At 72.5% G+C, this 55,700-nt stretch carries 58 protein-coding genes and 1 pseudogene (1 of these 59 running past the window's edge); 29 read left to right on the top strand and 30 right to left on the bottom strand.

Annotated features, from left to right (window positions below; all coding sequences use genetic code 11):
* The 10 genes from AB7F12_RS00295 to AB7F12_RS00250 form a co-directional block, all read right to left on the bottom strand.
* A protein-coding gene (locus AB7F12_RS00295; RefSeq protein WP_428498621.1) for an aldolase/citrate lyase family protein crosses the window boundary here: on the bottom strand, positions 1-119 show its 5' portion. 667 nt of this gene lie to the left of the window's left edge; 119 of the gene's 786 nt are visible here — the first part of the coding sequence; it begins with the start codon at positions 117-119; its stop codon lies beyond the left edge, outside the window.
* 7 nt (positions 120-126) lie between these two features.
* Positions 127-1,278 (bottom strand): amidohydrolase family protein, encoded by a 1,152-nt coding sequence (locus AB7F12_RS00290; RefSeq protein WP_428498622.1) that lies wholly within the window; start codon positions 1,276-1,278, stop codon positions 127-129.
* A gap of 44 nt (positions 1,279-1,322) precedes the next feature.
* Positions 1,323-2,174: a fumarylacetoacetate hydrolase family protein gene (locus AB7F12_RS00285; RefSeq protein ID WP_428498623.1), complete on the bottom strand. Its 852-nt coding sequence runs from the start codon at positions 2,172-2,174 to the stop codon at positions 1,323-1,325.
* A 226-nt stretch (positions 2,175-2,400) separates the two neighbouring features.
* On the bottom strand, positions 2,401-3,471 hold the full coding sequence (locus tag AB7F12_RS00280) for a TauD/TfdA family dioxygenase (RefSeq protein ID WP_428498624.1): 1,071 nt from the start codon (positions 3,469-3,471) through the stop codon (positions 2,401-2,403).
* Positions 3,472-3,668: 197 nt separating this feature from the next.
* Positions 3,669-4,835, bottom strand: a complete 1,167-nt coding sequence (locus AB7F12_RS00275) for a mandelate racemase/muconate lactonizing enzyme family protein (protein ID WP_428498625.1) — start codon at positions 4,833-4,835, stop codon at positions 3,669-3,671.
* Positions 4,832-5,665 (bottom strand): ABC transporter ATP-binding protein, encoded by an 834-nt coding sequence (locus AB7F12_RS00270; protein WP_428499860.1) that lies wholly within the window; start codon positions 5,663-5,665, stop codon positions 4,832-4,834. Before AB7F12_RS00270 ends, AB7F12_RS00275 begins: the two co-directional genes overlap by 4 nt.
* Positions 5,666-5,715: 50 nt before the next feature.
* Positions 5,716-6,612 (bottom strand): ABC transporter permease, encoded by an 897-nt coding sequence (locus tag AB7F12_RS00265; RefSeq protein WP_428499859.1) that lies wholly within the window; start codon positions 6,610-6,612, stop codon positions 5,716-5,718.
* The gene (locus tag AB7F12_RS00260) at positions 6,605-7,438 is read right to left on the bottom strand and encodes an ABC transporter permease (protein ID WP_428499858.1); all 834 of its coding nucleotides are present in this window, start codon (positions 7,436-7,438) and stop codon (positions 6,605-6,607) included. Before AB7F12_RS00260 ends, AB7F12_RS00265 begins: the two co-directional genes overlap by 8 nt.
* The gene (locus AB7F12_RS00255; RefSeq protein ID WP_428499857.1) at positions 7,435-8,418 is read right to left on the bottom strand and encodes an ABC transporter substrate-binding protein; all 984 of its coding nucleotides are present in this window, start codon (positions 8,416-8,418) and stop codon (positions 7,435-7,437) included. The genes AB7F12_RS00260 and AB7F12_RS00255 overlap by 4 nt, the downstream gene beginning before the upstream one ends.
* A gap of 241 nt (positions 8,419-8,659) precedes the next feature.
* A complete protein-coding gene (locus AB7F12_RS00250) occupies positions 8,660-9,760 on the bottom strand; it encodes an acetamidase/formamidase family protein (RefSeq protein WP_428499856.1) in 1,101 nt (366 codons plus the stop codon).
* 231 nt (positions 9,761-9,991) lie between these two features.
* Between AB7F12_RS00250 and AB7F12_RS00245 the strand changes: the two genes are divergently transcribed.
* From AB7F12_RS00245 to AB7F12_RS00235, 3 genes are all read left to right on the top strand, one after another.
* Positions 9,992-10,981, top strand: coding sequence for a TauD/TfdA family dioxygenase (locus AB7F12_RS00245; protein ID WP_428499855.1), 990 nt, complete (start codon positions 9,992-9,994; stop codon positions 10,979-10,981).
* Between the two features lie 47 nt (positions 10,982-11,028).
* Positions 11,029-12,021 carry an ABC transporter substrate-binding protein gene (locus tag AB7F12_RS00240; RefSeq protein ID WP_428499854.1) on the top strand — a complete coding sequence of 331 codons (993 nt, stop codon included), beginning with the start codon at positions 11,029-11,031 and terminating at the stop codon, positions 12,019-12,021.
* Positions 12,022-12,097: 76 nt separating this feature from the next.
* Positions 12,098-13,003: an NAD(P)-dependent oxidoreductase gene (locus tag AB7F12_RS00235; RefSeq protein ID WP_428499853.1), complete on the top strand. Its 906-nt coding sequence runs from the start codon at positions 12,098-12,100 to the stop codon at positions 13,001-13,003.
* On the opposite strand, the gene AB7F12_RS00230 is transcribed toward AB7F12_RS00235, so the two are convergent.
* Entirely contained in the window at positions 12,987-15,179 is a 2,193-nt protein-coding gene (locus tag AB7F12_RS00230) for a cytochrome P450/oxidoreductase (RefSeq protein ID WP_428499852.1), read from the bottom strand. The genes AB7F12_RS00235 and AB7F12_RS00230 overlap by 17 nt on opposite strands.
* 69 nt (positions 15,180-15,248) lie before the next feature.
* The gene (locus AB7F12_RS00225) at positions 15,249-16,646 is read right to left on the bottom strand and encodes an aldehyde dehydrogenase family protein (protein WP_428499851.1); all 1,398 of its coding nucleotides are present in this window, start codon (positions 16,644-16,646) and stop codon (positions 15,249-15,251) included.
* 62 nt (positions 16,647-16,708) lie between these two features.
* On the opposite strand from AB7F12_RS00225, the gene AB7F12_RS00220 reads away from it, so the two are divergent.
* Positions 16,709-17,797, top strand: a complete 1,089-nt coding sequence (locus AB7F12_RS00220; RefSeq protein WP_428499850.1) for an NAD(P)-dependent alcohol dehydrogenase — start codon at positions 16,709-16,711, stop codon at positions 17,795-17,797.
* Between the two features lie 67 nt (positions 17,798-17,864).
* Here the strand turns inward: AB7F12_RS00220 and AB7F12_RS00215 are convergent, their stop codons facing one another.
* The 6 genes from AB7F12_RS00215 to AB7F12_RS00190 form a co-directional block, all read right to left on the bottom strand.
* Complete coding sequence (locus tag AB7F12_RS00215) at positions 17,865-18,134, bottom strand: ester cyclase (RefSeq protein WP_428499849.1); 270 nt, start codon at positions 18,132-18,134, stop codon at positions 17,865-17,867.
* Positions 18,135-18,159: 25 nt separating this feature from the next.
* A complete protein-coding gene (locus AB7F12_RS00210) occupies positions 18,160-18,972 on the bottom strand; it encodes an ABC transporter permease (RefSeq protein ID WP_428499848.1) in 813 nt (270 codons plus the stop codon).
* The gene (locus AB7F12_RS00205; RefSeq protein ID WP_428499847.1) at positions 18,969-19,952 is read right to left on the bottom strand and encodes an ATP-binding cassette domain-containing protein; all 984 of its coding nucleotides are present in this window, start codon (positions 19,950-19,952) and stop codon (positions 18,969-18,971) included. The genes AB7F12_RS00210 and AB7F12_RS00205 overlap by 4 nt, the downstream gene beginning before the upstream one ends.
* A 28-nt stretch (positions 19,953-19,980) precedes the next feature.
* Positions 19,981-20,829 (bottom strand): DUF4097 family beta strand repeat-containing protein, encoded by an 849-nt coding sequence (locus AB7F12_RS00200; protein WP_428499846.1) that lies wholly within the window; start codon positions 20,827-20,829, stop codon positions 19,981-19,983.
* Between the two features lie 4 nt (positions 20,830-20,833).
* Positions 20,834-21,337, bottom strand: a complete 504-nt coding sequence (locus tag AB7F12_RS00195; protein ID WP_428499845.1) for a hypothetical protein — start codon at positions 21,335-21,337, stop codon at positions 20,834-20,836.
* A gap of 127 nt (positions 21,338-21,464) precedes the next feature.
* The gene (locus tag AB7F12_RS00190) at positions 21,465-22,985 is read right to left on the bottom strand and encodes an FAD-dependent monooxygenase (RefSeq protein WP_428499844.1); all 1,521 of its coding nucleotides are present in this window, start codon (positions 22,983-22,985) and stop codon (positions 21,465-21,467) included.
* A gap of 553 nt (positions 22,986-23,538) precedes the next feature.
* On the opposite strand from AB7F12_RS00190, the gene AB7F12_RS00185 reads away from it, so the two are divergent.
* Both AB7F12_RS00185 and AB7F12_RS00180 read left to right on the top strand, forming a co-directional pair.
* On the top strand, positions 23,539-24,075 hold the full coding sequence (locus AB7F12_RS00185) for a dihydrofolate reductase family protein (RefSeq protein ID WP_428499843.1): 537 nt from the start codon (positions 23,539-23,541) through the stop codon (positions 24,073-24,075).
* A gap of 475 nt (positions 24,076-24,550) precedes the next feature.
* Positions 24,551-24,880, top strand: a complete 330-nt coding sequence (locus AB7F12_RS00180; RefSeq protein ID WP_428499842.1) for a hypothetical protein — start codon at positions 24,551-24,553, stop codon at positions 24,878-24,880.
* A gap of 151 nt (positions 24,881-25,031) precedes the next feature.
* On the opposite strand, the gene AB7F12_RS00175 is transcribed toward AB7F12_RS00180, so the two are convergent.
* Positions 25,032-25,559 (bottom strand): hypothetical protein, encoded by a 528-nt coding sequence (locus AB7F12_RS00175; protein ID WP_428499841.1) that lies wholly within the window; start codon positions 25,557-25,559, stop codon positions 25,032-25,034.
* 111 nt (positions 25,560-25,670) lie between these two features.
* Here AB7F12_RS00175 and AB7F12_RS00170 point away from each other — a divergent pair, with 111 nt between their 5' ends.
* Positions 25,671-26,558, top strand: a complete 888-nt coding sequence (locus AB7F12_RS00170) for a LysR family transcriptional regulator (protein ID WP_428499840.1) — start codon at positions 25,671-25,673, stop codon at positions 26,556-26,558.
* A 6-nt stretch (positions 26,559-26,564) separates the two neighbouring features.
* On the opposite strand, the gene AB7F12_RS00165 is transcribed toward AB7F12_RS00170, so the two are convergent.
* Together AB7F12_RS00165 and AB7F12_RS00160 are read right to left on the bottom strand one after the other, a co-directional pair.
* Positions 26,565-27,311: an SDR family oxidoreductase gene (locus tag AB7F12_RS00165; RefSeq protein WP_428499839.1), complete on the bottom strand. Its 747-nt coding sequence runs from the start codon at positions 27,309-27,311 to the stop codon at positions 26,565-26,567.
* Between the two features lie 259 nt (positions 27,312-27,570).
* Positions 27,571-30,084, bottom strand: coding sequence for a peptidoglycan DD-metalloendopeptidase family protein (locus AB7F12_RS00160; protein WP_428499838.1), 2,514 nt, complete (start codon positions 30,082-30,084; stop codon positions 27,571-27,573).
* A 142-nt stretch (positions 30,085-30,226) separates the two neighbouring features.
* Here AB7F12_RS00160 and AB7F12_RS00155 point away from each other — a divergent pair, with 142 nt between their 5' ends.
* Positions 30,227-31,318, top strand: coding sequence for a lysylphosphatidylglycerol synthase transmembrane domain-containing protein (locus tag AB7F12_RS00155; RefSeq protein ID WP_428499837.1), 1,092 nt, complete (start codon positions 30,227-30,229; stop codon positions 31,316-31,318).
* 85 nt (positions 31,319-31,403) lie between these two features.
* On the opposite strand, the gene msrA is transcribed toward AB7F12_RS00155, so the two are convergent.
* From msrA to AB7F12_RS00140, 3 genes are all read right to left on the bottom strand, one after another.
* Entirely contained in the window at positions 31,404-31,922 is a 519-nt protein-coding gene (gene msrA, locus AB7F12_RS00150) for a peptide-methionine (S)-S-oxide reductase MsrA (protein WP_428499836.1), read from the bottom strand.
* A gap of 191 nt (positions 31,923-32,113) precedes the next feature.
* Positions 32,114-32,542, bottom strand: coding sequence for a VOC family protein (locus AB7F12_RS00145; RefSeq protein WP_428499835.1), 429 nt, complete (start codon positions 32,540-32,542; stop codon positions 32,114-32,116).
* 10 nt (positions 32,543-32,552) lie between these two features.
* On the bottom strand, positions 32,553-33,008 hold the full coding sequence (locus AB7F12_RS00140; RefSeq protein WP_428499834.1) for a helix-turn-helix transcriptional regulator: 456 nt from the start codon (positions 33,006-33,008) through the stop codon (positions 32,553-32,555).
* A 116-nt stretch (positions 33,009-33,124) separates the two neighbouring features.
* Between AB7F12_RS00140 and AB7F12_RS00135 the strand changes: the two genes are divergently transcribed.
* From AB7F12_RS00135 to AB7F12_RS00120, 4 genes are all read left to right on the top strand, one after another.
* Entirely contained in the window at positions 33,125-33,418 is a 294-nt protein-coding gene (locus AB7F12_RS00135; RefSeq protein WP_428499833.1) for a hypothetical protein, read from the top strand.
* A gap of 107 nt (positions 33,419-33,525) precedes the next feature.
* Positions 33,526-34,398, top strand: coding sequence for a hypothetical protein (locus AB7F12_RS00130; protein WP_428499832.1), 873 nt, complete (start codon positions 33,526-33,528; stop codon positions 34,396-34,398).
* A gap of 138 nt (positions 34,399-34,536) precedes the next feature.
* On the top strand, positions 34,537-35,580 hold the full coding sequence (locus tag AB7F12_RS00125; RefSeq protein ID WP_428499831.1) for an isopenicillin N synthase family dioxygenase: 1,044 nt from the start codon (positions 34,537-34,539) through the stop codon (positions 35,578-35,580).
* 230 nt (positions 35,581-35,810) lie between these two features.
* Positions 35,811-36,737, top strand: coding sequence for an SCO6745 family protein (locus tag AB7F12_RS00120; protein ID WP_428499830.1), 927 nt, complete (start codon positions 35,811-35,813; stop codon positions 36,735-36,737).
* Between the two features lie 15 nt (positions 36,738-36,752).
* Here AB7F12_RS00120 and AB7F12_RS00115 read toward each other — a convergent pair whose 3' ends face one another.
* The 3 genes from AB7F12_RS00115 to AB7F12_RS00105 all read right to left on the bottom strand — a co-directional run bounded on the left by AB7F12_RS00115 (position 36,753) and on the right by AB7F12_RS00105 (position 38,534).
* Entirely contained in the window at positions 36,753-37,577 is an 825-nt protein-coding gene (locus tag AB7F12_RS00115; RefSeq protein ID WP_428499829.1) for an aldo/keto reductase, read from the bottom strand.
* Between the two features lie 74 nt (positions 37,578-37,651).
* Positions 37,652-38,152: an SRPBCC family protein gene (locus AB7F12_RS00110; RefSeq protein WP_428499828.1), complete on the bottom strand. Its 501-nt coding sequence runs from the start codon at positions 38,150-38,152 to the stop codon at positions 37,652-37,654.
* Positions 38,094-38,534 carry an ArsR/SmtB family transcription factor gene (locus tag AB7F12_RS00105; RefSeq protein WP_428499827.1) on the bottom strand — a complete coding sequence of 147 codons (441 nt, stop codon included), beginning with the start codon at positions 38,532-38,534 and terminating at the stop codon, positions 38,094-38,096. Before AB7F12_RS00105 ends, AB7F12_RS00110 begins: the two co-directional genes overlap by 59 nt.
* Positions 38,535-38,691: 157 nt before the next feature.
* Here AB7F12_RS00105 and AB7F12_RS00100 point away from each other — a divergent pair, with 157 nt between their 5' ends.
* A complete protein-coding gene (locus AB7F12_RS00100; protein ID WP_428516411.1) occupies positions 38,692-40,497 on the top strand; it encodes an NAD(P)/FAD-dependent oxidoreductase in 1,806 nt (601 codons plus the stop codon).
* A gap of 31 nt (positions 40,498-40,528) precedes the next feature.
* The gene (locus AB7F12_RS00095) at positions 40,529-40,885 is read left to right on the top strand and encodes a DNA polymerase ligase N-terminal domain-containing protein (protein ID WP_428502062.1); all 357 of its coding nucleotides are present in this window, start codon (positions 40,529-40,531) and stop codon (positions 40,883-40,885) included.
* On the opposite strand, the gene AB7F12_RS00090 is transcribed toward AB7F12_RS00095, so the two are convergent.
* On the bottom strand, positions 40,875-41,612 hold the full coding sequence (locus tag AB7F12_RS00090; protein WP_428502063.1) for a hypothetical protein: 738 nt from the start codon (positions 41,610-41,612) through the stop codon (positions 40,875-40,877). The two genes, AB7F12_RS00095 and AB7F12_RS00090, sit on opposite strands and share 11 nt — an antisense overlap.
* 136 nt (positions 41,613-41,748) lie before the next feature.
* On the opposite strand from AB7F12_RS00090, the gene AB7F12_RS00085 reads away from it, so the two are divergent.
* The 3 genes from AB7F12_RS00085 (at position 41,749) to AB7F12_RS00075 (ending at position 44,517) form a co-directional block, all read left to right on the top strand.
* A complete protein-coding gene (locus AB7F12_RS00085; protein WP_428502064.1) occupies positions 41,749-42,492 on the top strand; it encodes a dienelactone hydrolase family protein in 744 nt (247 codons plus the stop codon).
* A gap of 220 nt (positions 42,493-42,712) precedes the next feature.
* Positions 42,713-43,795 (top strand): NYN domain-containing protein, encoded by a 1,083-nt coding sequence (locus tag AB7F12_RS00080; protein ID WP_428502065.1) that lies wholly within the window; start codon positions 42,713-42,715, stop codon positions 43,793-43,795.
* Positions 43,792-44,517: a PIG-L deacetylase family protein gene (locus tag AB7F12_RS00075; RefSeq protein WP_428502066.1), complete on the top strand. Its 726-nt coding sequence runs from the start codon at positions 43,792-43,794 to the stop codon at positions 44,515-44,517. The genes AB7F12_RS00080 and AB7F12_RS00075 overlap by 4 nt, the downstream gene beginning before the upstream one ends.
* Before the next feature lie 90 nt (positions 44,518-44,607).
* Here the strand turns inward: AB7F12_RS00075 and fdhA are convergent, their stop codons facing one another.
* The gene (fdhA, locus tag AB7F12_RS00070) at positions 44,608-45,825 is read right to left on the bottom strand and encodes a formaldehyde dehydrogenase, glutathione-independent (protein ID WP_428502067.1); all 1,218 of its coding nucleotides are present in this window, start codon (positions 45,823-45,825) and stop codon (positions 44,608-44,610) included.
* A gap of 143 nt (positions 45,826-45,968) precedes the next feature.
* Here fdhA and AB7F12_RS00065 point away from each other — a divergent pair, with 143 nt between their 5' ends.
* From AB7F12_RS00065 to AB7F12_RS00010, 12 genes are all read left to right on the top strand, one after another.
* Positions 45,969-47,219, top strand: a complete 1,251-nt coding sequence (locus AB7F12_RS00065) for an acyl-CoA dehydrogenase family protein (RefSeq protein ID WP_428502068.1) — start codon at positions 45,969-45,971, stop codon at positions 47,217-47,219.
* Positions 47,216-47,734: an adenylyltransferase/cytidyltransferase family protein gene (locus AB7F12_RS00060; RefSeq protein ID WP_428502069.1), complete on the top strand. Its 519-nt coding sequence runs from the start codon at positions 47,216-47,218 to the stop codon at positions 47,732-47,734. The genes AB7F12_RS00065 and AB7F12_RS00060 overlap by 4 nt, the downstream gene beginning before the upstream one ends.
* Complete coding sequence (locus AB7F12_RS00055) at positions 47,731-49,104, top strand: alkaline phosphatase family protein (protein ID WP_428502071.1); 1,374 nt, start codon at positions 47,731-47,733, stop codon at positions 49,102-49,104. The genes AB7F12_RS00060 and AB7F12_RS00055 overlap by 4 nt, the downstream gene beginning before the upstream one ends.
* Positions 49,105-49,136: 32 nt before the next feature.
* The gene (locus AB7F12_RS00050) at positions 49,137-49,901 is read left to right on the top strand and encodes a dienelactone hydrolase family protein (protein ID WP_428502072.1); all 765 of its coding nucleotides are present in this window, start codon (positions 49,137-49,139) and stop codon (positions 49,899-49,901) included.
* Positions 49,902-49,906: 5 nt separating this feature from the next.
* Positions 49,907-50,164, top strand: a complete 258-nt coding sequence (locus AB7F12_RS00045; protein ID WP_428502073.1) for a DUF6295 family protein — start codon at positions 49,907-49,909, stop codon at positions 50,162-50,164.
* A gap of 65 nt (positions 50,165-50,229) precedes the next feature.
* Positions 50,230-50,697, top strand: a complete 468-nt coding sequence (locus AB7F12_RS00040; RefSeq protein WP_428502074.1) for a ribose-5-phosphate isomerase — start codon at positions 50,230-50,232, stop codon at positions 50,695-50,697.
* A gap of 61 nt (positions 50,698-50,758) precedes the next feature.
* Positions 50,759-51,550 carry a phosphosulfolactate synthase gene (locus AB7F12_RS00035; RefSeq protein ID WP_428502075.1) on the top strand — a complete coding sequence of 264 codons (792 nt, stop codon included), beginning with the start codon at positions 50,759-50,761 and terminating at the stop codon, positions 51,548-51,550.
* 306 nt (positions 51,551-51,856) lie between these two features.
* Complete coding sequence (locus AB7F12_RS00030; RefSeq protein ID WP_428502076.1) at positions 51,857-53,203, top strand: FAD-dependent oxidoreductase; 1,347 nt, start codon at positions 51,857-51,859, stop codon at positions 53,201-53,203.
* Between the two features lie 2 nt (positions 53,204-53,205).
* Entirely contained in the window at positions 53,206-53,469 is a 264-nt protein-coding gene (locus tag AB7F12_RS00025) for a hypothetical protein (protein WP_428502077.1), read from the top strand.
* Between the two features lie 39 nt (positions 53,470-53,508).
* Positions 53,509-53,994 (top strand): MSMEG_0572/Sll0783 family nitrogen starvation response protein, encoded by a 486-nt coding sequence (locus tag AB7F12_RS00020; RefSeq protein ID WP_428516413.1) that lies wholly within the window; start codon positions 53,509-53,511, stop codon positions 53,992-53,994.
* 112 nt (positions 53,995-54,106) lie between these two features.
* A complete protein-coding gene (locus AB7F12_RS00015; RefSeq protein WP_428516414.1) occupies positions 54,107-54,736 on the top strand; it encodes a hypothetical protein in 630 nt (209 codons plus the stop codon).
* Positions 54,733-55,278, top strand: a complete 546-nt coding sequence (locus tag AB7F12_RS00010; protein WP_428516416.1) for an MSMEG_0567/Sll0786 family nitrogen starvation N-acetyltransferase — start codon at positions 54,733-54,735, stop codon at positions 55,276-55,278. Before AB7F12_RS00015 ends, AB7F12_RS00010 begins: the two co-directional genes overlap by 4 nt.
* Positions 55,279-55,365: 87 nt before the next feature.
* Here the strand turns inward: AB7F12_RS00010 and AB7F12_RS00005 are convergent.
* Positions 55,366-55,700 (bottom strand): annotated as a pseudogene (locus tag AB7F12_RS00005) (ATP-binding protein); the annotation flags it as partial.

Raw genomic sequence — 55,700 nt, 5'->3', positions numbered from 1 at the left:
GCCCCGGCGACGGCCTCGAGGACGTCGGTCGGGGTGAGCTTGACGAAGGTGCCGACGACGCGGCGGCCCTGCGCAAGCAGGTGGCGCAGCCGCGCGCGGCTCCGGTGGACGTTGGTCATGGCCGGGTCAGGCCGCCGAGCCGCGCCACGGCACGAGCTCGACGGGCGCCCCGTTGTGCAGGACGGTGACCGGCTCGAACCGGGGCGCGACGATGCTGTTGCCGGCGGCGTCGGGGAGGACCTGGTCGGAGACCTCCTCGATGACGGTGACGTGCGCGGCGGTGCCCGCCTCCAGGCTGCCGTAGCCCTCGTCGGCGATGCCCAGCAGCCGGGCCGGGTCGATCGTCGCGCGCTTGATGATCTCGTCGAGTGGGGCGCCGAGGGCGACCAGCTTGGAGATGCTGGTCAAGAGGTCGTAGACGGGGCCGCGCCAGTTCCGGGCGCTGGTGTCCGACGATGCGATGTCGGGCAGGAAGCCTTCGGCGATGGCGACCTTCGCGATGTCGAAGGACAGGTTGGACTTGCCGTGTGCGGAGTCGAACAGGACGCCGCGCTCGCGGGCCTCGGCGACGGCCGGCATGACCATGCCGTCGGCGAGGATGTTGTGCGGCTTGCCCGTGTAGCAGTGGGCCACGATGTCGCCCGCCCGCAGCAGCGGCAGCACGACGTCGAGCGGCTCGGACGTCTCGCCGATGTGCACCATGACCGGCAAGCCGGCCTCGTCGCCGACGGCGAGCGAGCGGTCGAGCAGCTCGCGCCAGTTGTCGCCGACGACGTCCTCGGACAGCCGGATCTTGAAGCCGCGCACGATCTCCGGGTGGTCCTTGGCGACGGCGAGGGCGTCCTCGGGGACGAGCGTGTCGGGGTTCATCAGCTCGCCGAACCGGAAGTCGATCAGGCCCAGGACCGAGACGTTGAGGAAGCTGAGGATGCGCATCCCGCTCGGTTCGACGACGAGCTTGCGGAACGCGGCGAACGTCGATGCACCGGCGGTCCCGGCGTCGGCGGCGGCGACGACGCCGCGGCGCAGATGCGCCTCGACGGGGTCGGCGCCGACCTTGCTGACGTGCTGGAAGATGTGGGTGTGTCCCTCGACCAGGCCGGGGAGAACGATCCGCCCGGTGCAGTCGATCGTCTCGGTGGCAGGTCCGGTGACGGTCTCGGAGACCTCGCTGATGCGTCCGTCGCGGATCGCGACGTCGAACCGGCCGTCGATCCCCTGGGCGGGATCGAGGACGCGGCCGCCCTTCAGGACGATGTCGTGGGCGCCTGCGTTCATGGGGAACTCCGGGGGTGGGTGGGTGTGTGGGCGCGTGATGCCGGTCAGGCCGGTGTGAGCGTGTCCGGGACGGGGGACAGCGCGATCGACGTGTGCAGCGGCAGGACGCCGTCGACCTCGACGGTCAGCGTCGAGCCGGGTGTGAGGAAGGTGCCGCGGTCCTGACCGGTGCCGGCGGGCGTGCCGGTGAGCAGGACGTCGCCGGGTTCGAGCGCTGCGAACCAGGAGATGCGGGAGAGCAGCTCGGTGATCGGCCAGATCATGTCGGCGCTGGTCGAGTCCTGGCGCAGGACGCCGTCGACGAGGCCGCGAACCCCGATCGCGTCGGGGTCGGCGACGGCCTCGGCGGGCAGCACGGACGCACCGATCGGGGTGCAGCCGGGGAAGCTCTTGGCGAGCGTCGGGTTGCCGGTCCGGACCATGACGTCGCGGGCGGTGAGGTCGTTGGCGGCGGTGATCCCGGCGACGTGCGACCAGGCGTCGCGGGCGTCGACGCGGTACATCCGGCGGCCGACGACGACGGCGATCTCGGCCTCGCCGTCGAGCTGCTCGGTGCAGCCGTCGGGGAAGAGGAGCGCGTCGCCGGACGTGGCGACCGCCGACGCGGCGCAGGTGTAGAGCGTCGGTTCGACGGGGATCGGGCGGCCGGTGAGCCGGGCCTTGCTGTGGTAGTTCATCCCGACGCCCCAGACGGTGCCGATCGCGCCGAGCGGGGCGACGAGGCCGGCGACGGCCTCGTCGAGCGGGAGCCGTCGGGTGACGGGCGCGAGGTGCGCGTCGTGCAGCGATCCGGTCGCGCGGACCAGTTCGCCGAGGTCCCGGTGGGGGAGGTCGAGGAGTGCGACTTCGGTGCCGTCACGGCGCGCGACCCCCCATCGGGTGGCAAGGACGTCCATACGTCGCATCTTTCGATGCGAGACGGCGTCTTGTCAACTATTACGTGATGCCATCGCGGATGATGAGACGGAGCGTGCTTCGGGAAGGGCGGCATCGACAGCAGAACCGCTGGTCGAATGCCGAACAGCCGTGGCGGGGCGAACACCGTCACGCGGCAGGTACGCGCGCACCGGCCGACCGTCGCGAGACGGTCGGCCGGCACGGGAAGGTCCGGGAGGGTCGGCGTCAGGTGCCCCAGTCCAACCGGGGCTGCGTGACCTGCCCGATGCGGTGGTGACCATCGGGATGGCCGGGACCGTCGGCCGCACCCTGCTCCTTGACGACGTGCTTGCCGAATCCCGCCACGAGCGGGCGCGTCCCCCGCTTGAGCCACAGCCGCATCAGGTGCCGCCGCCGCTCGGGCTCGGGATGGTCGACGAACGCCGTGCGCGAGTGCAGGGCGGCATGGTTGGACAGCCACTGGATGTCACCGGGCTGGAAGTCCATGTGCAGGACGAGCCCGTCGTGGCCCAGGATCGCGTCGAGCAGGTCGAGCAGCTCCTCCTGCTGCGGGGCCAGCCGGGGGACCTCCTCGTAGTCCTGGGCGGAGCGGATGATCCGATTGCCGGCGTACATGCTGAAGACGCCGTCGACGACGCACACCATCGGCGAGGTGTAGGTGTTCGCGGGCGCGTCGTGGTCCTGCTTGTACCAGTCCCAGTGCCACGTCTCGAACATCAACGGCGCGAGGTCGGGCCGCTGTTCCAGCACGGTGTTGTAGATCGTCGCCGCGCAGATCAGGCTGCTCGCCCCGCCCTCCTTCGCCGGGCGCAGGCACAGCAGGCCCACGACGTCGCTGGAGTCGGAGTGGAAGTTGAGGCTGTCGCGGATCGCCGATCCGAGCGCAGTGGGGTCGTCGCGCTTCTTGTCCGACGTCGCCCGGACGTGGTCGAGCAGGTCCCCCATCTGGTTGAGCTGCATGGGGACGCCCAGGTGCAGCCCCAGGACGAAGTAGATCGCCCCGGACAGCGCGTCGGTGTACTCGGCGACGCGCAGACCACGGACCAGGACGAAACCGCGACCGCCGTCGAGGGCACGGGCCCACTCGTCGACAGCCGGGCGGCACACCGGCAGTGGGTAGTCGTCGGCGGTGACGCGCCGCAGGTCGGGGTCGTCGGCCACGAAGCGCGCGCCGACCGCCTCCAGCTCGGCGAGCTCGTCGGCGGTCAGGCGGTGGATCCAGTCGGTGCGGGTGGACAGCTCGTCGCCGCGCCACACAGCGGGGCCGGTGACGGGCTGAGAGGTCGTGATGGACATACGTGTTCCTCGGTGGTCGGGGGGTTGCTCGACCCGCCGTGGGCACTGGCTGCCGCGCGTGGGTCCGGGTGCGTCCCGATCAGAAGTGCGCGTAGATCCCGTTCACGGCCGTGCCGTGGCGCAGGCCGTGACGTTTGGGCGCCGACCGGCGGCGCGGATGCGGATGCGTCGTCCTCACCTCCCTGGGTGCACCGTCGTCAGACGTCTCCGTTGAACCGGTCGAGAAGCCCCTTCGCCGTGCCGACGACGCGACCGCGCGGAGCGGTGTAGGGATGCCGCGCGGCGGTGGCCTCGTCGAGGTCGACGCCCAGGCCGGGGCGATCGGGGATCGGCAGCATGCCGTCGACGACCTGGTCCAGCCCGAGCTCGGCGCCCACGGCGAGCTCCTCGTGCGCCGGGACGAGGTTCAGGGAGTACTCGACGAGTCGGATCGCGGGCACCGTCGCGGCCAGGTGCAGGTTCGCGGCCAGGGCCAGCGGACCCGCCGAGACGTGCGGGACTACGCGGGCGCCGTAGCGCGACGCCGCGACCTGCGCCATTCGGCGCGCCACCGAGATGCCCCCGTTGACCGCGGCGTCGGGTTGCAGCACCGACACCCCGCTCTCCAGGACCTCGATCGCCTCCTCGACGCCGAACAGGTGCTCGCCGTAGGCGATCGGGACCGCGCTCGCCCGGGTCGCGAGCGCGATACCGGCCCGCGCCGTCTGCGGCATGGGCTCCTCGAACCACCGGATGCCCAGATCTGCCAGGTGTCGCGAGATCTCGACCGTCGTCGCCTGCGTGTACGTCTCGCTGCCGTCGATCATCAGCTCGATGGCGTCGGGCAGTAGCTCGCGCAGCTCGGTGAGGACACGCAGGTCGTCGTGCCAGACCGGGCCGAGACGCACCTTCGCCTTGGTCACGCCGCGCTCGGTGGCCCGGGAGATCAGCTCGTGGTGGAAGCCGGCCGGGCCCTCGTCGAGGAACGTCGACGACGCGTAGATCTCGACGGAGTCGCGGACCCGCCCGATCAGCGCGCTGACCGACCGGCCGGCGGCCTTGCCCAGCAGGTCCCACAGCGCGATCTCGACGGCGCTGCGTGCCTGCGCGGCGATCCACACGTCGCCGAGGCGGCGCCGGGTGGTCATCCGCAGCTTCTCGGTGAGCGGCTCGACCGCGACGAGCTCCTCGCCCACGAGCAGCGGGTCGTAGACGTCGCGGATCAGGGTGGCCAGCACCGAGGCGTAGGAGCAGCCGTAGCTGTCGCAGGCCTCGCCGTAGCCGACGAGCCCGTCGTCGGTGGTGATCTTGACGAACAGCAGCGACATCGGCTCCCGGCGCAGCGGGAACGTGATCGGGATCGGCTCGATCGACCGGATCCTCATGCCTTCAGCTCGGTCGGGTGTGCGTCGCGGTCGCGCACGCCGGCGTCCTCCTCGGCCGCGGAGGGCGTGGCCGCGGGCCGCCGGACGAGGGTGAACACCTCGGCGCGGCGCTTCACGAACTCGGGCTCCGCCTTCGTGGTGAGCTGGTCGCGACGCCCCAGGTCGACCGGGATGTCGGCGATCAACCGTCCCGGATGCGCGGCCAGGACGATGACCCGGTCGGCCACGTAGACGGCCTCGTCGATGTCGTGGGTGACCATCGCGACGGTCATGTTGTAGCGGTCGCGCAGCGCCAGGACCAGGTCCTCCAGATCGGCGCGGGTCTGGGCGTCGACAGCGGCGAGCGGCTCGTCCATGAGCATCACGGTCGGTTCGACGACCAGCGCGCGGGCGATCGCGACGCGCTGCTGCATGCCGCCCGACATCTGCCACGGGTAGAGCGCCTGCGTCCCGGCGAGGTCGACGGCCTTCAGCGCCTCGTCGACGCGGCGGGCCACCTCGGCCTTGGGCAGCTTGTCGGCGGCCGCGGCCATCGACAGGTTCTTGCCGACCGTCATCCACGGGAACAGCGAGCGTCCGTAGTCCTGGAAGACGACGGCCACGCCGGGCGGCGGCCCGGAGATGGCCTTGTCGCCCAGGCGGATCCCGCCGGCGGTGGGGGTGAGCAGCCCGGCCATCATCATCAGCAGGGTCGACTTGCCGCAGCCGGACGGGCCGACGATCGAGACGAACTGTCCGCTCTCGATGACGAACGAGGTCTCGTCGAGCGCGAGTCGGGCCGAGGGGCCGTCCCCGTAGACCTTCTTGACGCCTTCGACGTGGAGATCCATCGGTGCCTTCGCTCCGTTCGGCGTGAGTCGTCGCGATGTCGCGAGGATGGTCATTGGCCGCTCAGCCCCTCCCGGCGCTGCCAGCGCAGCACCCGCTTCTCGATGAGCTCGAGGACGACGTTGAGGAGCACGCTGATCACGCCGATCAGCAGGAACGCCGACCACATCTGCAGGAACTTGAACGACTGCTGGTTGAGCAGGATCTCGTAGCCGACGCCCGCCGTCGTCGCGTACAGCTCGGAGATCACCATGAGGATCAGCGCGACGCCGATGCTGACGCGGACGCCGGTGAGGATGCCCGGCATCGCGGCGGGCACGAGGACGCGGCGGTACAGCGTGAACGGCGATACCCGCAGGCTGCGTGCCGTCTGCAGAGTCATCCGGTCGACACCCGCGACTCCGTCGGCGGTGTTGACGATGATGAGCCCCACGGTGCCGACGAAGATCAGGAAGACGTTCATGCTGTCGGCGATGCCGAAGATCTGGACGGCGACCGGGATGATCGCCGACTTCGGCTCGGCCAGCCAGAACCGGATGAACGGGAAGTACATGGCCGCGGCGACCGCGCTGCGGCCCAGCAGGATGCCGACCGGGATGCCGACGACCAGCGCGAGGCCCCAACCCTGCGCGAGGCGCCGCAGGCTGGGCACGGCCGCGTCGAAGAAGTGCTGCGACAGGAACAGCGACGACGGGTCGGCCGCGAACCAGTCGTTGCCGAACTGCACGAAGATCTTCGACAGCGGCGGGAAGTACAGCGTCGGGCTGAGGGTGGCGACGACCTGCCACAGGATCGCGATCGCGACGAGCAGCCACAGGCTGCTCACCCCGCTCACGATCCGGCGGCCGAAGGGGCGCTTGCGGCGCGGGAGGCGTACGGGCGTCGCCGGGTCGTCGGCGGGTGGTGGTGACGGCGCCAGCGTGGACGTGGCCCCGGACGGGTCAGGCACTGGCCCTCCAACCGACGGCGCGACGCTCGAGACGGACCAGCACGGTGTAGAGGAGCGCACCGAGCAGGCCGACGACGATCACGGCCGCGTAGACGATGTCGGGGCGCAGGGCCTGCTGGTACAGCCGCAGGAACGTCCCGACCCCGGAACGGGCGCCGAGCAGCTCGGCGGCGATGACGACGACGAGCGCTGTACCCGTCGCGACCCGCACGCCGGTGAGGATCGACGGCAGCGCGCTGGGCAGCGTCACGTACACCTGGCGGCGCCACCACGGCCAGCGCATCGAGCGCGCGGCGTCGAGGCGCAGCGGCTCGGTGCCGAGCACGCCGTAGCTGGTGTTGATGATGATCGGCCAGAGGATCGCCCAGAACGCGATGGCGACCTTCATCTCCGTCGCCAGCCCGAACATCAGGATGGCGATCGGCAGCAGCGCGGTGGCGGGGACGGCCCGCGCGACGTTGACGACGACCATCGAGGGCCTGCGCAGGAACGGGATCGAACTGGTCACCAGGCCGATGACGATGCCTGCTGCGCTGCCGAGGGCGAGCGCGATCAGCCAGGTGAGCAGGGTGTCGCCGAGGGCGCCGAGGAACTCGCCGCTGGTGAGTACACCGGGCAGGGCCCCGGCCACCACCGCCGGCCCGGGGAGGGCCGACGGCGGGATGACGCCGGTGGACGCGCCGAGCTGCCAGAGCGCGATCAGCGAGCCGGTGCCGAGGATGCCGAGCCCGACCCGCTGGGCCCGGTTGAGCTGGGCGGCCGTGGCGGCGCGGGACGAACCGGGAGGTACCTGCGTCCGCCGGCTCGTCGCCGACGCCGCGGTCATCCGGTGGTCCAGGCGAAGTCGGCGACCTTGGTCTCGACGGGGAAATCGGCCGGGATGGCCTTGGTCTCGGCGAGGATCGACTTCATCCGCATGAAGGAGTCGCGGTCGATGCGTCCGGCGTAGCCCTGCTCGGCGATCTGGGCGAGGTCCGCGGCGGGCCGCTTGCAGTACTTGGCGAAGATGTCGAACTTCTGGGCGTTGTTGGCCTTGTCGTTGCCCGCGGTCGCGGCCTCGTCCATCGCGTCGGTGAACTGCACGACGGCCTTCTGGTTCTTGGCCAGGAAGTCGTTCGACGTGGCGTAGAGCGCGGTCGGGGTGGCGCCGCCGGCAGCATCGAAGATCGGGTTGCCGATCGATCGGCCGGTACCGGCCTTGGTCACCTCGAACACCTCGGTCGACGTGACCTGCGCGCCCTCGACAGCCTTGTTGGCGACGGCGGTGGCGAGCTCGGGGAAGGGCAGCGCGGTGAACTTCGGTGCGTCGCCGCCGGCGTCGGTGATCCAGCGGGAGGTGAGGACGGCGCCGGTGCCGGTCAGCTCGTTGACGGCGACCGTCTTGCCCGACAGGTCTGCGGGACCACGTACCGGGGAGTCGGTGGCGACGATCACGCCGTGGCTCTCGGGCGTCGAGACGCCGCTGCCGGAGACGATCGTGAGCGGCAGACCCTGGGCAAGTGCGTTGAAGATGGCCGCCGAGCTGACGAATGCGACGTCGGCCGATCCCGACTGGACCGCCGCGATACCGGCGTTCCCGCCCGTGGACTTGACGAGCTCCACGTCGAGGCCGTGCTTCTGGAAGATCCCGGCGTCGTGGGCGTAGAGCGCAATCTCGTTGCAGAGGCCGAGGCTGGTGACGCGCAGGGGGATCCGGCCGGATTCGCTTGCGGTCACCTCTTCGGTCGATGATCCGCATCCGGCCAGTGTCGCGACGGCGAGCACCGATGCGACCGCGGTGGCCACCCACTTGAGACGTCGATTCATGGGGCACTCCGTTGTGTGGTGGAACGGCCGTCGGTGGCGCGGCTCCCGGCTGCGCCTTCTGTCTGTTCCGCCGCCGTAGCGGGTTCGGACGAACACATGCTTACCGAGTCCCGTATCGACCGTCGAGCGACGTTCGCCACGTTCGTGGAGGGGTGGCCGAGGTGGCGCCATCTTGTATTGCGATACGACGTCGTGTCAATCAATACGGCAGCGGGGTTGCGAAGAGACCTCGGAAGGCGCCTCACGTGAAGATCGACCGGTCGATGCCGCAGTGTGCGCCCAGTACGCCGTCGACCACCTGTGTGACGCCGAGGTCGCCCGCGACGGACACGAGTGAGTAGGCGTCGTCGGCCGAGAGCCCGACCCGCCACCGCAGCAGCGCAATCATCTCGCGCACGGCCATCACCGCCGCGGCGTCGAGGTCGTCGCCGAAGCCGTGGGTGAACCAGTGCGTCGCCGTCTCCAGGACGGGCGTACGGATCTCGACGTCGTCGACGGCCGCGACCCGGATCGTCGCGTTCATCGACGCCTCGATCGCCGTCCCGCACACCTCGCCGTCGCCCTGGGCGAAGTGCGGGTCGCCGACGTAGACGCCCGCGCCTTCGTGGAAGACGGGGAAGAAGATCGTGGCGCCCTCGCCGAACCGCCAGTTGTCGACGTTCCCGCCGAACACGCCGGGCGGCACCGTCGACACGGGCTCGGTACCGGGCGGCAGGACGCCGACGACGCCGAGGTGCGGTCGGACCGGGATGCGCACCGGCCGGCCGAACGGCTCGTCGATGCGCGCGTCGGCGGGGGAGAGCCAGCCGGGGACGTCGTAGACCGGCCGGCTGCGGAAGTCGTAGGCGAACTCGGGCCGGGCGAGGGTGGGGAACGAGGCGTCGTCGAGCCGGTAGATCGTGATGCGCTCCTTGCCGAAGTCGGAGTGCAGCAGCCCCCAGTTGGCGGCGCAGTTGGATCCGTAGGGCGCGCGCGGCGCGGTCGACTCGATCCGGACGGCCACCGCGCCGCCAGGGTGGGCCCCCGAGACGGCCACCGGCCCGGTCAGGACGTGCACACCGGGGCCGCGCTCACTCTCGGGAAACGCCGACCAGATGGCGTGCAGGCCCTCGTCGAGCATCAGCTCGGGGGCATCGCCTGCGTGGTGGCTGACGGCCTCGACGTCGAGGCGCGCGCCGGAGTCGACCGTGAGGACCGGTGTCGCCGTCGGGTCGATGGAGCCCCAGCGGACGGTCCCCGGAGTCGCGGGCAGGGCGTGGGTCGGGGGCGCGGCGGCGGCGAAGGTCTCCATGGTCGCGGGCGAGAGCATCTCGACCGTCTGGAGGATGGGGGTGTGGGTCATGGTCCAAGGAGGCGCCGGCACTGTTGCCGATGCGTGACGCTGCAGTAAAAGCGTCACGTATTACGTGATGACGTAACGCACCGTGGAGTGACGCCGACTACACCTGGGGGTGCGAAGCGGGCTTCGCCCGGCCCTGGCGTATCGATTGACACGACGGCGTATCGCATTACAAGATGCCGGAGTCCGCGCGGCAGAGCCGTCGCCGGATTCCAGCGACGAGAGGCGGTTGGTGTGGCTCGAGTGATCGGTGGCCCCGCGGCATGGCGTGGACCGGAGATCGTCGACTCCCCGGAGTGGAAGATCGAGCTGACCCCCGAGCACGTCGAGGAGCTGCGGGTCGCGCTGCGCGGCATCGACCAGCCCGACCGGTCACTGCGCTCGATCACCCGTGACGACTTCCCCCTTCCCACCCTCGCCTCCGTTCTGGCGGGCGTGCAGGACGAGCTCGTCGACGGCCGCGGCTTCGTGCTGCTGCGTGGCGTGCCCGTCGACGAGCTCTCCGAGCGGCAGGCCGAGCTCATGTACTGGGGCATCGGCCTGTACGTCGGCGTCCCGATCCACCAGAAGGGCGAGGACGACCTGCTCCTGCACATCCGTGACATGGGGCTCGACCGCAACGACCCGCTCGTCCGCGGCTTCCAGACCTCAGCGCGGCTCGACTACCACGCCGACTCCTCCGACGTCGTCGGCCTGCTGTGCATCCGGCCGGCCATGCGCGGCGGCGTCTCGACGATCGTCAGCGCCGTCGCCGTGCACGACGAGATCGTGCGCCGCCGCCCCGACCTCGCCGAGGTGCTGCACGAGCGCTGGTGGCACGACCGCCGCTCCGGCGACGGCCCCGAGAGTTTCTTCCAGTGCCCGATCTTCGCGGAGGAGGGCGGCAAGCTCTTCGCCCACTACGGCCGCGCCTACATCGACTCCGCCCCGCGCGGCGAGGGTGTCCCCGACCTCACCGCCGCGCAGGTCGAGGCCATGGACCTGCTCGACGAGCTGGACAACAGCCCGGACTTCGTCCTCAACATGAATTTCGCGCCCGGCGACATCCAGTTCCTCAACAACTATCGGATCATGCACGCGCGCACCGACTACGAGGACTACCCCGAGCCGGAGCGCAAGCGCGACCTCATCCGCCTGTGGCTCGTGCTCGACCGCGACCTCGGCCTGCCGCCCGACTTCGAGGCCGGCGGCATCACCCCCCGCTCCGCCGCCCTCAGCCGCTGATCCCGGGCGTCCCCGAACCCCCGCTGATCCCTTCCATGGAGCACTACATGAATCGACGTCTCAGATGGGTCGCGGCCGCTGCGGCGGCATCGCTGGCCCTCGTCCTGTCCGCCTGCGGCGGCTCCTCGGACACCGAGGTCGCCGCAGGCGCCGACGGCAAGGTCAAGCTCCGAGTCACCAGCCTGTCACTGTGCAACGAGCTCGGCCTCTACACCAAGGACGGCGGCTACTTCGACAAGCACGGCATCGACGTCGAGTTCGTCAAGGCGACGGGCGGCAACGCCGGTGTCGCGGCGCTGCAGTCGGGCGCGGCCGACGTCGTCACCGTGAGCCCGGCCGCGGTGTTCAACGCGATGGCCCAGGGCATCGACCTGACCATCGTCTCCGGCGCGGGTCGCACCACGCCGCAGACGCACGGCATCATCGTCAAGCAGGACTCCCCGGCGCAGGGCCCCAAAGACCTGGCCCAGGGCAAGACCCTGGCCGTCGTCGAGCTGTCCGGCACCGGCGCCGCGCTGACCAAGAAGTGGGTGGAGAACGCCGCCGGCGGCCAGACCGACCTCAAGTTCACCGCGCTGCCGTTCCCCGAGCTCGCGCCTGCGGTCGTCAACGGCACCGTCACCGCCGCCCAGGTCACCGCGTCGGAGATCTTCACGGTCACCAAGGCGGGCACGGGTCGTTCGATCGGCAACGCGATCTACGAGGCGTCCGGCGGCCCCACCCCGGTCTCCCTCTACGCCGTCTCGCCCGACTTCCTGGCCAAGAACCAGAAGACGATGGAGCAGTTCACCGCCGCCATGCAGGAGGCCGCGGTCAGCGCGAACGACCCGAACAACACCAAGAAGTTCGACGTCTTCTCCAGCTACTGCAAGCAGCCGGCCGCCGACCTGGCCCAGATCCCACAGGTCACGTTCGAGGGCAACATCGACCGGCCGTCGTTCATGCGCATGGTCACGGTCGTGCACGAGGCGGGCATGATCCCGCTGGACTTCGCCCCGGAGTCCAAGGTCGCCGAGTTCGCCTGGGCGCCCACCACCTGATCCCTGCTCACTCTCAGCGGCCCTGCCGTCCTCTCCGGGCGGCAGGGTCGCTGTCTTTCCAGGAGGTCCTCATCGCATGATCCAGATCGTGGTGGGCGACGACGAGGGCGCTGCGGTGCTCGCGGAGGTCGTCCCGGGGTGTTCGACGGTCGTCGTCCCGCGTTCCGGGCCGCCGCCGGCGGCCGCTCTCGGCGCCGAGGTGCTCGTCCCACCGTTCGCGGTGCGCGGCACCAGGTTCCGGGAGCTCGCGGCGTCGATGCCGCGGCTGCGGCTGATCCAGCTACTGACGGTCGGGACCGACCAGTGGCGCGACGCCGTCCCCGCCGGGGTCACGCTCTCCAACTGTCGCGGCGCCCACGACGGCCCCGTCGCCGAGTGGATCGTCGCCGCGCTGCTCGCGGTGCTCCGCGACCTGCCCCGCTACGTCCACGCGCAGGCCGGCTCGTCGTGGGCGCCCGGCCAGGCCGAGAGCCTTGCGGGTAAACGGGTTCTCGTCGTCGGGGCGGGGGACGTCGCCACCGCGGCGCGAACCCGGTTGGAGGCCTTCGGCGCGACCGTGACGCTCGTGGGCCGCACCGCGCGCCCCGGCGTCGAGGGGATCGCCTCGCTCGACGACCTGCTCCCGCACCACGACGTCTGCGTGCTCGCGATCCCGTTGACGGACACGACGGCCGGTCTGATCGGGGCAGCCCGGCTCGCGGCCCTCCCCGACGGCGCCGTGCTCGTCAACGCCGGCCGCGGCGGCCTCGTCGACACCGCAGCCCTCGACGCAGCACTCCGCGCCGGCCGCCTGCGCGCGGCCCTCGACGTCACCGATCCCGAGCCGCTCCCACCCGACCATCCACTGTGGAACGCTCCCGGCCTGCTGCTGACCCCGCACGTGGCGGGCCGCGTCGCCGGCGTGGGCCGCCGCGCCTACACCGTGGCCGGCGCCCGGATCGCGGAGTACCTCCACGACCCCGGAGTCAGAGGTCCAGCGTGAGCGAGCGCGACCGCGCCCGGCCGACGCACACGATCATCGACGTGCCGTTCGCGCGGTCGTCGTCGGTGAGGACGGTGTCGCGGTGCTCCGGGATGCCGTCGAGGACCCGGGTCTCGCACGCGCCGCAGTAGCCCTGCTCGCAGTCGTAGGACAGCGTCGGGATCTCGTCGCGGAGCGCGTCGATGAGCCGCCGGTCGGCCGGGACGGTCACGGTGCGGCCCGTCCGGGCGAGGACGACATCGAACGCGGTGTCGCCCGAGGTGTCCCAGACCGGCTGGTCGGAGGGGGCGGTGAAGCGCTCGACGTGCAGGTCCGCGGCTCGGCCGGCCGCCTCGCACGCGGCGGTCGCGGCGTCGATCATCACCGACGGGCCGCAGCAGTAGATCGCCGTCCCCGGCGGAGTGCCGGCGACGAGCGCGGCGAGGTCGGGGGTGCCGTCGGTGTCCTGGGGGACGAGCCGCAGGTCGTCGCCCAGCAGCGCGACGAGCTCGTCGGCGAACGCCATCGTCGAGCGGGTCCGGCCGCCGTAGACCATCCGCGGCCGCTGCCCGCGCGCGAGGAGGTCGCGGGCGATCGCGAGCAGCGGGGTCACGCCGATGCCGCCTGCGAGCAGGAGGTAGGCCGGCGCGTCGACGAGCGGGAAGCGGTTGCGCGGGCCGCGGACGGTGAGCGCCAGACCGGCGCGGACGACGTCGTGGACCTCCTTCGACCCGCCCCGGCTGGCTTCCTCGCGGAGCACCGCGACCATCCATGTCGGACTCCCGGGCGGTCCGCACAGCGAGTACTGCCGGATGCGGCCCGAGGGCAGGTGCAGCTCGACGTGCGAGCCCGGCGCCCACTCCGGGAGCGGGCTGCCGTCGGCCGCGGCCATCGTGAGGGCCATGACGTCGTCGGCCGCCTTCTCGGCGCTGGTCACCTCGACGCGTAGGTCCGTCACAACGAACGCCGCAGGGGCTGCGCCGAGTCGCGGGCCAGGCGTGAACGTCGCGGGCAGCGCGTCCCAGCCCGTCTGGTTGCCGCGCGTCGGGTACGGGACGGCCCGGTCGGCGTCGATCACGAAGTCCGGCAACCGGGTCAGGACCTGCCGCATCATCTCCCCGAACATCGCCCGCGCGAGATGGGCGCCCGCGCAGCGGTGCGTCCCGATGCCGAACGACAGGTGCCGACGGGCGTCGCGGTCGAGCCGGATCGTCTCCGGGTCGTCGAACACCTCGGGATCGTGGTTGGCCGCCACCCACGGGATGAGGACCCGCTCCCCGCGCGCCACCGGGCAGCCGCCGATCTCGGTGTCGGCCATGACGGTGCGGGCCATCGACTGCGACGGCGCGAACGCGCGCAGGAACTCCTCCGTCGCGTCGGTGAGCAGGTCGGGGTCGTCGATCAGGCGCTGCCGCTCCTGCGGGTGCGCCGACAGCCAGACCAATGTGGACCCGGTCAGCGACGTCGTGGTGTCGACGCCGCCCGCGATCAGCAGGAACACCACTGACACGAGCTCGTCGTCGGTGAAGGGGCGGCCGTCGGGGTGGGTGGCGGCGACCAGGGTGCTGACGGCGTCGTCGGTGGGCTCGGTGCGACGCTCGGCCAGCAGCTCGCGGATGCGGACCTCCAACGCGCCCAACGCTTCCCCGCCGCGACGGGCCCGCTCACTGCCGGCGACCGCGGCGAAGATGTCGTGCACGGGCTTCGCGTAGCGGGCCCACTCGTCGGTGCCGAAGCCCAGCCAGTCCAGTGTGACCGCGGCGGGCAGTGGGTTGGTCAGGTCGGCGACGAAGTCGACCGATCCGCGCTCGACGAACTCGTCGACGACCCGGGTCGCGTGCGCGGCGATCATGGGCCGCAACCGGTCGACGGCCTCTGGCGAGAGCAGCGGGTTGATCAGCTCCCGGTAGGGCGTCGAGCCGGGCGGGTCGAGCTCGATCGGCAGCTGCACCAGGCCCGCGCCGGGCGGGATGACGAACGAGACGCCCTGGTCACCGGCCGGTGCGCGTTCGGAGGAGAACGTCGCGTCGTCGCGGGCGATGCGGGCGACGTCGGCCCAGCGCGTCGTGTAGACGAAGCCGTCGTGCGCCGACGTCCGGCCGACCGGGCAGCGCTCGCGGAACTCCCGGTAGTACGCAACGGGATCGGCGTTGGCCTCGGCGCCGTGGTGGTCGAACTGGGGCTGGGTGGTCCGCATCAAGGGGACTCCGTCGTGGACGTACCTGCGCGCGGTGTTTCCCGGCCGCGCCACCGGGTCCCCCATTTTCTAGCCGAGCCTGACTGCGACGCCCTTCTCGCGGGTGTACTCGCGCAACGCCTCGTGGCCGACGCCGTGGGCGTAGCCGGAGTCCTTCTGCATCGCGAACGGGAAGCCGATGACACCGGCGTCGGCGAACTGGTTGACCGACACCTGCCCGGTCCGGACGGCCGCCGCGGCGCGCAGGGCGCGGGAGACGTCGGCGGTCCACAGGCAGGTGAGCAGCCCGAAGTCGGTGCCGTCAGCCAGGGCGAGGGCCTCGTCGTCGCCGGTGAACGTCTGGATCGCCAGCACCGGACCGAACACCTCCTCGCGCAGCAGCCGCGCATCGGGGGAGAGTGAGTCGACCGCAGTCGGTTCGACGTACCAGCCCTCGGGCGAGCCGCCCCCGGTCAGCACTCGGGCGCCCGTCGCGGGGAGCTCGTCGATGAACGCGCGGACGCGCGCGTGCTGCACGCCGCTGACCAGCGGACCCATGTCGGCGCCTTCGTCCCAGGCGCCCAGCCTGAGCGTGCGCATCGCGGCGATGACCCGGTCGCGGACCTCGTCGGCAATCGTGGCGTCGACCAGCAGCCGGGAGCCGGCGTAGCAGTTCTGGCCGGAGTTTTCGGTGATCGAGCCGACGATCGCCGGGATCGCCGTGTCGAGGTCGGCGTCGGCGAACACGACGTTGGCCGATTTCCCGCCCAGCTCCAGCTTCGCCGGCACCAGGTTCGCGGCGGCAGCCGCGGCGACCGCCCGCCCGGTCGCGGTCGAGCCGACGAAGCTGACGTGGTCGATCCCCGGGTGCCCCGACAGCGCCGCGCCGGCGACGCCGTCGCCGGTGACGACCTGCAACACGCCCTCGGGCAGCCCGGCCTCGGCCGCGAGCGCAGCCATCTCGATCGCGACCAGCGGGGCGATCTCGGACGGCTTGAGGACGACGGTGTTGCCCGCCGCCAGCGCGGGTGCGACGTTGGCGGCGGTGAGGACGGCGGGCACGTTCCACGGGATGATCACGGCGCACACGCCGAGGGGCTCGCGAAGCGTGTAGCCGTGGAAGTCGGGGCTGCGTGTCGGCAGCGTGACGCCGGTGATCTTGTCGGCCGCGCCCGCGAAGTACCGGGCGATACCCGAGGCGATGTAGACGTTGAGGATGCCGCCGCCGAGCGGCTTGCCGACGTCACGTGCCTCGACCGCGCCCAACCGCTCGGCGTGCTCGGCCATGAGGTCGGCCCAGCGGCCGAGGACCGCGCCGCGATCGCTCGCGGACGTGGCGGACCAGTCGCGGGCCGCGCGGCGGGCCACACCGACGGCGTCGTCCACATCGGCGGCGGTGGCGCGGGCGACGGTCGTGATGGGGGTGCGGGTCGCGGGATCGAGAACCTCGATCAGGTGCCCCCGGACGGCCGCGGTGGTCGTCGTCATGGGGGCGATCGTCACGGGAATCCATCTCTCAAGTCAAGATGGTCTCTCGTATTGTGTCGCACATGCGCCCCGTCACCGCCGCCGTCCTGCGCTCTCCCGACGGCCCGTTCGAGCTCGCCGACCTGCAGCTGGACGACCCGCGACCCGACGAGGTCGTCGTCCGCACGGAGGCCGTCGGCATCTGCGGGACCGACCTCGAGTTCGCCTCGATGACGGCAACGCCGGCCGTCCTCGGCCACGAGGGCGCGGGCGTCGTCGAACAGGTCGGTGCCGACGTCGAGGACCTGAAGGTCGGTGATCGGGTCACCAGGACCTTCGCCCGGTGCGGCACGTGCCGGTCCTGCTCGGCCCGCGCCTTCGCGTACTGCGAACGCTTCTGGGAGTACAACTTCATCGGCACCCGCCCCGACGGCAGCACCGCCCTGCGTGACACCGACGGCGCCCCGGTCAACGGGCACTTCCTCGGCCAGTCGTCGTTCGCAAGCCACACCTTGGCGCGGCGCACCAGCGTCGTCCGTGTCCCCGACGCGATGGACCTCTCCGTCAGCGCCCCCTTCGGCTGCGGCTTCCAGACCGGCGCCGGGGGCGTCCTGAACGTCCTGGGCCCCACGCCCGGGTCGTCGATCGCCGTGTTCGGCGCCGGCGCGGTCGGGGCCGCCGCGATCCTCGCCGCCGTCGTCGCCGGGTGCGAGAAGATCATCGCCGTCGACGTCGCGCAGAGCCGCCGCACGCAGGCCCTCACCCTCGGCGCGACGGACGCGGTCGACGCCGGGGAGGGGCTCGCCGAACGCGTCCGCGACCTCGCGGGCGGCGGCGTCGACTTCGCCGTCGACACCACCGGCCGGGCCGAGGTGCTCCGCGCCGCCGTGGAAGCCCTGGCGCCGCTGGGGACGTGTGGGGTCATCGGTGTCGGGGCCAGCGCCGAGATGAGCTTCGAATGGCGCTCGATCCTCAACGGACGCACCATCACCGGCATCATCGCCGGCGGCGGCGTCCCCGAGGAGTTCCTGCCGCGGCTCATCGACCTGCACCTCGAAGGCTGCTTCCCCGTCGACACCCTGCTGACCCGGTTCCCCTTCGCCCGGATCGACGACGCGATCGCCGAGCTGCGGGCGGGCCGCGTCGGCAAGGCGGTGCTGATGTTCGACTGATCCGTGCCGCCGGTCCTCGCGGGGCCGCGGAGGGTAGCGGCGATGGTCGTCACAGCGACCATCGCACTCACAGGTTCTGCGCGGGGACGGGCATCGCGCCGATCTGGACCAGCAGGCCGAGCATGTCGGTCGACGACCACCGCTCCACGCAGACACCGTCACGCATCCGCAAGATCGTGATGCCGCTCAACGCGACCGGGTTCCCCGTCGCCGGGACCCCATGAACTCGCCGTCGTGCGTGCCCGACAAGGTGAACCGGGAGACGATCCGGTCGCCGGAGCGGAAGGTGTCGTGCCTCGGTTGCGGCGATCGTGGCCCGATGTCCGGCCCGGCACACCGGCCATCGGGCCCTGCCCGGTGGCTCAGCCCCGCGGGCGGATCGACGCGCGCTCGTACAGCCGGCGCGACCACAGGTGGCCCGTGCCCGCGATCACGACGCACCAGCCGACCGCCACCAGCCCCGTGACCCCGACCGAGGTACCGGACAGCAGCGCCCGCAGCGTCTCGATCACCGGCGTGAACGGCTGGTACTCGGCGAACCAGCGCAGCGCCGTCGGCATCGAGTCGGTGGGGACGAAACCGCTGCTCAGGAACGGTAGGAGCATCAATATCATGGGGGTGTTGCTCGCGGTCTCGACGCTCTTGGCCTTCAGTCCGAGCGCGACGGCGAGCCAGATCATCGCCAGTCCTGCGAGGACGAGGAGCCCGATCGCGCCGAGCCAGCCGCCCATTCCGGCGGCGGGCCGGAACCCGACGGCGAACGCGACCGCGGTGACGGCGACCAGCCCCACGAACACCTGGATCAGGCTGCCGATCACGTGCCCGGTCAGCACCGACGTCCGGGAGATCGACATCGTCCGGAACTGGGCGACGATGCCCTCGGTCATGTCCATCGCGATCGAGATGGCCGTGCCCTGCACCGCGCCTGCGATCGTCATCAGCAGGATGCCGGGGACGACGTAGTTGGCGTACGCGGCGCGACCGGTAAGGCCGGCCGCGGGCCCGCCCAGACCCGAGCCGAGGGTCCCGCCGAAGACGAACACGAACAGCAGCAGGAACACCACCGGCATCCCGACCAGCATCACCGTCAGCGACGGGTACCGGAGCATCCGGCGGACGTTTCGCCGCAACATCGTGCGCGAGTCGCGCAGCAGGTAGGTGGTGGTGGTGGTCATCGGACCGCCTCCTTCGCAGAGGTGTCGGCCTGGCCGGCCGCCGCCGGGCGGGGGCGGCCGGTGAGGGACAGGAACACGTCGTCGAGATCAGGGCTGTGGACGGTCAGCTCGTCGGGCCGGACCCGGACGGCGTCGAGACCGTCGAGCACCGCACGCAGCGACCCGACACCGCCGTCGGCGGGGATCTGCAGGGTGAGCGTCTCGTCGTCGCGCTGGGCGCGGGTGAAGACGCCGGCCGCCGCGTCGAGCGCGCCCGGGTCGCCGAACCGGACGCTGATGTGCCCGCCGGGGATCATGCGTTTCAGTTCGGCGGCGGTTCCCTCGGCGACGATCCGACCCTGGTCGAGCAGCGCGATCCGGTCGGCCAGCTCGTCGGCCTCCTCGAGGTACTGCGTGGTCAGGAAGATCGTGACGCCGTTCGCGGCCAACCCGCGGATCGCGTCCCACATCATGCGGCGGGTGCGCGGATCGAGGCCCGCGGTGGGTTCGTCGAGGAAGATCACCTGCGGGTCGCCGATCAGGGTCATCGCCAGGTCGAGCTTGCGGCGCATCCCGCCGGAGTATGTCGCGGGTGCCCGGTTCGCGGCGTCGACGAGGTCGAACCGCTCCAGCAGCTCCGCGGCGCGGCGCCGGCCCTCGGCCCGGTCGAGGTGCAGCAGATCGGCCATCAGGACCAGGTTCTCCTCGCCGGTCAGCAGGTTGTCGACCGCGGAGAACTGTCCCGTCACGCCGATCGCGCGGCGTGCCGCGTCGGGATCGTCGACGAGGTCGTGACCGGCGATCCGGACCGTGCCGCTGTCGGCGGGGAGCAGCGTCGTGAGGATGTGGACGGTCGTGGTCTTCCCGGCGCCGTTGGGTCCGAGCAGGGCGAAGACCGAGCCGGCGGGGACGGCGAGATCGATGCCGTCGAGCACGACCTCCGCCCCGAACGACTTGCGCAGCCCGGTCACGGTGACCGCGTCGGATTGGTGGACGGACATGGGTTCTCCTCTGGCGAAGTCGCCGGTCTCAGGCGCGGCGGACGACGATGTCGCCGCTTCCGGTGTGTGCGTGGATCTCGACGGTCTCGGTGAAGCCGTCCGGGTTGTCGCGGGTGCCGAGGGAGTTGCGGACCTTGCCGGACGACGAGCTCACGTCGAGCCAGGCCGCCGTCCCGGGGCGGATGCCGACCTCGAGGACCCCGGACGTCGTCGTCAGTTCGACGGTGCCGCGGACGACCTCGTCGATGCGGACGCTGCCGTACGCCGTTCTGGCCGAGACCCCACCCTCGGCGCGGGTGATCCGGACGTCGCCGTAGAGGCCCGTGACCTGCAGGTCGCCGCCGGCGTGGCCGATGCGGGTGCTGCCGTAGTCGTTGCGGACGGTTGCCGCCGCGTCGAGCGTGCGGGCCTCGATGTCGCCGGAGGCCGTCGAGAGCTCCGCGGCGCCGAGGGCGTGCTCGACGTGGACCTCGCCGTAGGTCGTCTCCAGCGTCAGCGGCCCGCCCTCCTCGACGCGGATGTCGCCGTAGCGGGTGAACAGGCTGCACTCGCCGAGCGGGCCGTCGCAGCGGTACTCGCCCATCGAGACCGTGGCCTTCACGTGTGACCCGGCGGGCAGCTCGATGTCGAGGTTCTCGGCGGTGCTGCCACGCAGCCAGTCGAGTGCCCAGGCGAAGCGGCGTTGCGCCGGGCCCCGGACGGTGAGCTCACCGTCGACGAACGTGACCCGGGTGGCGGTGTCGGCGTCGGCCGCGCCGTCGGGGGTCACGGTGACGCGGGCGTCGGTGCGGTCGCTCGCGACGATGCGGACGCTGCCGTGCGGGAGGTCGATCGTGACCCGGACCGGCCCGGTGGTGTCGAAGACGTGTGTGGTCATCGCGTCAGCCCACCCATCCGGTCAGCCGGCCGCCGTGCGAGCGTCCGGCGCTCCTGCGTTCCGGCGCCGGGTCGAGGGCCGAGGTCGCCGCGCGGACGAGCCACGCGTTGACCGACAGTCCTTCCCTGCCTGCGGCCTCCTCGATCCGGGCCTTCAACGTCTCCGGCGGGCGGAAGTTGATCCGTGAGGTGGCGCCATCGGTGGCGTCAGGCTGGCTCGACGGGGCTACCGGGTGCTCCTCGGTGCGGGGGGCGGCGGGTCCGGCGGTCGGCACGGAGACGACGAAGTCGGGCTCGCGGCCGCGCAGTCGCAGGTGGACCGATCCCGGCGCCAGCTCGCGGGTGATCTCGTCGGTGGCGACGGAGAGTGCATCCAGCAGCGTCAGGCGGGTCGCGGACTCCAGCGCGGGTACCAGGCGCTCCGCCAGCGCCCGCATGTCGTCGCCACCGGCCTCCGCAGCCACGATCAGGTCGCGGCGGATGCTCTCGACATACCCTCCGATGTCCATGGCGCCACTATGGCGCCAGTGTGGCGCCATACGCAAGCGGACCAGCGAGAAATCTCTGCGGCGTCGAGCACCGTCGATCCGGCGGCGAGGGAGTCGCGGGTCGGGGACCGCGGGACGAGCCGGGCCGTCAGCCCCGCGACGGCACCCCGATCCGCAGGGTCTGCGCCAGGTAGTCGCGCAGCAGGTCCGGGTGGGCGGAGTCGGCGACGAGGCCGAGGTAGCCGTCGGGACGGATCAGGGCCATGCCGTCGATGGGCCAGCCGTAGGCCCGGGTGAGCGCGTCGTCGGCGCCGACCACCGTGCCGAGGTCGCCGAGGACCTCCCGCAGCTCGGCCTCGTGCTCGCCCCCCTGCACGACCAGCAGGAAGCCGGGCGTCGCCAGTAGGTCCTCGATCGCGACGGCGGTGCCCGCCGGGTCGGGGGCATGGTCGCCCGCCTTGACCGCCGCGCGCCCGTGCTGCACCGACAAGGCGCTGTCCCGGTAAGAGATCGTCGTCTCCGCCAGCGTCGCGGCCACGGCGTGGGCGACGGGCGGCAGGTGACCGACGAGGAACAGGGCGGCGTTGCGGACCGCCGCCTTCGGGCCGGTCGCGGTGCCGACGTTCGTCAGCGTCGTCGTCGCCCTGACCACCATCGCGCCGACGGGGTGGCGCTCGGCGTCGTAGCTGTCGAGCAGCGCGGAGTCGGCGCGGCCGCCCGCCACGAGCGCGAGCTTCCAGGCGAGGTTGGCCGCGTCCTGGATCCCGGTGTTCATCCCCTGCGCGCCTGCCGGGCTGTGGATGTGGGCGGCGTCGCCGGCGAGCAGGACGCGGCCGAACCGGTACCGCGGGACCTGCGCATGGTGGACCTCGAAGTACGTCAGCCACCGCGGGTTGCGGACGGTGACCCCGCCCCCCATGCGCTCGTCGGCCAGAGCCTGGATCCGGTCGAGCGTGGGGTCGGGCGCCCCGGCGCCGGGATCGTCGACGACGAACATGATCCGGGCCCGGTCGCCCACGAGCGGGAACAGGATGCCCATTCCGGTCGGGTGGGCGAACATGCGGATCGCGTCCGGTGCCCACGTGGTGTCGACGTCGACGTCGGCCATCGCGAAGTGCTGGCCGTGGAAGCTGCCCTCGAGGGCGGTGCCGGCGAAACCCCGGACGGCGCTGTGCCCGCCGTCGGCACCGACGACCCACCCCACACGAGTGGTCTCCTCGCCGTCGGCCGAGGTCAGGGTGACGTCGACACCGTCGGAATCCTGGACGAGGGCGGTGAGCCGCGTACCGCGCTCCACGGTGACGCCCAGCTCGGCGACCCGCTCGGCCAGTACCGCCTCGGTGTCGGGCTGCGGGACGTCCAGGACGTAGGGGTGGCGACTCGGGGCCGTGGTGACCTCCAGGCGGGCCCGGGTCTCACCGGTGCGGCCGTCGAGCATCTCCAGCGCAGGGATCCGACGGCCGCGCGCCTCCAGCCCGGGCAGCACGCCGAGCGCGGCGAGCATCTCCAGGCTGCGGGCGTGGACGCCGACGGCGCGGGACTCGGTGGTCGGCTCCGGCAGGGCGTCGACCAGCCGGACGGGCACGCCGAGGCGGGCGAGCTGGGCGGCCGCTGTCAGGCCGACCGGCCCGGCGCCCACGACCAGGACGGTGTCGGACGTGGTGATCATCGGATGGCTCCCGTGGAGTCGGGGTCGGCGGAGAAGGCGCCGGTCAGCGCGTTCTCCTGGTCGCGGTCGAGAGTGCTGACGAGCAGGTCGCCGTGCGAGCACCCGGCGCAGCCGCCGGACGCGGGAGTCGAGGGTGGACACGGACCGGTCGGCGCCGCGCTCGCCCCACGGGCCTCGCACCGCGTCGACGCCGACGGTAACCCGGCCGCCGTCGAGCCCTGGGGCCCGGCTCGTCGAACGTCCCCGGCTGCGCGGACGCGCTCGTCGCCGGTGTGCTGCGGTGGCCGCGCCGCCTACCGCATCGCCCGCGCCTGGCGCGCCCGGCCGGAACGCGGCCCGGCCGGTGGCGCTGCAGCTCGACCACGTCGGAGCCCAGGCCGCCACGGCGCCCGCACTCGCCCCGACGACCGCCGCCGGCGCCTCGGCACCGCCCGGAACTCTCGCCGACGCCGCCGGGGGTGGGCGGGCAGGATTCTGCCGCGCGGGCGATGAGTTCCGCGGGGACCCGGGGTCTACCCCGATGACACCGCAACACGCTCCCACGGAGGACGTCATGACCAAGATCGTCGCAGGCCTGTTCAGCTCGGTCGACGGGGTCGTCCAGGACCCGCAGGACTGGCACTTCCCCTACTTCGACGACGAGGTCGGCGCCGTCGTCGGCTCCCTGATGAAGCCGCGGATGCTGCTGGGGCGCAAAACCTATGTCGGGTTCGCCGAGCACTTCGCGCCGCTGGCCGGCGAGGAGTTCGCCGACCAGATGGCCGCCCCGCCCAAGTTCGTCGTCTCCACCACGCTGGAGACCGCCGACTGGGGCAACGCCACCATCCTCGGCGCCGACTGGGTGCAGCGGCTCCGCGAGGTCAAGGCCGAGGACGGGCCCGACCTCGGCATCACCGGCAGCGTCGTCCTGATCCGTTCACTGATCGCCGAGGGCCTGCTCGACGAGCTGCACCTGCTCGTGCACCCCGTCGTCGTCGGCAAGGGCCAGCGGGTGTTCGCCGACGGGGAGTCGTTCCCCCTGCCGCTGACCTCGTCGACCCAGCTGGCCAACGGCACCGTGCACCTCAGCTACGCCCCCGAGACCCGCTGAACCGGGACGTCGGGGCGGTGCGCGACGGCGCAGACCCCCGGTACCGCTGACCCCGGCCCGGCCCGGCCCGGCCCAGCCCGGCCCGCGCCCGCCGCCCCGCCCGTCCCGGGGCCTCCGACGGCCGGCAGCCCCACCCCGCTGGAACCCGGCGCACGCCCCACGACCGCCGGCCCCGGGACCGCGGCATCGACGACAGCGACCTGGCGTCCGTCGGGCCCGGCTCCGCCGCACCCCTTCCGTACGTGCCGCATCCGTTGCACGGGGTGCGGTAGGTGCGGAACCTGTGCGGCAGCGGGTGCGTCACCTCGCCCGCGCTCGGGGCGACGTCGACCGCCGGGCGCGGAGTCCGCCGATCGGGGGACACGCGCGTCGTCCGGGCGGTCGGCCGGTCGACCGATCCTGCCGCGGGCCGTCGCAGGAGATCGTTCTTCTACACCCGGAACGGCCGGGCGAACGATACGGACGGAGCAGGACGATGATGAAGAAGACACTGGTGACCGGCGGGATCGCGGCTGTGCTGACCCTCGGGGCGATCGCGACGGCAGGATCGGCCATCGCGGCGGAGTCGGCCGCCCCGAACGGTGTGATCACCCGCGCGACGACCTCGTACTCCAGCCCGTCGAACCAGAGCGCGCCGGTGTCGTCGCTGGCCAAGGACACCCCGTTGCAGGTCATGTGCTTCGTCGAGGGCCAGACGCCCCCCGGCAGCAACAACTTCAACTGGTTCCGGATCAACGACGCCAACGGCCAGTCGTTCGTGCACCGCGACGCGATCACTGTCGCGCCCGATCTGCGGCACTGCTGACCGGCGGGAGCGGCCGGGCCGACCGAGGGGGCGGGGGCCCGCCGGTCGACCGGCCCGGACGTCGCTCCCGCCGGGGGAGGCGGTCAGCGGCCGCGGGAACCGGGCGGGGCAGCGGGTGGCGGACCGGCGGCTCGCGCCGTGCGGCCCGCTGTCAGCGCCTGCCGGTGTCCCCGATGGTGCACAGGGGGCAGCGACGCCCGGGGCCGTCGGTGAGGTCGGCCATGCCCGGCGTCGCCGCCCGGCCGCAGATGGTCCGTCGGGCCTGCCCCGAGATCACCCTGTGCAGCAGGGCGTCCGACTCGATGCGGATCCATCGTTGCCCGTGGTGTTCGGCCGGCGGCTTGGGCACCTTCGGCGCGCGCGGGGCCTTCGGCGTGGAGACGGTGGGGCGGGTGGCAGGAGCGGGAACGACGGCGGGGGGAGGCGCCGGGTTCAGCGAGCGCCGCAGCCGGGCGACGCGGCGTTCCAGCTTCTCCGCGTCCTCGACCACCCGTCGCCAGCGCGCGTCGGTCCCGCTCGGGTCCTCGCTGCGCGCGGCGCGGTGGAGGTCCTCGAGCCGGTCGGTGAGCCCGTCGAGGTCGGCGTCGGCCGCATCCTGGATGCCGCGCACCTCAACCGTCAGCGCGTCCAGGGAGCGGATCGCGAGGTTGAAATGGTCGAGGGGGTGTCCCGTGTCCACGTCGGGAAAGTCTATGCGGCGGTGTCCGTGGGGGCGGCGACGGCCTGATCGGGCACCCGCGCTCGTCTGCGACGATCGTGGCCGTCACGTCGAGGACAGCGAGGGGGACCGATGCCGCGCGATCTCGATCTGCGCAAGGTGCGGTACTTCGTCGCGTTGGCCGAGGAGCTGCACTACGGGCGGGCCGCGCAACGGCTGCACATCGCACAACCCGTGCTCAGCCGCCAGATCCGGGCGTTGGAGGCCGAGCTGGGCGCGGTCCTGTTCGTCCGCGACCGCCGCGGCGCCACGCTCACCCCGGCCGGCCGGACGTTGCTCGACGACGCGCCCGCGCTGCTCGCGGCCGCGGACGCCGCCCGCCGCCGCGTCGCCCGGGAGGCTCGTGGTGCGGGCACGTTCACGATCGGTTTCATGCCCGGCCTGATCGTCACGGCCGTCGCGGCGGCCATGGAGGAGTGTCGGCCGGGGCTGCGGGTCGAGGTCGTCCGCACCGGCTGGGACGACCAGGTCGAGGTGCTTCGCGACGGCCGCGCCGACGTGTCCTACGTGCGTCTGCCCGTCGACGGCCGGGACCTGCGCCTCGTCGACGTCGCCGAGGAGCCCCGGGTGGTCGTCCTCGCGGCCACGCACCGGTTGGCGTGCAAGGACGTGGTCGCCCTCGCGGACCTCGCGGGGGAGCACCTGCTGCAGAACCCGGACGCCGTGCCGGAGTGGCGTCGCGTCGCGACGGAGATGCGGTCCACGGTGCCGCGGGTGGCGGAGGAGGTCCGCTACTCGGTCGAGGAGAAGCTCGAACACGTCGCCCGGGGCCGGGGGATCGCGGTGCTGCCGGAGTCGGTCGCGCGGTTCTACCAGCGGCCGGACGTGACCGTCGCGACGATCGTCGACATCGGTCCGAGCCGTGTCGCGCTGGCGTGGGAGTCGGCGCGACGCAGCCCGCTGATCAGGGATTTCACGGCGCTCGCGACCCGTGGCCCCTCGGTGGTCGCCCGCCCGTGAGCGCGGTCAGGCGAGCAGTGCGCCCCCGTCGACGGCGGTGACGGTGCCCGTCGCGAACGGCTGCGTCATGCAGTACAGGAACGCGAGCGCAGCGTCGGTGACCTCGCCGACCCTGCCGAGGGGGACCGTCGGGCCGGTCGCGGCGTAGAGCGCCTCGCTGTCGACGCCGGCCACGCCGTCCCACATGGGGCTGCGCAGCACCCCCGGAGACACGGCGTTGACGCGGACGCGGGGCGCCAGCTCCACCGCGAGCGCCCGGGTCAGTGCCTCGACCGCACCGACGATCGACGCCGCGACCGACCAACCGGGTGAGGGCCGGGCGCCCGCGGATCCCGTGGTGAGCGTGATCGAGCCGCCGTCGCGCAGGTACGGCAACGCCGCGTGGACCGCGGTGAGGGCGCCGAAGTAGCGCAGCTCGAAGAACCGGTGGGCCCGGTCGAGGTCCAGCTCGGCGACCGGCATCAGCGACAGGGGCTCGCCCGCGGTGAACGCGATGTGGTCGACGGCGCCGAGGTCGGCGAACACGGCCGCGACGGCTGCGGGGTCGGTGAGGTCGGCGACGACGCCGTGTGCGGTGTCCGGCAGGGCCGCGAGCGCCTTGTCCACACTGGACCTTCTGCTGGAGACGACGGTGACCCGGGCGCCCGCCCCGGCGGCGAGGCCGGCGGTCGCCAGCCCGACGCCGGACGTGCCGCCGAGGACCACGACGTCGGAACCGTCGAGTCGGGTGGTGCGTGCGGTGGTGAGGTCCATGTGGCCACGGTGCGCCCACGGAGGCGGCCCCGTCCAAGACCTGTCCGGCTGTCTGTGATGCCGTTCGGGTATCGAGAACCGGCGGGGCGGGGACGCGTCACCGCGCGACGGGGAGCGACGCGAGCAGCCGCGCCGCGTGGTCGGCGCCTCGCCGGCACCGGCATCGGCGTAGAACTGCGCGGCCGGCTCCAGCATGTCGTGGCGACGGTCGCTGGAGCGACCAGCGCCACCCACGACCGGTCGCCGCGTCGTGAGCCGGTCAGAAGTCGACGATCTCCATGTCCGTCGGCAACCGGCCGGTGTGCCCGGTCCGCGGCACCCCCGGCACCAGCGCGACCGGGGTGCCGTCGCTCTCGGCGGCGTCGAACGCCGCCGTGTCGACGATCCGGCCCGTCACCGTGAACCGGTCGACCAGGTACGGCAGGCCCTGCGACCCCACCGGCGACGGCCCGTCCGTCACATGGATGTGCAGGTGGGGGGCCACGGAGTTGCCCGTGTTCCCGACGAGCCCGAGCACGTCGCCGCGGCGCACCGCGTCGCCCGGCCGCACCCGGACACTGCCGGGCTGCATGTGCGCGAACGTCACGAAGTTGCCGTCGCCGATGTCGAGGAGCACGAAGTTGCCGTCCGCCCTGTCGATCGGGATGCCCGTCGGATAGGTGCCCGGCACCTGCTCCGGCTCGCCGTCGTGGCTGTCGACGACCGTGCCGTCGGCGACCGCGACGATCTCCTCGCCGAAGATGCGGTAGCTCGCCGGGTTCGTCTTGTCGCCCGAGTAGATGCGGCCGCCCGCGCCGACCTGCTCGTAGTCGATCGCGAACCGCTGCGCGAGCATGGGGGTGCCGTTGATCGGCAGCTGCGCGCGGGTGTGGCGGACCGCGTCGCAGCAGCCGTCGCCGACGATGTAGCCCTCGCCCCTCAGCGGCGGGCCCAGCACCGGCAGCCGCCGCTGCGTCACCGGCGTCGCCCCTACGTTCTCCTCGACGGCCTGCTGCCCGGCGACGGTCACGGCGACCCGGTGGGTGAGCCGCTGCGGGACCGGCGCCCCGCCCGCCATCGGGACGTGCACGAACAGGGTGCCGTTGCGGCCCGCTGTCAGCGCGGCACCGGAGCCGTCGCCACCCAGCGGCCGCAACCGCGAGGCCAACGTGGCGCCGGCGTAGGTCAGCACGGTCGCACCCGACGCCGGGTCGACGACGTCGACCTCGTCGACCTCGTCGACCGTGACCGTCCCGCTGGTGAAGTTCGTCAGGGACAGCTCGTAGACGAGGTGCGTGCGGTCGTCGTCGCCGAGCACCGGCACCGACGCGTACGGCACCGCAGCCACGACCGGGGTGAGCACGGGAGGTGCGGGCGCGCCGGGGGGCGCACCGCTCGCGGCGGGCCCGGGCGCCGGCGCACAGGCCGACAGCAGGGCGACGGAGGCGGCCACCGCGACGGTGGCGGCGAGGGTGCGGGTTCGGCTCGTCACCCCTCCGAGCGTCGATGACGGTCCGGTGTGGGCCAACGGACCTGGCCCTCGCGCGACACCGGACCCAGGTCCCTTGCCGGCCCCTGCGCCAGGTGCCGGATCACCGCGAGTACCCGCCGGTGGTCGTCGTCGGCCGGGGGCAAGGCAGAGCGCGTCGTAGATCCGGGACACGTGCCCGACGACGGCCTTCTCCGTGATCGACAACCGGCGCCCGATCGCGGCGTTGGTGCGGCCCGCGGCCATCAGCGCCAGGACCTCCTGTTGGCGGGGCGTGAGCCGGTCGAGGGCATCGTCGTCGCGGCGGGCGCGCGCCATCATGAGCGCGATGATCTCCGGGTCGAGGACGGTCCCACCGCCAGCGACCCGCTCCAGGTCGGCGACGAACGTCGCGACGTCGGAGATCCGCTGTTTGAGCAGGTACCCGACGCCGGTCGGGCGCTCGGCGAGCAGCTCGCGGGCGTAGCGGCGGTGCACGTGCTGGGTGAGGACGACGATCGCGCCGACAGCGCCGGAGCGGTGCAGCCGCAGCGCCGCGACCAGGCCCTCGTCGCTGAACCCCGGCGGCATCCGGATGTCGGTCACGACCAGGTCGGGACGACGCTCCCCGGTCTGGCGCACGAGGTCCTCGGCGTCCACCGCGGTGCCGACGACGTCGTGGCCCGCATGCTCCAGCACATGGGTCAGGCCCTGCCGCAGCAATGCCTCGTCCTCACCGATCATGATCCGCACGGCAGCTCCACCATCAGCCGGGTCCCGCCGCCCGCGGGACTGTCCACGTCCATCCGCCCACCCAGGGCGACGACCCGGTCGGCCAGCCCCCGCAGGCCCGACCCCGCGCGGGGTGTCGCCCCACCAGCGCCGTCGTCGGCCACCACGACGTGCAGGGCGTCGCCTCGGTGCTCCAGCTGAACGTCGAGGCGGGCCGCGCCGGAGTGCTTGAGCGCGCGGGGAACGGAGCAGCAGGTGCACCACCAGCGCGATCGACGCCGTCGCCAGCACCGTGCCGACGGCGACCAACACCGGCACCAGCGTGTTCAGCAGGTTCGCGAGCAGCCACACCAGCGACCCGCCGACGAGCAGCGGCCCCGTCCGGTTGCTGGGTCGCCGCCACCACGCGAGCATCCCCGCGCCCAGGTAGACCCAGCCGACCAGCGTGAACCCCACGTACAGCCACACCGGTCCCGGTGTCGACGCCACCAGCGCGATCTCGACGGCACCGAGCACGAGGACCGCGGCCGCCACCGTGAGCAGCGCGAGCCCGAGGGACCGCGCGAGCGGTGTACGTCCACCGGTGAGGGACATTCCGGAAGAATCCCAGCGGGGCCGCCGCCTGCCCAGGGACCTGGGTCGGGCGTGGGCGCGGGGGGACGCGGACCACGCCTTGCCAACGACCGGCGCCGAGGACGACGGTGGGGTGGACGCCACGACGACCGATGAGGACGCGATGACCGCAGCCACCCGCCTCCGGTCGGTCCTGCGCCCCGTCGCCACCCACGGCGCGTCGATCGGGCACTGGGCGCTCGTGCTCGCCGCGCTCGGCTACCTCGCCTGGCAGTCGCCCGACCTGCTCCGCTCCGCCGCCGCGGCCGGCGCGGCGCTCACCCGGCTGAACTGGACCTGGACGGGCGTCTGCGCGCTGCTCGCCCTGGCCGCCCTCGCCGTGTACGGGGAGCTGCACCGTCGGCTGCTCGTCGGCGCCGGAGCGCCTGTCGGGGTCGTCCCGATGCAGGCCATCACGTTCGCGGAGAACGCCATCTCCAGCACGGTGCCGGTCGTCGGCGGGGCCGGTTCGATGGCCTACTCGATCGCCCGGCTGCGCCGCCGCGGCGTCGATCCCACGCTCGCGTCGTGGTCCGTCGTCCTGCCCGGCGCCCTGTCGACGATCGTGCTGATCGTCCTCGCCATGGTCGTCGCGGGCGCCGCCGGCTGGTTCCCGGTGTGGCTCGCCGTCGTGCTCGGACTCGCCGTCGCGCTCGGGTCGGCGCTGCTCTGGACCGTCCTCACCCGGCCCGCCGTGCTGCGTCGCGCTCTCACCGGGCTACTGCACGTCGGGCGCCGCATCCCGTGGGTGTGTCGTGGCTGCCGCGGAGCCTGGGCACTCGACCCCGACACCGTCTCCGACCGGCTCACCGCCCGCATCGGCCTGCTGCGCCCCACGCCGCCGCAGTGGACCGTGCTCGTGGCACTGGCCGTCGTCAGCTGGGGTCTCGACTACCTCGCCCTGTCCGCCGCGGCCACCGCCGTCGGCATCCCCGTGGAGTGGGCGTCGCTCGCCCTCGGGTTCCTGGCGGTCCAGGCCAGCATCGCGCTGCAGATCCTCCCCGGCGGCGCAGGTCTCGCCGAGGCCGGGCTGCTCGGCACCCTCGTCGCCGCAGGCGTCGGCGCCGGACCCGCCGCGGCGACCGTCCTCGTCTACCGCCTCATCACCTGGCTCGGCCTGTCCGTGATCGGCTGGGTCGTCTACGCGGTCCAGATCCACGCCGGCCCCACACATCGCCACCGCCACGCCCCCGAGCTCACCCCCCACACCACGTGACCGGGCCCGGCCCCCGACCTGGCCCGGACGCCGGCACGGCCCGCCACCGCGGGGTGCGGGACGGGCCGTGGACGGCGATCCGGGGTCAGGCGGTAGCGCTCGCGTCGCGACGCGGGAGCACCCAGTCGGGCCTCGGGAAATGACAGGTGTAGCCGTTGGGGATGCGCTCCAGGTAGTCCTGGTGCTCGGGCTCCGCCTCCCAGAACGGGCCCGCGGGCTCGACCTCGGTCACGACCTTGCCGGGCCACAGGCCCGACGCGTTCACGTCGGCGATCGTGTCCTCCGCGATATCGCGCTGGTCGTCGTTCACGTAGTAAATCGCCGACCGGTACGACATGCCGACGTCGTTGCCCTGCCGGTTCTTCGTCGTCGGGTCGTGGATCTGGAAGAAGAACTCCAGCATCTCGCGGTAGCTGGTCTCGGCCGGGTCGAACACGATCTCGATGGCCTCGGCGTGCGTGCCGTGGTTGCGGTATGTGGCATTGGTGACGTCGCCGCCGGTGTAACCGACGCGCGTCGTGACGACGCCGGGACGGCGCCGGATCAGGTCCTGCATACCCCAGAAGCACCCCCCGGCGAGGATGGCCTTCTCGGTCTGGCTCATGTCGGGTTCCTTCCGTCGTGGGCCTGCCACCACGGTCAACACGTGGAGGGGGGTCACCCATCCCCGGAAGGCGCTCGGACCGGCGGTGGTGGCGGTCACCCCAGCATGCTCCCCGGGACGGCTCGGCGACAGAGGGAACGGACATGTCGCGGCGCCCTGGCCCGGACGGCCGGGGCGCCTCGACGGGTCGATCAGCCGAAGTCGGCGGGGGCGAACGCGCGCGGCTCGACCAGCACCATCCAGTTCCCGGAGTTGTCGCGGGCCACCGCCTCGACGCCGTACGGACGCTCCTCCGGCGGGTTGATGAACTCCACACCCTTGGACACGAGGTCCTCGAAGGTCTTGCGGCAGTCGTCGACGTTCATCCCCAGCCCGTTCATGCCGCCGCCGTCCTGCGCCCGCCTGATCGCCTCGACCATCTCCGGCGCGAACGGCGGACCCGGCACCGTCAGATGCACCTGCAGCTCGGGCTGGTTCGGGTGCTTCACCGTGCACCAGCGGTAGCCGTCGCCGATCGTGATGTCGGTGTGCTCCTCGAAGCCGAGGACATCGATGTAGAAGGTCTTGGACTCGTCGACGTCCTTGACGAAGACGCTGGTGATGCTGATGTTGGTGATCATGCGGTCAAGGCTAGGAGGGGTCCGGCCCCGCGGGCTTCTCCTGGATTGCGGACTGCTTCTCCGCCAGGCCCCACATGAACACCCAGCAGCCGGGGATGCGCGGCGCCCCCGCCTCGGACCAGCGCCGCTGGAACTCCTTCGGCGTCTCCCCGACGATCTCGCGGAACCGGGTGCTGAACGAGCCCAGGCTGGAGAAGCCGACCGCGTGGCACACCTCGGTGACCGTGAGGTTGGTGGCCCGCAACAGGTCCTGCGCCCGCTCGACCCGCCGCTGCGACAGGTGCGCCGCCGGTGAGAGCCCGTACGCGGCGGTGAACAGCCGCTGGAAGTGGTACTTGCTGATCCCCGCGACCGCCGCGACGGCTCCGAGGTCGAGCGGCTCGGTGTAGTGACTGTCGATGTGGTCGCGCGCCCGGCGCAGGTGCACGAGCACATCGCCCGGTACCCGGACCTGCGGTTCCCCCACGCCACCGGAGTCTAGAGCGGTCTGCCCGCAGGCCGGCGCCGGAACGTCCGGGTGGGCGTCGTGCGCCCGACGCCCGGGGGTGGATCCGGTCGACCGTCACGCGGCACACTCCGTGAATGGGTGAGCGCAACGACTCGGTCCTGTCCATCGGCAGTACCGGCTCGATCCTGTCGATCGGCAGCAGTGGCTCGATCCTGTCGATCGGCTCGACGGGGTCCATCCTGTCGATCGGGTCGGCGGGCTCGTTCCTGTCGGTGTGGTCGATCGCGTCGTTCGGCAGTGTCGCGTCGATCTTCAGCGGGCTGTCGGAGCGCTCGTTGTTGTCGTGGCGGTCGCGCCGCGCCGTGCTGTCCTCCGGGGTGGACAACCGCGCCGGGGTGACGCCGATCAGGCCGTCGCGGATGGGGTGATCAGGGGGTTTGCCCCCTCACAGCGGGGGAGTGCCCGATCGATCCGGGCCGCCGGCCGGGCCACTGTGGTGCGAACACGACCACGGCGACGAAACGGACGGTGCCCGATGCTGCACGCCGAACCGGAGACCGACGCCGGGACCGACCCGGCCGAGCTCCACACCCTCGTCCGGCAGCACGGGACCGGCAGCCTGCCCGCCGAGCTGGTCACCCGGCTCCACGACGAGCGGACCGCCACCCGCGACCCGTTCCTCGTCGACTACCTCGACGGCGTCCTGTCCGGTTCCGGTGGGCAGCTGCAGATGCTGCTGCTGGAACGGGTGCGGTCGGCCGCCGCGCTGTCGGCGGAGGACATGGCGACGCTGCTGGTCGCCGACGTCGTCGCCGACGAACGCGGCGGCGCCCGGGCGGAGCCGGCGGGGAACCGCCGCAGGGTCCGGCACGCGCTGCGGTTCGTCGCCGTCGCCACCGGCACCCCGTTGGCCGACACCGACCCGCCCGCGTTCCCGGCGGGCCCCGCCGAACCGTGGTTCGAGCGCACCGCCACCGCCGCCGACGGCGACGAGTTCGCGCTGGTCCGCGTCCTGCAAGCCCGGGAGATGCTGTTCACCGTCCTTGCCGACGACGTCCGCGCGGCCACGCTGGCGGTTCGCGACGGCCGCGTCGCGGAGGCCGGCGAGCTCGTCGCGCACGCCACGACGATGTTCGACCGCGCCGCCATGCTGTCCCGGGTGATCACGATCCCGCTCGCCGGTGACGTCCGGTCGGAGCGCTACGAGCGGTTCGCCGCAGCGTGCGGCCCGCTGGGCAGGCGGCTGGGCGAGGCCCGCCCGGACACCCTCGCCGCGACCGTTGCCGCCCACCCCGACTCCGAGCTCCTCCCCGCCCTCGACCTGCTCGACGAGGCCCGGCGGCGCTGGGCGGACCGGCTCGCCGCCGACGCCGCCCGGGTCGCGGCGCCCGAGGCCGACGCCGCCTGAGCGGTTCCGGCGACCGTGCCGCCGGGTGTCGGACGCCGTCCACGCGAAGCTCGGTGTCGCGGACCGGCTCGACGCGGTGCCGCGGTCGGCGGCCGCAGGCCTGGTCCGGGCCCCCGGGCGCGACCTAGTGTCGAGGACATGGACATCCCGGTGCTGGCCTTCGACCGGGCGCGTCGCGCCGACGGCACGTTCGACCCGCAGTTCCTCGACGCCCTGCGCGCCGCGCTGCACGAGGTCGGCTTCCTGCAGCTCACCGACTTCGGCGCCGCACCCGGGCAGGTCGCGGAGTTCACCGACGTCGTCGGCCGCTTCTTCGCGCTGGCGCCGCACGAGCGCCTCGCCCTGGACAACCGGCTGTCCCCGCACTTCCGCGGCTACACCCGCCTCGGGCACGAGATCACCGCCGGTCGCCCCGACGCCCGCGAGCAGCTCGACTACGGCCCCGAGCTGCCGGTCCGGCCCCGGCAGGAGTGGGACGCGCCGTTCCGGTTGCTGGAGGGCCCCAACCAGTGGCCCGACGCCGCGCTGCCCGAGCTGCGCACCGTCGTGCTGGCGTGGGCCGACCTGCTGTGCCGGGTCGCCGACGAGCTGACCCGGGCGGTCGCGGCGTCGCTCGGGTTGCCCGAGGACCAGTTCGCCGACGCCTTCGCCGGTGAGCCGCACTGGTTCGGCAAGCTCATCCGCTACGTCGGCGCCGACTCCGACGGCCCCGACGCCCAGGGCGTCGGCCCGCACGCCGACTGGGGTTTCCTGACCCTGTTGCTGCAGGACGGCACCGGCGGGCTGCAGGCCCGGCCGCCGCGCGCGAGCGAGTGGGTCGACGTCCCGCCCGTCGACGGCGCGCTGGTGATCAACGTCGGTGAGATGCTGGAGGTGGCCACCCACGGCTACCTGGTGTCGACAGTGCACCGCGTCCTGCCCTGCGCGCCGGGGACGACGCGGCAGTCGGCAGGTTTCTTCTGGTCCCCACGCCTGGACGCGACGCTCGACGCCGTCCCGCTGACACCGGAGCTGGCGGCGAACGCGCCGGGTGTCGGCGAGTCCGCGCACAACGTGCTGCTGCCGCGGTTCGGCGACAACGCGTTGAAGGGCTGGTTCCGCTCCCACCCCGAGGTCGCCGAGCGCCACCATCCGGAGCTGGCCGCCGAGCTGGCCGCGACCGCGGGGGCCGGTCGACCCTGAGGTCGCGGGTACGTGGTTCCCGTCATGTCGGGAAGCGACGATGACTGCCACCACCGACGTCGAGGCGAGGCTGGGCTCGCCGTCGTGCGGACCGACGATTTCCGGCACGGCCGAACGTGTGGACCCGGCCCTGGGGAACCTCCGGAGACCGCGGGACCGCACACCGGGAACGAACCGGGCAGGTCGTCCGACCGGTGGCGGTGGCGCGAGATCCACGGCACGATCCCGGCGTGGACTACGCGACGATGCGTGACCTGTTCTTCGCCGCCCCCGCGCAGGCGCGCCCGCCGGCGCCCGCGGTGACGGGTGCGAGCCCGGCCCGGGCCCTGCGCGACGCCTTCGAACCTCTTGCGACGCAGGCGATCTGGTCGGCCGAGAGTGCCGACGGCTACCGGGAGCTGGGCCTCGACGACTTCTTCGTCGCCTACGTCCGGCAACGCACCGCGCCGCTCGGCGAGCCGGCGGCGCTCGTGGCCGTGACCGCGATGGGTGTGTTCGCCTACGACCTCATCGCGCCCCAGTACGAGGCCGGGATCGCCGCGATCGGCCGGGCCGACGCCGTCCGCGTCCGCACCAACGCCCCGGGCGCGACACTGCGTCGCGTCCTGGCCGACGAACCGGATCTCGACGCCCGCGCCGCCGCCGTGCTCGCCGCGCTGCGCCGCGGTCTCGACGCCGCCGACGCCACCTCCCGGCCGCTGTTCACCGGGCTGCGCGCCGAGCCCTGGCCCGCCGACGTCCTCGCGGCTCTGGTGCACGCCTGCAACCAGCTGCGTGAGCACCGCGGCGACTCCCACCTCGCGGTGTGTGCCGTCGCCGGGCTCGATCCCGTCGAGATGAACATCCTGACCGAGCTGTACTGCGGCTACCCGATCCTGGAGTACACGGCGACCCGTGGCTGGAGCCCCGAGCAGATGGAGGCCGCCGTCGGCAGGCTGCGCGCCCGCGGCCTCGTCGACGACTCCGGCGCGCTGACGGCCGCCGGCCTCGACTTCCGGCACGGGCTGGAGGAGCAGACCGACGCGATGCAGCAGTCGGTCGTCGACGCGATCGGCGACGACATCGGTGTCGTCACCGCGGAGCTGAACCGCTGGTCCGATGCCCTCGTCGCCGGGGGCGCGGCGCCCGTGGACCCGGCGAAGCGCCTGGCCGGATAGGCCGTTCGGAAATCTTCAGAACTCCTCGTGCACGTCCGGGTCCTGGTCCCAGATCCGGCCGCGCTCCAGGCCCGAGATCGCGGCGACCTCGTCGGCGGTGAGCTCGAAGCCGAACACGTCGATGTTCTCGCGGCGTCGCGAGGGGTTCGACGACGCCGGGATCGGCACCGCGCCCAGCTGGGTGTGCCAGCGCAGCACGACCTGCCCCGGCGACACTCCGTGGGCCTCGGCGATCCCGGCGATGGCCGGCTCCTCCAGCAGGTCGCCGCGCCCGAGCGGGCTCCAGCTCTCGGTGACGATCCCGTGTGCGGCGTGGAACTCGCGCAGCGCGGCCTGCGGGAAGTACGGGTGCAGCTCGACCTGGTTGACCGCCGGGACGACACCGGTCTCGTCGATCAGCCGGGTCAGGTGTGCCTCGGTGAAGTTCGAGACGCCGATCGAGCGGATCAGGCCCTGGTCGCGCAGCTCGATCATGGCCCGCCAGCTCGCGACGTAGGCGTCGAGGCGGGGCAGCGGCCAGTGGATCAGGAAGAGGTCGACGTGGTCGAGCGCCAGCGCGGCGAGCGACTCGTGGAAGCCGGTGATCGTCTCGTCGTGGCCGTGGTGGCGGCCGGCCAGCTTGGTGGTCACGACGATCTCGTCGCGCGGGACGTCGGTCGCCGCGATCGCCCGCCCGACGGCCGCCTCGTTGCCGTAGCGCAGCGCGGTGTCGACGAGCCGGTAGCCGGCGGCGAGGGCGTCGAGCGTGCTCGCCTCGGAGTCGTCGTCGTTCCAGGGGAAGCTGCCGAAGCCCACCGGGGGCAGGTCGCGGCCGTCGTTCATGCGAATCGTCGGCACCATTGGTCGTACATTAGTTTGTCAGGACAAAGTCGTCGAGCGGTCGCCCGCCCCGCGGTGGCGGACGACGTCCGGGCTCACGCCGCGAGCGAGATCGCGATCTGCTCGAGGCGGTCCATCGCCTCCTGCATCCCGCCTTCCATGCCCGAGCCGATGTGGGCGTCGCGGTGCTCGGGCACGGTGTGCTGCACGAGCATCGTCAACGTCGTACGGCTGTCGACCTCGGTGAACGTCACCGTGTCGAGCGCCTCGCCGTCGGGCATCCCCTCGAACACCTCGGTCATGACGAGCTTCTCGCCGGTCTCGATCTCGCGGTACTCGCCGTGGAAACCGGCCTCGAAGTCGCCGTTGGCGACCAGGACGTAGCGCCACTTCCCGCCGACGCGCAGGTCCACCTCGGCGAGGGTGACCTCGCCGCGTTCGCCCGCCCACCAGCGCTTGATCAGTTCCGGGGTCGTGTACGCCTTCCACACGAGGTGCTTCGGTGCGGCGAACTCCCTGGTGATGACGATCTCGCGGTCACCCTGCAACGTCACCGTCGCGGTGTGGGTGCTCGCCTGAGCGGTGTTGCCTGCCATCGCTGTCTCCCTCCGTTGCGGGCGTGCCCGCGGCGCGCCCGGTCTCCCGGTGTTCCTGCTCCATCAGTTCCGCGAGCACGACGTCCATCCGGTCGAACCGTTCCGACCAGAGCTGTTCGAATCCGCGCACCCAGTCGTGGATCGGCCGCAGCGGCACGGGGTTGAGCCGGTACAGCCGGCGACGTCCTTCGTCGCGCACGTCGACCAGGCCGACCTCCCGGAGGACCCGCAGGTGCTTCGAGACGAGGGGCTGTGCGACGCCGAGCCGGTCGACGATGTCGTTCACCGCGAGCTCGCCGCGCGCGAGGAGGTCGAGGATCTCTCGCCTTCTCGGCTCGGCGACCGCGTTGAACGCGTCCGTGGTGGTCGCCGCCCGTGCCATGACCCCAGCGTATACCCATATGGGAATACGTCAAGGGGTCGGCGTCGGGTCGCCGCCCGGCAGGAACCGACCTGGCCGTCCGGCGGGGTGCCACAGCGCCCGCCGACGGGTTGAATGGGCGCGGAACGACAGTCGTCTCATGGCAAGGAGGCCACGAGTGACCCAGTCCGTCGAGCAGACCGCGAGCGCAGCCGCGACCGCCACCGAACAATGGCTCACCGCGTTCCAGAACGCGCTCACCGCGCGCGACGTCGACGCCGCCGCCGCGCTGTTCGCCGATGAGAGCTTCTGGCGCGACATCGTCTCGTTCACCTGGAACATCACGACCGTCGAAGGGCCCGCGGGAGTCGCCGACCTGCTGCGCGCCACGCTCGACGACGTCGAGCCCGCCGGCTTCCGCGCCACCGAGGAACCCACCGAGGCCGATGGCGTGACCACCGCATGGATCGCGTTCGAGACCAGGGTCGGCCGCGGCTCCGGACTCCTCCGGCTCATCGACGGCAAGGCGTTCACGCTGCTCACCACCCTCGACGAGCTCAAGGGACACGAGGAACCGGTCCGCGACCGGCGCCCCCAGGGCGTCCGCCACGGCGCCCACCGCGACCGCGTCACCTGGGCCGAGAGCCGCGAGCAGGAGGCCGCCGAGCTCGGCTACACCGTCCAGCCCGAGGTCCTGATCATCGGCGGCGGCCAGGGTGGCATTGCGCTCGGCGCCCGGCTGCGCCAGCTGGGCGTCCCCACGATCATCATCGAGCGCAACGCCCGCCCCGGCGACTCCTGGCGCAAGCGCTACAAGAGCCTCGCCCTGCACGACCCGGTGTGGTATGACCACCTGCCGTACATCCCGTTCCCGGAGAACTGGCCGGTCTTCTCGCCGAAGGACAAGATCGGCGACTGGCTCGAGATGTACACGAAGGTCATGGAGCTCAACTACTGGGGCTCCACGACGGCCATGAGCGCGGTGCGTGACGGGGACGAATGGACCGTCGTCGTCGACCGTGACGGCGAGGAGGTCACCCTCAAGCCCAGACAGCTCGTCCTCGCGCTCGGCGCGTCCGGCCTGCCCGTCGTGCCCGAGATCCCCGGCGCCGAGAAGTTCCGCGGCGACCAGCACCACTCCTCGGCCCACCCGGGCCCCGACGAGTACAAGGGCAAGAAGGCCGTCGTCATCGGCTCCAACAACTCCGCCCACGACATCTGCGCCGCGCTCTGGGAAGCCGGCGTCGACGTCACCATGGTACAGCGCAGCTCCACCCACATCGTCCGGTCCGACACCCTCATGGACCTCGGCGTCGGCGACCTGTACTCCGAGCGCGCCCTCGCCGCGGGGGTCACGACGTTCAAGGGCGACACGATCTTCGCGTCGCTGCCGTTCCGCATCCTGCACACGTTCCAGATCCCGGTCTACGCGGCGATCAAGGAACGCGACCAGGAGTTCTACGACCGGCTGGAGAAAGCCGGCTTCGACATCGACTGGGGCGTCGACGACTCCGGCCTGTTCCTCAAGTACCTGCGCCGCGGATCGGGCTACTACATCGACGTCGGCGCCTCCGAGCTCGTCGCCAACGGCGATGTCAAGCTCGCCAAGGGGCAGGTCGTCGAGCTCACCGAGGACGAGGTCGTGCTGGAGGACGGCACCCGGCTGCCGGCCGACCTCGTCGTCTACGCCACCGGCTACGGCTCCATGAACCAGCTGGCCTCCGACATCATCGGCCAGGACGTGGCCGACAAGGTCGGCAAGGTCTGGGGGCTGGGCTCGGGCACGCCCAAGGACCCGGGCCCGTGGGAGGGCGAGCTGCGCAACATGTGGAAGCCCACCGCCCAGGAGGGCCTGTGGATCCACGGCGGCAACCTCGCCCTGTCCCGGTACTACTCGCTCTACCTGGCGCTGCAGCTCAAGGCCCGCCAGGAGGGCATCCCGACGCCCGTCTACAACCAGGCCGAGGTGCACCACACGGAATGACTCCGGGAACGACGTGGGGGTAGGCCCGCGCATGGCGCGACCGGCTTTCGTGCTGCACGAACACCGACGACCGCGGCACCACTTCGACCTCCGGCTGGAGGAGAACGGGGTGCTGCGGTCGTGGGCCGTGCCGCGCGGCCTGCCCGACGACCCCCGTCGCAACCGGCTCGCAGTGCCCGTCCCCGACCACGCGATGGACCACCTCGGCTACACCGACGCCGACAAGGACATCGCCGACACCGGCTGGTGGGAGGAGCACGACCGCGACGACCGCCGGATCGTCTTCACCCTGCACGGCCGCACCGGCGACCGCCGCTACGCGCTCATCCACACCGGCGACGACTGGCTGCTGCACCTCACGAAGGAGCAGCCCGGCGTCACTTCTTGAGGCGCCGGCTCCCGGCGTGCCAGTCCTCGGTCCTGCCGGCCTCCTGCGCGGGGACGCCCATCGACGGCAGCTGCGGACGCTCCCGCAGGCTGCGCTTGAGCTCGGCGAACCCGGGGAACCGGGACAGCCCGACGACGTGGTCCCAGAGCTGCGCGGCCTGCTCCTCGTCGGGCAGGCGGCTGATCACCGGGCCGAAGAACGCGACGCCCTCCGGCGGCTCGAAATGCAGGATCGGCGTGCCGACGTCCTTGCCCGTCAACGACAGGGCCTCGTCGGACTCCGCCTGGATCTCGATGTCGCGGGAGGCGTCGTCGAGGGCGTCCGCGAACGACGCCGGGAGTCCCGCTGCGGCGAGCGCGTCGGCCGCGAGCTCGGGGGTGCCCTGCCAGCCGTAACCCCGGCCCTCGTCGGGACCCGTCTCGAAGATCCGGGCGCCGAAGGCGGCGTACAGCGGCCCGACGGCGTCGCGGCCGTGCTGCTCCCGGACCGCCGCGGCCACCCGCAGCAGCCGCAGACCCGCGGTGTGCTGGGCGTCGTAGCCCTCGGGGAAATGGCTGTCGTAGTCCAGGTTCGAGTTGATCAGCCGTAGCGAGATGAACCGCCAGTCGACGGTGTAGTCGCGCTGCGACTGGACGACCCGGATCCATTTGCTCGTCATCCAGGCGAACGGGCAGATCGGGTCGAAATAGAAGTTGATGTCGGCTTGTCCTGCTGCATTCGTGCCCACGTCTCCGAGGGTAGGACGAGCCGGGGCACGGAGTGGGCACGGCGCGATGTGACCATGGAGACCGAGGGCGGGCCGCCCGTCGGCGCCGGTCCGGTAGAACTGGTCGCAGTCGACGCCGACACCTGGGAGACAACACATGCCGCGCCTGGACGTCACCATCCCCACTCCCGACGGGGCCGCCGCCGCGACCCTCCACCTGCCCGACGGCGACGGACCCTGGCCCGGCGTGCTGATGTTCCCCGACGCGGGCGGTGCCCGGGAGACGTTCTCGCTGATGGGCGACCGGATGGCGTCGATGGGCTACGCGACGCTCGTCCCCGACGTCTACTACCGCAACCCCGGCTACGAGCCGTTCGACCTCGCGACCGTCTTCTCCGACCCCGACGAGCGCGCACGCCTCGGCGAGCTGATGGGCACCCTCACCAACGAACGGCTCCTCGCCGACGCGAACGCCTACCTCGACTTCCTCCTCGCCCGCCCCGAGGTGACCGGCACCGGCGCGGGAACGACGGGCTACTGCATGGGCGGCCGCGCGTCCATGCTGGTCGCGGGCGGTGTGCCCGACAAGGTCGCGGCCGCGGCGTCGTTCCACGGCGGCCGGCTCGCCCCCGCCGACGACCCCACCAGCCCGCACCTGCTGGCGGGCGCGGTGCGGGCCAAGGTCTACGTGGCCGGCGCCGCCGACGACGCCTCGTTCCCGCAGGAGCAGTTCGACCTGCTCGACACCGTCCTGACCGACGCCGGTGTCGAGCACACGATCGAGACCTACCCGGCGGGCCACGGGTTCGCGGTCCCCGACAACCCGTCCTACGACAAGGACGCCGAGGAGCGGCACTGGGCCGCCCTCGGTGACCTGTTCGGGTCGGCGCTCAGCCGCTGACCCGCGGCACAGCGGCATCTGGGACGACACCGACGAGATCTCCGCGCAGGCCACCCTGGTCGGCACCAGCGGCGCGGGCCGGCCGCGGGCGACCACGAACGTGGTCGTCGACAGGTTCTGGCACTGCCGTCACCGTGGGCGGGCCGGACCCCCGGCCCGCCCACCCGCACGTCCGGGCCGGGGCAATAGGCTCGGCGCCGTCGACCCCGGGGGGACGCCAGTGATCAACGACGACGAGCGCATCGCTCTCTTCCTCGACTACGAGAACCTCGCGATCGGCGCGCGCGAAGGGCTGGGTGTGTCGCCGTTCGACTTCGGCCCGGTCGCCGACGCGTTGGCCGAGCGCGGCCGGGTCGTGTCCCGCAGGGCCTACGCCGACTGGTCCTACTTCGACGAGGACCGCAGGCTGCTGGCGCGGGCGCAGGTCGAGCTGATCGAGATCCCGCAGAAGGTGGGCGGGTCGCGCAAGAACGCGGCCGACATCAAGCTCGCCGTCGACGCGATCGAGCTGGCCTACGAGCGCGGGTTCGTCACGACGTTCGCGATCGGTACGGGCGACTCCGACTTCACCCCGCTCGTGCACAAGCTGCGCGAGATGGACAAACGGGTGATCGGGATCGGGGTGCAGTCCTCGACCTCGGCGCTGCTCCCGCCGGCCTGCGACGAGTTCCTGTTCTACGACCGGCTCCCCGGTGTCGACGCGCACCCGCCCGCCCGCAAGGGGCGGCGCCGCGAGCCGGTGGCCGCCACGCCCGCGCCGGACCCGGTGGTCGTCATGGCCGATCCCGGGCCTGCGGCGGAGGAGCCGATGACGGCCGCGTCCGACGGCGACGTGGGCAGGCTCGTCGCGAGCACCCTCACCGGCCTGCAGCGCCACGCCGACGGGCCGGTCCTCGCGTCGCGGCTCAAGCGGGCGATCCTGCGCAAGGACCCCACGTTCGACGAGGGCGACCACGGTTTCCGCGGGTTCGGGGAGCTGCTGCGCCACCTGGAGGGTGAGCGGGTCGTGGAGCTGCGGCAGGGCAGCGCGCAGGGCGATCCGGAGGTGTCGTTCCCCGAGGTCGGCTCGGCCGACGGGGATGCGTTCGCACTGCTCGTCGACGTCGTGCGCGGGTTGCAGGGCCCCGACGGGGTGCAGCTGTCGGGGTTGAAGGACCAGATGCGCAAGCGTGTCCCCGACTTCACCGAGAAGCGCTACGGCTTCAACGGCTTCCTGTCGTTCGCGAAGGCGGCCAGGGCCCGCGGGCTGGTCGCGATGGAGTGGGACGAGGAGCTCGCGGACCACCGGGTGCGTGTCCGATGAGCGAGCAGCCGTTGCAGCCGATGCCCGAGGACTGGACGCGCGGGCTCGCCGTCGTCGCCCACCCCGACGACCTGGAGTACGGGGCCGCGTCCGCCATCGCGCGCTGGACCGACGGTGGCCGTGACGTCGCCTACCTGCTGGTGTGCCGCGGGGAGGCGGGGATCGACACGATGCCACCCGCGGAGTGCGGGCCGGTGCGCGAGGCCGAGCAGCGGGCCGCGGCCGCCGAGGTCGGGGTCTCGGTGGTGGAGTTCCTCGACGGCCACCCCGACGGCCTCATCGAGTACGGCATCCCGCTGCGCCGCGACATCGCGGCCGCGATCCGACGGCACCGCCCGGAGCTCGTCGTCACCGGGAACTTCCACGAGACCTGGTACGGCGGTGGTGGACGCAACATGGCCGACCACATCGCCGTGGGCCGGGCGTGCCTGGACGCGGTGCGGGACGCCGCGAACCGCTGGCTGTTCCCGGAGCTGGGCGAACCCTGGCAGGGCGTGCGGTGGGTGGCGGTGGCGGGCTCCCCGCTGAGCGACCACGGCGTCGCCGTCGACGACCAGCTCGACCGTGGGATCGCCTCCCTGGCCGCGCACCGCGCCTACCTGGCGGCGCTGGGCGGCGACATGGCCGAGCCCGGCCCGTTCCTGCGCTCGCACGCCGAGCAGGCCGCGGCGCGGCTGCCGGGTGCCCGGTTCGCGACGACGTTCGAGCTCATCGAGGTGTGACGGCACGCCCCGGGACCGTGGGGCGGCGCACCGCCACGTCCCGTGTCGACGACGTGGCGGTGCTCCGGGGCCGCGGCCCGGGACGCGGGGTCAGGCCGCGAGCATCCCGTGCGGGTCGATGACGTACTTGCGCGGCGCGCCCTTGTCGAACTCCTGGTAGCCGCGGGGCGCGTCGTCGAGCGGGATGACGGTGGCGTTGACGGCCTTCGCGATCTCCACGCGGTCGTGCAGGATCGCCATCATCAGCCCGTGGTTGTAGCGCATGACCGGGCACTGGCCCGTCGTGAACGACAGCGACTTCGCCCATCCCGTGCCCAGCGACAGCGACAGCGCCCCGACCTTGGCGGCGTCGTCGATGCCGCCCGGGTCGCCGGTGACGTAGAGGCCGGGGATGCCCAGCGCGCCACCGGCCGCGGTGATCTCCATCAGCGAGTTCAGGACGGTCGCGGGTGCCTCGGTGGCCGAGCCCGCACCGTGCCCGCGCGCCTCGAAGCCGACGGCGTCGACGCCCGCGTCGACCTCGGGGACGCCGAGGATCTGCTCGATCTGGTCCTTCGGGTCGCCCTTGGAGACGTCGACGGTCTCGCAGCCGAACGTCCGCGCCTGCGCGAGCCGCTCCTCCTGCAGGTCCCCGACGATGACGACGGCCGCGCCCAACAGCTGCGCCCCGGCCGCGGCGGCCAGCCCGACCGGTCCGGCGCCCGCGATGTAGACGGTCGACCCCGGCTTCACGCCCGCGGTGACGGCGCCGTGGAAGCCGGTCGGGAAGATGTCCGACAGCATCGTCAGGTCGCGGACCTTCTCCCGCGCCTGGTCGGCGTCGGGGAAGACGAGCAGGTTGAAGTCGGCGTAGGGGACCATCACGTACTCGGCCTGGCCGCCGACCCAGCCGCCCATGTCGACGTAGCCGTACGCCGAGCCGGGCCGGTCCGGGTTGACGTTGAGGCAGATCCCGGTCTTGCCCTCCTTGCAGTTGTGGCAGCGCCCGCAGGCGATGTTGAACGGCACCGACGCCAGGTCGCCGACCTTCGTGAACTCGACGTCCGAGCCGACCTCGATCACCTCGCCGAGGATCTCGTGGCCGAGGACGAGCCCTTCCGGTGCGGTGGTGCGGCCACGCACCATGTGCTGGTCGCTGCCGCAGATGTTGGTCGTGACCACCTTGAGGATCACCCCGTGGTTGCACTTGCGGCCGACGTTGGCGGGGTTGACCCCGGGGCCGTCCTTGAGCTCGAGCGTCGGATAGGGGATGTCGTGCACCTCGACCTCGCCCGGCCCCACGTACGCGACAGCTCTGTTCCCCGACATGTGTGTGCTCCTTCGGTCGTCGTCTCCCGTCCCTCCGGACTACACCGCTGTCCTCGTCGGGCAAACCGTTGAGCGCCGAGGTCGCTCGCACGGCGGAGGCGAAGGCCACCCCCGCCTTGCCGCGACCGTCCGGTCGGCCGACGATGCGAGTCGTGCCGACGAACGCCACCCGCGACATCTCGCCGTCCGACCGCGTACTCGACTACACGTCCCGCTTCCGGACGTTCCTCGACACCGAGGTCGCCCCGCTGGAGGGCGAGCTGGACTCGGCGGGGGCCGGGACGCCGTGGAACCCGCGCCTCGACGACAAGGGCCGCATGCACCCGCTGGTCTGGGAGGCCCGTCGCGAGGTGCAGCGGCGTTCGGCGAAGGCCGGGCTCTACAACCCGCACATCCCGGCGGGGCTGGGCGGCGGCGGGTTCGGGCGCGTCGAGATGCACCACGTCGAGGAGTACGTCTACCGCGAGTCCGGGCTCGGTCTCGGCCTCGCGGCGCTGGCCTGGACCGAGGGCGCCAACCCCGCGATCACCCACGTGTCCGACGCCGCCCGCGGGCGCTACCTCGACCCGCTGCTCGCCGGCGAGGTGACGACGGCCTTCGCCAACACCGAGCGCGACGTCGGCACCGACGTCCTCGCCATGGGCACCCGCGCCCGCCGGGACGGGTCGGACTGGATCCTCGACGGCACCAAGGCGTGGATCACCAACGCGCATTTCGCCGACTTCGTGCAGGTCGTGGCCGTCACCGAGCCCGGCGCGGGCACCCGGTCGCTGTCGATGTTCCTCGTCGACGCCGACGCCCCCGGTTTCCGCCGCGGCCGCGACATCCCCACGATGCTGGGCGACGGCCTGACCGGCGAGCTGCACCTCGACGGGGTCCGGGTGCCGGCGGAGAACGTCGTCGGCGAGATCGGCGACGGGTTCGCGCTCGCCATGTCGTGGATCAACTGGCGGCGGATGTGCCGCGGCGGGATGTGCGCGGGTTGGGGCTCGTGGCTGCTCGACAGGGCGACCGGGCGGGCGCGCACGCGCGAGTCCGGGGGTAGGCCGATCGGTGAGCTGCAGGCGGTGCAGCACCTGCTCGCCGACATGGACGCCGACGTCTACGCGGCCCGCTCGACGTCGCTGGTCGCGCAGGCCGACCTCGACGAGCTGGGCGCCTTCGACATCCCCGCGCACCGCGACGTCCCGCGGCTCGTCTCGCTCGTCAAGATCGTCAACGACGAGGCGTTCTTCCGGGTCGCGGACCGGGCCGTCCAGATCCACGGCGGCACCGGGCTGCTGGTGGGCTCGGCGGAGGAGAAGCTGTTCCGGGTCGCCCGCAACCTGCGGATCCCGGCCGGGACCGTCGAGATCCAGCGCAACGCCATCGCGCGCGGTCTGCTGCGTCCGTGAGGCTGCTGGGGTGCGTCACCGGCCGGTTCCAGCCCGTGCACGACCAGCACCTGGAGCTGTTCGAGCTGGTCGCGGCGGAGTGCGAGCACCTCGTCGTCGCGATCACCAACCCCGACAGCGGCGCCCGCCGCGAGGAGCCGACGTCGGCGCACCGGCACACCCCGGAGGCCAACCCGTTCAGCTACTTCGAACGGGTCCGGCTGCTGACGGTCGCGCTGGCGGCTGCGGGCCTCGGTGGTCGAATGACGATCGTGCCCTTCGACCTGACGCGTCCCGAGGTGTGGACGCAGTACGTGCCGCGCCACGCCCACCAGTACGTCCGCGCCTACTCGCCCTGGGAACGGGACAAGGCGGGCCGGCTCGCCGCCGCGGGCTACGAGGTGACGGTCATCGACGGTGACCCGGCGACGAAGCGGCACGCCGCCGACGTCCGGGCCTGCATCAGGGCGGGCGGGGACTGGGAGTCGCTGGTCCCGCCCGCCACCGTCGCGGTGCTGAAGGCGCTTCGGGCGTGAGGGCCCCCGGGTACGGCGAGGACCAGCCCCGCCTCGACGACGACCGGATGCCCGTCGTGCTCGTCGTCCTCGACGGGCTGGGCGACCGGCCCGTCGCCGAGCTGGGCGACCGCACCCCGGCCGAGGCCGCGCACACGCCGGTGCTCGACGAGCTGGCCCGCCGCGGCGCGTCCGGCTGGCACGTGCCGTTCGGCTGGGGCCGCGCGCCCGCCTCCGAGCTGGCGCACTGGGCGATGTTCGGGTTCGCCGACGTCGCGTTCCCCGGCCGCGCGGTCGTCGAGGCGCTCGGCGCGGGTCTCGACGTGCCCTACGGCGTCGCCGCCACCCACGCCGCACTGCGGACGTCGGTCACCGACCGGGGCCTGGTGTGGCTCACCGGCCGCGCCGCGCGCTCCGACGCCGCCGACGCCCTCTCCCTGCTGGAGGCGCTGGCGCCGGTCCTGGAACGGCACGGCGCGACGCTGCAGCCGATCGGCGCACGTGGCGAGGCGTTGCTGCTGCTCCACGGCCGTCCCGAGGGTGCGGTGACCGACTCCGACGCCTTCTTCGAGGACCGCCACCCGTGGCTGCGACCCCTGCCGACGCGGCCCCAGGACACCCCGGCGGCGCTCGTCCTCACCGACCTGCTCCTCGACGCCCGCGACCTGCTCCTCGCCCACCCCGTCAACGCCGCCCGCCGCGACCGCGGACTGCCCGCCCTCGACGTGCTCACCACGAAGTGGTCCGGCACCCGCGAGCTGGTGCCGAACTTCACCGCCAACGCGGGCGTCGCCGGGGCGATGGTCACCGGCACGCGGCTCTACCGGGGTCTCGCGGCCGTCCTGGAGATGGTGGACCTGCACCTCCCGCCCGTCCCGGACGTCACCGCCGACCTCGCTGCCCGTGTCGACGCGGCCGGCGCGCTGATCGCGGAGGGCGCGCGGTTCGTCCATGTCCACACCAAGGCCACCGACGAGGCCGGCCACACGAAGCTGCCCCTCGCGAAGCGCGACGTCGTCGAGGCCGCCGACGCCGGGCTCGCCGCGCTGCACGACCTCGCCGACCGGGCCGTCGTCTGCGTGACGGGCGACCACGCCACCCCGTCGACGGGCGGTGTCCTGCACACCGCCGACCCGACGCCGCTGGTCGTCGCCGGGCCCGCCGTCCGGCCCGACCCGGTCGCGGCCTTCGGGGAGAGCCACGCGCACGGCGGCTGGTACGGCGCGGTCCGGGCCGCGGAGCTGCTGCCACTGTTGTTCGGCCACGCCAACCGGCCCGTGTTCCTCGGGCACCGCGCCACGCCGGCCCCCACCCTCGCGCTGCCCGACCACCCCGAGCCGATGCCCCCGCGCGGTGGGAGCAATCATGAATCATCAAGGGGCGCAGGCTGATCCGCTCAGACGTGATGATCCGGGAGGAATCCATGGGATACGACGCGGTGCTCGCCGAGAGCATCGGCATGCAGGGCGCGAACGGCGACGAGATCGAGGCCTACAGCGCCCGCCCGCTCGACGGCGCGGCCCGCGGCGGCGTCGTGGTCATCCACCACATGCCCGGGTACGACCGGGAGTCCAAGGAGACGGTGCGGCGCTTCGCCACCGAGGGCTACAACGCCGTCTGCCCCAACCTGTACCACCGCGAGGCCCCGGGTGCGGCCCCCGACGACGCGGCCGCGACGGCGCGGGCCGGCGGCGGTGTCCCCGACGACCGGCTCGTCGGCGACGTCGGGGGTGCCGCGGCGTGGCTGCGCCGGCTGCCCACCGCCAACGGGAAGGTGGGGACGATCGGCTTCTGCTCCGGTGGCCGTCAGGCCTTCCTCACCGCACTGGAGCTCGACATCCAGGGCGCCGTCGACTGCTACGGGGCGTTCGTCGTCGGCGAGCCGCCGGAGGGCTTCCCGGTGCGCGTCCGTCCGCTCGGCGACCGGGTCGGCGAGCTGCGCGCCCCCGTTCTGGGCATGTTCGGCAACGACGACGCCCACCCCTCGCCGGCCGAGGTCGACGAGCTGGAGGAGCTGCTGCGGGAAGCGGGGAAGGAGTACGAGTTCCACCGCTACGACGACACCGGGCACTCGTTCTTCTCCGTCGACCGGCCCGCCTACCGGCCCGCCTCGGCCGTCGACGGCTGGGCGAGGATCCTGGCGTTCTTCGGCGCGAAGCTCGGCTCTGCCGTGTCCCGGGGGGCGTGACCGGCGTGTGCACCTACAGCACCGAGAAGATCGACGTCGACCGCAGCAGCGGCAAGGGGCCCGCCGGCTGGTTCCCGCTGCGCACCGCGACCGTCTACTACGACCACCCCGTCCACGCCCCTGACGACCACACCGTCAACATCGACTTCCTCGCCCCCGACCGCGGCCCCGGCGCGCGGGTGGCCGTCGAGCTGAGTCTCGACTCGGCGAAGGCGCTGCTGGAGGCGCTGCAGGTCACCGTGGAGCGGGCCGCGCACCACTGATCACCCCTCGGTTCACCCCGGCGCGGCTGACCGGGCGCCGGGCCGGCCCGGCATCATCGCGACCCGTGCGCGTGTATCTGGGTGCCGACCATGCCGGGTTCGATCTCAAGGCGGTGCTGATCGAGCACCTGTCCGCAGCGGGGCACGACGTCGTCGACGTCGGCGCCCTCACCTACGACGCCGAGGACGACTATCCGGCGTTCTGCCTGGAGACGGCCCGCCGGGTCGTCGCCGACGAGGGCTCGTTGGGCGTCGTGCTGGGCGGCTCGGGCAACGGCGAGCAGATCTCGGCCAACAAGGTGCCGGGCTGCCGGGCGGCGCTGGCGTGGAGCGTCGAGACCGCGTCGCTGGCGCGGGAGCACAACGGCGCGCAGGTCATCGGGGTCGGTGCCCGGATGCATTCCGAGGAGGAGGCGAAGGCGATCGTCGACTCCTTCCTGGCGACCCCGTTCTCCGGCGAGCCCCGCCACCAGCGGCGCATCGACGTCCTCACCGCGTTCGAGGCCGGCCACGAGTACCCGCCGTTGCCCTGAGAGGCGCGACACGGTTTCCGATAGTGGATGGCTGCACACTATGCGAACTAGAATCGGTCCGGTGACACTTCCTGCGTTCCTCGATCTTCCGCCGCGCTCGGTGAAACCGCGGACGGTCGGAGTCACCCACGTCATCGACCAGGGCGCCGGTACCGCGGCCACGGCCGACCTCCTGGCGTCGGCGGCAGGGCACATCGACATCTGGAAGGTCGGCTGGGGCACCGCCTACGTCGACTCCGCGCTCCCGGCCAAGCTGGCGCTGCTCGACGCGCACGGTGTCGCGGCCTGCCTCGGCGGCACCATGCTGGAGATCGCCTGGGCGCAGGGTGCGGCCGAGTCCTGCCTGGAGTGGGCGGGCGAGGTCGGCTTCCGGCTGATCGAGGTCTCCCGCGGCACCGTGGCGATGTCGATGCAGGAGAAGCGCGAGCTGATCCGCCGCGCGTCGCGGGACTTCACCGTCCTCGCCGAGACCGGCGCCAAGTCGCCCGGCGAGCGCAACCCGGCGCGGCACTGGCCGGCCGAATGCCTGTCCGACCTCGACGCCGGTGCGCGCTTCGTCGTCACCGAGGGTCGGCAGAGCGGCAACGTCGGCACGTTCGACGAGTCCGGCCGGGTCCGTCCCGACGTCGTCGAGGCCGTCGTGGCCGCCACCGGTGTCGAGCGGGTCATCTTCGAGGCGCCGCGTGCGGCCCAGCAGGCCTGGTTCGTCCGTCGCTTCGGTCCGGACGTGAACCTGGGCAACGTGGCGCTCGCCGACGTGCTGTCGGTGGAGACGCTGCGGCTCGGGCTGCGGTCGGACACCGCCGCCGTCGTGCGGCGCGAGCACCAGGAGGCCGAGCTCGCCGGAGCCTGACCCCGGCGAGGTTCGGACGAGGCCGGGCGCGCACCCCGCGAGGGTGCGGTCCGGCCTCTGCCGTACCCGGGGGGCGCCCCCGGCGGTGACTCGGGCACCATGGGGCGGAACGGTTCTTCACGACAGCGCACCCCGGCCGCTGGTCACGGTCACGGGCTGCTTCTGACCTGGGTCGACGGTGTTACGCGTCGGTTTCCACTGTCGGGGGGCGTTGACACGGAACAGCCGTTGAGTATGGTAAAAATCCTGAATCGCATAGTGAATGACTGGCGATCCTCAGCGCAGACGGCGGAAGGCGGGCGGAACGTGCCGCGGAAGACAGTGATCATCGGTGGAGGTCCCGCCGGCACCGGCGCCGCGGGCGGCGTGAAGGCCGTGGACCCGTCGGCTGAGGTGGTTCTCTACACCCAGTTCGAGGACATCGCCTACAGCCCGTGCGGAATCCCGTACGTCCACGGTGGCGAGATCGACAGCTTCGACCGGCTGATCCTGGCGGGCAAGCAGGCGTACGTGGACGCGGGTATCGACGTCCACTACGAGACGACCGTGACGTCGATCAACACCGCCAAGAAGACCATCATGGTCGAGGGCGAGGGCGAGGTCTCGTACGACAGCCTCATCATCGGCACCGGCTTCGCCTACGCCGACCCGGGCGTCCCCGGCACCGAGCTCGGCGGGCTGTACTACGTCAAGAACATCCGGGCCGCCCAGGAGTGGGACAAGGTCATCGCCAACTCCAAGCGCGCGGTCGTCGTCGAGGCGTCGCCGCTGGCCATGGAGATGGTCACGGCGCTCGCGCACCGCGGCATCGAGACCCACCTGGTCGACCCGAACCCGTACGCCCTGTCCAACATGGCGGACCCGGACATCATGGCGCCGGTCGAGGAGTCCTTCCGCGAGCTCGGCATCCACCTGCACTTCAACACCACCCTCGAGGCCTTCCTGGGCGACTCCGAGGGCAAGCTGCGCGCGATCAGGACGTCGGCGGGCGAGATTCCGGTCGACCTCGCGGTCGTCGCGACGCACAAGACCCCGAACAACGCCCTCGCGGCGGCGGCGGGCATCAAGATCGGGTCCACCGGCGGCCTCATCGTCGACGAGAACATGAAGACGTCGGCCCCCGACGTGTGGGCCGCGGGCGACGCCTGCGAGATCCCGCACGGCCTCGCGGGTACGCCGCTGCAGGGCCTCACCGGCTCGCACGCCTACGCGCAGGGCAAGGCCGCGGGCCAGAACGCGGCCGGGGGCTCGAAGGCCTACCGCACCGTCTTCATCCCGTGGGGCACCCCGGCCGGCAAGTGGGTCATCGGTGGCGCCTCGTTCGGTGAGGCCACCGCCACCGCGCTGGGCATCCCCTACATCGTCGGTACCGCCGAGGGGGTCTCGCGCTCGCGCTACTACGCGGGCGTGAAGAAGACCAAGCTGAAGATCCTCGCCGACCCCAAGTCGCACAAGATCCTCGGCGCCCAGATGGTCGGCGGCGGCGACGGCATCAAGGAGCGGGCCGACTTCCTGGCCCAGGCCATCCGCTTCGGGATGACCCTCGAGGACCTCGCCACCATGGAGACGGTCTTCGCGCCCGCCATCGGCGCGCTCACCGAGCCGATCGTCGCCGCGGCCAACAACGGCCTCGCCGCCGCGAAGAAGGGCTGACCGTGGCACGCGGTTTCTCCGGCTGGCTCCGCCACAACGCCGAGCACTACCTCCTTGTCGACGCGCAGCGCAAGCTGTCGATCAAGCTCGGGACGGCCGCCCCGCGGCCGCCCCAGGGCGCCAAGGAGATCTTCTGGCTGAAGGTCTTCGCCCCGGTGTACAGCGTGCTCCCGTGGTCGCTCCGGCACACGGTCATGCGCGCCATGCCGGGAAGTCACCGGAAGACGTGGGCCTCACCGCCGGCCCTGCAGGGCCCGGCGGTCTGACCCTCGAAGCACCACCCATCCAACAAGAAGGAGTGCACTGTGGCTCAGATCGTCGGTGAGCGGGCTCAGGCGGGCGACGCGATTGTCGACTACGACGAGAAGCTGTTCGACGACATCCAGGCCGAGGCGGGCGAGAAGGCCTACATCTTCATGCACACCGTGCCCTACGAGGGCTCGGTCGGTCTGGTCAACATGCTGACCTGTACCCGCATCAACCGTAAGGGCTTCGACACCAGCCTCGTTCTCTACGGCCCCGGCGTGCTCATGGGCTCCGCCACCCGTGGTTTCCCGACCGTCGGCTCGGAGGCCTTCCCCGGCCACCTCGCCTACAACAACCAGCTGCAGACGTTCATGAAGGAGGGCGGCAAGGTTCTTGCCTGCCGCTTCGCCATGGCCGCGCTCTACGGCATGCGGGAGACCGACCTGATCGAGGGCATCCAGCCGATCCACCCGCTGGACATCCTGGACTGCACCCTGACCGCCCGCCGCGAGGGCGCGCTGGTCATGCAGACCTGGACCCTCTGATACATCGTCACACCCTGCTCGACCGCGATGGCGGGGCCCGGCGTCGTCCGGGCCCCGCCATCCGGTCGGGTTGCTCCTTCGAGTCCGGGGAGCTGACCAGAACGGCACCCCAGTGGACAGCCACCAGGCACTGGACGCGGTCCGGACGCGATGGCGCGAAGCCGAGGAGCGTCTCTACCCGACCCTGATCGCCGATCCGGCGGCCGCCGCGCGCGCCGTCGACGCGATCCGTCGATTGCTCGTCGAGCTCCGCGGGCGCGCCGACAACCTCACCACCCTCCTGGCGGCCGGCGCTGACCCCCGCGAGTTCGCCCGGCCACTCTCGTTGTCCTGCAACGGGTTCTCGATCGACATCCTCGTGGGCGTCGCCTGCGGGGCCCGGCTTCGGGAGATCGTCGCCGACCAGGACGACCGTAGGATCGAGCAGCTCCTCGCGCGCGGCGCCGCCGCCGGCGCGACGTGGATCCTGCTCGACGGTCCGGACGACCCGGACGCACTGACCGAGGGCCGCCACGTGATCGTCCACGTGACCTCGCGGACGGTCCTGACCGCCACGGTCGACCCGTGGACCGACGACCAGCCCTACGAGCTACAGGTCCTCCCGTACGCCGGGGCACCCCTGTCGCGCAGGTTCGGCGACCGCGCCGAATGGCTCGGTGAGTTCCGGCAGTGTCGCCGCGACGTCGAGAACCTGCACGGGGACCCCGCCTCCACGGGCGCGACGCGAACGGGAGCACGGTGACCACCACCGACATCATCACGGGATCGGCCGCGCGCCGCCCCGGACCGGCCGCCAGGCCGCGTCTGGAGTGCAAGCTGGCCTCCGACGACGCCGATCTCGCCTACCACCACGCCATCCGGCGCTCGGTGTTCGTGCTGGAGCAGCAGGTCTTCGCCCGCTCCGACCACGACATCCGCGACGAGGACGCCTCGACGATGCGCATCCTCGGCTACGCCGACGGCGAGCCCGCGGGCACCGTCCGGTTGTTCCCGATCGACCCGGGTGAGCCCACCGGCGACTGGCAGGGCGACCGGCTGGCCGTGCTGACGCAGTTCCGTAGCACGTTGCTGGGCCTGCCCCTGGTGCGCGCCGCCGTCGCGACCGCCGCCGCGCGCGGCGGGAGCCGGATGATCGCCCACGTGCAGCCGGCCAACCGGACGTTCTTCCGGCGGCTGGGCTGGACCCAGGTCGGCGAGCCCGAGGTCTACCTCGGCCTGCCGCACCTGCTGATGGAGATCGACCTCGTGGCCGCCCGGGCCGGGGCGCGCCCGGCCAACGACTGACACACCCCTCGCACCGGGTTCGACCCCAGGCCGGACCCGGTGCCGGCGCCGGTACCCGGCTCCGTCGGCGACGGCGGCCGCGCCGGGTCAGGACGTGCGCACCCGCTCGCTGACGAGGCGGCCCGAACGCCCGAACGACTCCCGCAGCTCGGTGGGCAGCGACTCGGCGATGCGGGCCAATGCCACGGTGCGCTGCTCGGGTGTGCCCAGCTGCCCGACGACCAGGTCGGACCTGGTGCGGGCGGCGACGCGGGCGGCGTCGTCGGGGCGGCCGAGCGCGGCGAGGGCGAGGGCCTCGTACTTGGGGCTGGAGTAGAGGCGGGCCTCGGTGAGCAGGGCGTCGGCGTGGTCGGGTTCCCAGCGGGCGCGCATCTCGAGGTAGCGCATGGTGGCGCGGGGTTTGAAGGGCAGGGAGCGGTCGA

This window comes from Pseudonocardia sp. (genome assembly GCF_050250275.1).
Taxonomy (GTDB): Bacteria; Actinomycetota; Actinomycetes; order Mycobacteriales; family Pseudonocardiaceae; genus Pseudonocardia.
The sequence above is the reverse complement of the archived record's forward strand: the minus strand, read 5'-3'. Positions and strand labels throughout refer to the sequence as shown.

Coding starts and splice junctions, on each gene's coding strand:
- AB7F12_RS00290 (WP_428498622.1), bottom strand. CDS start 1,278: ATGAACGCAGGCGCCCACGACATCGTCCTGAAGGGCGGCCGCGTCCTC.
- AB7F12_RS00255 (WP_428499857.1), bottom strand. CDS start 8,418: ATGAATCGACGTCTCAAGTGGGTGGCCACCGCGGTCGCATCGGTGCTC.
- AB7F12_RS00230 (WP_428499852.1), bottom strand. CDS start 15,179: ATGCGGACCACCCAGCCCCAGTTCGACCACCACGGCGCCGAGGCCAAC.
- AB7F12_RS00190 (WP_428499844.1), bottom strand. CDS start 22,985: ATGATCACCACGTCCGACACCGTCCTGGTCGTGGGCGCCGGGCCGGTC.
- AB7F12_RS00130 (WP_428499832.1), top strand. CDS start 33,526: ATGCTGCACGCCGAACCGGAGACCGACGCCGGGACCGACCCGGCCGAG.
- AB7F12_RS00235 (WP_428499853.1), top strand. CDS start 12,098: ATGATCCAGATCGTGGTGGGCGACGACGAGGGCGCTGCGGTGCTCGCG.
- AB7F12_RS00160 (WP_428499838.1), bottom strand. CDS start 30,084: ATGTCCCTCACCGGTGGACGTACACCGCTCGCGCGGTCCCTCGGGCTC.
- AB7F12_RS00185 (WP_428499843.1), top strand. CDS start 23,539: ATGACCAAGATCGTCGCAGGCCTGTTCAGCTCGGTCGACGGGGTCGTC.
- AB7F12_RS00135 (WP_428499833.1), top strand. CDS start 33,125: ATGGGTGAGCGCAACGACTCGGTCCTGTCCATCGGCAGTACCGGCTCG.
- AB7F12_RS00210 (WP_428499848.1), bottom strand. CDS start 18,972: ATGACCACCACCACCACCTACCTGCTGCGCGACTCGCGCACGATGTTG.
- AB7F12_RS00075 (WP_428502066.1), top strand. CDS start 43,792: ATGAGCGAGCAGCCGTTGCAGCCGATGCCCGAGGACTGGACGCGCGGG.
- AB7F12_RS00220 (WP_428499850.1), top strand. CDS start 16,709: ATGCGCCCCGTCACCGCCGCCGTCCTGCGCTCTCCCGACGGCCCGTTC.
- AB7F12_RS00270 (WP_428499860.1), bottom strand. CDS start 5,665: ATGGATCTCCACGTCGAAGGCGTCAAGAAGGTCTACGGGGACGGCCCC.
- AB7F12_RS00065 (WP_428502068.1), top strand. CDS start 45,969: ATGCGAGTCGTGCCGACGAACGCCACCCGCGACATCTCGCCGTCCGAC.
- AB7F12_RS00145 (WP_428499835.1), bottom strand. CDS start 32,542: ATGATCACCAACATCAGCATCACCAGCGTCTTCGTCAAGGACGTCGAC.
- AB7F12_RS00110 (WP_428499828.1), bottom strand. CDS start 38,152: ATGGCAGGCAACACCGCTCAGGCGAGCACCCACACCGCGACGGTGACG.
- fdhA (WP_428502067.1), bottom strand. CDS start 45,825: ATGTCGGGGAACAGAGCTGTCGCGTACGTGGGGCCGGGCGAGGTCGAG.
- AB7F12_RS00180 (WP_428499842.1), top strand. CDS start 24,551: ATGATGAAGAAGACACTGGTGACCGGCGGGATCGCGGCTGTGCTGACC.
- AB7F12_RS00205 (WP_428499847.1), bottom strand. CDS start 19,952: ATGTCCGTCCACCAATCCGACGCGGTCACCGTGACCGGGCTGCGCAAG.
- AB7F12_RS00170 (WP_428499840.1), top strand. CDS start 25,671: ATGCCGCGCGATCTCGATCTGCGCAAGGTGCGGTACTTCGTCGCGTTG.
- AB7F12_RS00115 (WP_428499829.1), bottom strand. CDS start 37,577: ATGGTGCCGACGATTCGCATGAACGACGGCCGCGACCTGCCCCCGGTG.
- AB7F12_RS00200 (WP_428499846.1), bottom strand. CDS start 20,829: ATGACCACACACGTCTTCGACACCACCGGGCCGGTCCGGGTCACGATC.
- AB7F12_RS00050 (WP_428502072.1), top strand. CDS start 49,137: ATGGGATACGACGCGGTGCTCGCCGAGAGCATCGGCATGCAGGGCGCG.
- AB7F12_RS00285 (WP_428498623.1), bottom strand. CDS start 2,174: ATGGACGTCCTTGCCACCCGATGGGGGGTCGCGCGCCGTGACGGCACC.
- AB7F12_RS00225 (WP_428499851.1), bottom strand. CDS start 16,646: ATGACGACGACCACCGCGGCCGTCCGGGGGCACCTGATCGAGGTTCTC.
- AB7F12_RS00280 (WP_428498624.1), bottom strand. CDS start 3,471: ATGTCCATCACGACCTCTCAGCCCGTCACCGGCCCCGCTGTGTGGCGC.
- AB7F12_RS00240 (WP_428499854.1), top strand. CDS start 11,029: ATGAATCGACGTCTCAGATGGGTCGCGGCCGCTGCGGCGGCATCGCTG.
- AB7F12_RS00155 (WP_428499837.1), top strand. CDS start 30,227: ATGACCGCAGCCACCCGCCTCCGGTCGGTCCTGCGCCCCGTCGCCACC.
- AB7F12_RS00275 (WP_428498625.1), bottom strand. CDS start 4,835: ATGAGGATCCGGTCGATCGAGCCGATCCCGATCACGTTCCCGCTGCGC.
- msrA (WP_428499836.1), bottom strand. CDS start 31,922: ATGAGCCAGACCGAGAAGGCCATCCTCGCCGGGGGGTGCTTCTGGGGT.
- AB7F12_RS00250 (WP_428499856.1), bottom strand. CDS start 9,760: ATGACCCACACCCCCATCCTCCAGACGGTCGAGATGCTCTCGCCCGCG.
- AB7F12_RS00085 (WP_428502064.1), top strand. CDS start 41,749: ATGCCGCGCCTGGACGTCACCATCCCCACTCCCGACGGGGCCGCCGCC.
- AB7F12_RS00125 (WP_428499831.1), top strand. CDS start 34,537: ATGGACATCCCGGTGCTGGCCTTCGACCGGGCGCGTCGCGCCGACGGC.
- AB7F12_RS00095 (WP_428502062.1), top strand. CDS start 40,529: ATGGCGCGACCGGCTTTCGTGCTGCACGAACACCGACGACCGCGGCAC.
- AB7F12_RS00105 (WP_428499827.1), bottom strand. CDS start 38,534: ATGGCACGGGCGGCGACCACCACGGACGCGTTCAACGCGGTCGCCGAG.
- AB7F12_RS00260 (WP_428499858.1), bottom strand. CDS start 7,438: ATGACCGCGGCGTCGGCGACGAGCCGGCGGACGCAGGTACCTCCCGGT.
- AB7F12_RS00195 (WP_428499845.1), bottom strand. CDS start 21,337: ATGGACATCGGAGGGTATGTCGAGAGCATCCGCCGCGACCTGATCGTG.
- AB7F12_RS00165 (WP_428499839.1), bottom strand. CDS start 27,311: ATGGACCTCACCACCGCACGCACCACCCGACTCGACGGTTCCGACGTC.